Genomic DNA, 55,223 nt, shown 5'->3' on the forward strand with positions numbered 1-55,223 from the left:
GGCGGCGGCCGATCCCGGCCGATCCCGCCCGCCCCGCTCGGCGGGATCGGCCGGGATCGGCCGCCGCCTCCACGGCCCGGCTCGCATCCCCTCGCGCTACTGCTCCCCACCAGCCCCGCGGCCTCCGTCTCCGGCCTCCGCCGTCGCGTTCCGCCGCGGTCCCGACCTCCCCTCCACCCCTCACCTGAAGGACCCCCCATGTCACGAACCCCCCGGCAGGAGCGCACCCGGCGCTCACGCCTCCCCCGAGCGGGCGCCGCGCTGACGCTCGCCATCGCCTGCCTCGGCGGCGTCCTCGGACCGATCGGCGCCGCCGGCGCCGCAGAGACCGTCCCCGCTCCCGCGCTGCAGTACTCGTTCGACGGCATCGGCGCGACGCTCGCCAATGGAGCCGTCGTCGCCGACTCCGCTCCGGGCAACCACCCCGGCACCCTGATCAACTCCGGCGCGACCAGCGTCGCGGGTCCCTCCGGCGCCTCCACCGACCGCGCTCTCTCGCTCCCGGGCGGATCGAGCACGTCGGCCGCGCCGCACGTCCGGATCGCCCCGGGCCTGATCCCCGCCGGCACGCAGGACGTCACGATGTCCGCCTGGCTGCGCTGGAGCGGTGCTCCGGACTGCACCTGGCCCTTCACGCTCGGCTCCAGCGTCGACTCCCACGTCCTCTCCACCACGAAGTGCGGACCGGCCGGCTTCGGCGCGATCAAGAGCGGCTCCGAGGTGCGGGCCGCAGGCAACACTCCGGTCGCCGCGAACCGCTGGGTGCACATGGCGGTCGTCGTCAAGGGCGGCCAGTCGGTCTCGACCTACTTCGACGGAGCTCTCGTCGGCCAGGGCAGCACGACCTTCACCGCCGCGTCCGCGATCGGCACGTCCACGTTCTCCGGCTTCCTCGGCAAATCGTTCTACGGCGCGGACGCCTACTGGGCCGGTGCCATCGACGACATGCAGGTCTGGACCTCCGCGCTCACCGCCGGCCAGGTGCAGCAGAGCGCCGCATCCGTGCACTCGGTTCTCGCGAACCAGGACGCCGCCGTCTCGCTCGGCGACACCTCGAACGTGACCTCGAACCTCGCCCTCCCTACGACCGGCGCCAACGGCTCCACGATCACCTGGACGTCGAGCGCCCCCGGCGTCGTCAGCACCAGCGGCGTCGTCACCCGGCCCGCCGCGGGCAGCCCGGACGCCACCGTCACGCTGACCCCGACCGCCGTCCACGGCGGCATCACCGTCGTCGGCCGTGCCACCACCGTGTTCGTCCCGGCGTACGCCGCCGGTGACAGCGCCGAGGCCGAGCTCGCCCGGGCCGTAGCCGACGGCATCAGCAACGATCCCGCTCTCGCCGGACCGGTGCGCGGCAGCCTGAACCTGCCCTCGACCGGAGCCGACGTCGCCGCCACCGCCGCGCGCGCGAACAGCTCCAGCGCCGTGGTCAGCTGGACCTCGTCGAACGAGGCCGTCATCACCTCCGCCGACAAGGGCACCGCGCCGAACGTCGTCGCGAAGGGCTCGCTCACGCGTCCGTCCGCCGACACCACCGTCACCCTCACCGCGACGGTCACGGTGCCCGGCACCACGCCCCTCGTGCGGACGCTCACGCGCACCGTTCCGGCCGCGGCTCCCGTGGCCGCGAGCGACCTCGACGCGTACCTGTTCGCGTACTTCACCGGCGACAGCATCGAAGGCGAGAAGATCCGCTTCGCGACCTCCGACGGCAACGACTCGCTCACGTGGAAGACCCTGAACGACGCCCAGCCGATCCTCACCTCCACCATGGGCACGAAGGGGCTGCGCGACCCGTTCGTCTTCCGCTCGAAGGAGGGCGACCGCTTCTTCCTGATGGCCACCGACCTCTCCGTCGGCACCACCGGCTTCGGCGGATCGACCAACCGCGGCAGCCGCTACCTCGAGATCTGGGAGTCCACGGACCTCGTCAACTGGGGCCAGCAGCGCCACGTCGAGGTCAACCTGCCCAACGCGGGCATGACCTGGGCACCGGAGGCCACCTACGACCCCACCATCGACGCCTACGTCGTCTACTGGACCTCGGCCCTCTTCACCGACAGCACGCGCAACGTCGAGGACGGCAACGGACCGCAGATCCTCACGTCCACCACGCGCGACTTCCGCGACTTCACCACCCCCGAGGTCTGGTTCAAGGCCGCTGACGTCCCCTCGCTCAACAAGAGCAACGGACTGATCGACGCCACGATGCTCAAGGACGGCGACACCTACTACCGCTTCACGAAGGCGACCCAGACCAGCGGCTGCCCCTCGCCCGACATCATCGGACAGAAGTCGACGAACCTCCGCGCCACCACCGCCTCCGGAGCGTGGAGCCTTATCGACACCTGCATCGGCCGCACCGCCGGAACGCCGGAGGTCGAGGGTCCCGAGATCTTCAAGACCAACGAGGGCGACCGGGCGGGGTACAAGTACTTCCTCTGGACCGACAACTACGGCGGACGCGGCTACATCCCGCTCGGCACGAACTCGCTCGAGGGCGACATCCAGTGGACGATCCCCAGCAGCTTCTCGCTGCCGACGTCGCCCCGCCACGGATCCGTCGTCTCCATCACCGCGAAGGAGCGCGACGGGCTCGCCGCGAAGTGGAACCCGTCGCTCCTGGTGACCTCGATCGACGCCGTGGCGCGGACCGTGCAGGCCGGATCGACCACCGTCGACCTGCCCGCCACGGTGGGCGCGACGTTCAAGGACGGCCACCGTGAGACGGTCGCCGTGACGTGGGCGACCGCAGATCTCAGCTCGCTGAAGAAGGCGGGCGACACCGTGCAGGTGCGCGGACAGCTCGCCAACTCGGCAGCGACGCCGGCCATCGCCACCATCACCGCCACGGCTCCTCCCGGACCGTCGCTGACGGCCTCGGCCGCGAGCCGCTGCGTCGCCGGCAAGGTGACGGTCACCGCGACCGGCACCAACACGAGCGGCTCCACGGTCGAGATGACCGTCGGCTCGCAGTGGGGGAGCAGGACCTTCGCCGGGGTCGCTCCCGGCAAGTCCGTGTCCGCCGCCTTCACCACCCGGGCGACCTCGGTCACCGCGGGCGAGGTGAGCGTCGCCTCGAAGGACGCGAACGGCACCAGGACGGCCACCGCGCCGTACTCGGCGCTCACCTGCCGCTAGGCCGGTGACAGGGGAGGGGCGGCGTCCAGCCGCCCCTCCCCTGTCCTCCTCCGTTCCGGGGCCTCCGGCCACCGGAGCAGGGGAGCATGGACCCTGGGTCCGTGCTCCCCGCATCCACCTCTCCCACGGAAGTAGACGAACAATGCGGTTCCGACGCACGACGGCCCTCCTGGTCGCCGCGAGCCTGACAGCGGGAGGGGCTGCGCTCGGCGCGGCACCCGCACAGGCCGCGGTGCCCAGCCCGGTCCTCTCCTACGACTTCTCCTCGTCCGCCGCTGTCGGCTCCGCCGTGGGCGCGGGCACGACCCTGACCGACTCCGCTGCCGGCCGCTCCGCCACCGTGCGCGGGACCGGAGCGACGACCGTCGCCGGTCCGCGCGGCGGCACCGACCGCGCACTGCGCCTCCCCGGCGGTGCCGCGGGCAGCTCCGCCGCCTACGCCGAGATCGCGCCCGGACTGACCACGGCGGCCACCACCGATGTGACCATGTCGGCCTGGCTGCGCTGGGAGGGGAACCAGAGCTGCAGCTGGGCGTACGCGCTCGGGCAGTCGACCGAGCGGTACCTCTTCACCACGCCCCAGTGCGGAGGCAACCTGATCGGCGCCGTGAAGAACGGCTCGGAGCAGCGTGCGGCCGACTCCGGTCCCGCCGCCACCGGTCGCTGGAGCCACGTCGCCGTGGTCCTGCGCAGCGGCGTCAGCGTCTCGACCTACGTCGACGGCCGGCTCGCCCAGACCACCCCGACCTCCGCGACCGGAGCGGCGACTGTCGGCACCTCCGCCTTCTCCGGCCTCCTCGGCAAGTCGTTCTACGGCCCAGACCCCCTCTTCGCCGGGGCGATGGACGACGTGCACGTCTACTCCTCCGCCCTGACCCAGGACCAGGTGCGCGAGGACGCGGCTCCGGCCGCCGCCGCGATCGCCGCATCGGACGCCGCCGCGGCGACCATCGCCGTCACCGGGCCCGTCACCAGCGACCTCCCCCTGCCGACCCACGGCGCGGGCGGCTCCGTCCTCACGTGGGCGAGCAGCGACCCCGCGGTGATCGGCACCGACGGCTCCGTGCGCCGCCCGGTACCCGGATCGGCGAACGCCACCGTGACCCTGACCCCGACCGCGACCTTCGCCGGATCCGCCGCCACCGGCAGCGCGCGAACCGTCACCGTCGCCGCCGACACCGAGGCCGACGCCACGGCGCGCCTGCGCACCGCCCTCGTCGTCCCGCCGACCGTCGCCTCCGGAACCGCTCTTCCCACGGTCGCCGGCTACACCGTGTCGTGGAGCGCGGACGGTGCCGGCCTGTCCGGCAGCCGCCTCGTGAACGACTCGGCGACCGACCGGGCACTCGCGCTCACCGCCTCCGTGAAGGTCGGCGCCACCACGCTGACGAAGACCTTCCGCACCACCGTCCTCAGCGCCTCCACGGCGAAGACCGTGGTGTCGTACACCCGGACGCCGACCGGCGAGGACAAGGCGAACCAGGACACGATCGCCCGCGGCCTCCACCTGGCACTCGGCTCGTCCGTCGCCGACGCAGCACCGCTCTCGGGCAACTCGGGAGTCCTCTTCGCCGACGGGGTCTTCCTCGGAACCGACAAGGCCGACAACCGCGGCCTCGCGAACCCCTCGCTGTTCACCTTCGCCGACGGCACCGTCGGCGTGATCGCCACGCGCGTCCTGCAGTCGGGCGCGTCCGACGGCACCGGGGCCTCGAGCGCTCTGGTCTTCAAGGCCACGGACGCCACCGCGTCCGACTTCACCGAGCTCGGCCTCATCGACCTCGGCACCACCGGCGGCGTCGTCGCGCCGAAGGCCGTCTTCGACACGGACCAGAACCGCTACCTCGTCTCCTGGACGGACTCCTCCGGGGCTGCGAAGTACACGACCGTCACTGACCTCGCCCGCACCGAGCTCCGCGCGCAGGCGTTCTGGCCGAAGGACGGCGGCCGTCGCAGCGTCGTCGTGACCGACGGGAACCGCGGTGCGGTCCTCGGAGGAAGCCCCGCCACCGTCGCCGCTCCCGACCTCTCCGGAGTCCCGGGCCGCGTCGCCGACGCTCTGCCGGGCGGCGCGCTGACGGTCTCCGGCTCCGTCGCCGACTCGCTCGTGAAGAGGTTCGGCCGCACGGTCAACACCGGATCCTCGGTCGCACCGCAGACGATCGATCAGGGCGACACCTCCGCCCTGTCCGGAGTGAAGGCGCAGCTCTCCTACAACGACGGCTCGACCGGCAGCCTCGGCATCGACTGGAACCAGCAGCAGCTCGCCGACCTCGCTGCGAAGGGCCCGGGAACGTACGACCTCTCCGGGACCGTCCGCCAGCGGCAGTACAACGAGCCGTTCGCCTACAACCGCGCGGATCCGACGATCTACCGCTACGAGCGCAACGGGAAGACGCAGTACCTCTTCACCGCCACGGACGACACGAACAACAACAACGTCGCCTCGCAGCACCTGCCGATCCGGGTCGCCGACAGCATCGACCAGCTCAGCGACGACAACGGCGGACGAGCCCGTGAGGTGGACCTCCTCAACCGCACCACGCGGATGGACCGCACCGCCGAGGGCAAGGTGATCGCGGGCTGCTACTGGGCCCCCGAGATCCACGAGATCGGCGGCAAGCTCTCCATCCTGTTCGCCCCGTGCTTCAACCCGGACAACGACCAGTCGAACCAGAACGGTCAGTGGTTCACGGTGCAGGCGCACATCATGCAGCTGCGCGACGGCGGAGACCCCGCGAACCCCTCCGACTGGAGCGCGCCGCGCGCCGTCGTGAAGAGCGATGGGAGCGCCCTCGGACGCCCCGGCACGGGACGCAACATCAGCCTCGACATGACCTACTTCGAGTCCGGTGGAACTGCGTACTACGCCTGGTCCCAGCGCTACGTCGACAACGGAGTGAGCGACCCGGCGACCTGGATCGCCAAGGTCGATCCCGCGAACCCCACCCGCGTCATCGGCGAGCCGACCCCGATCATCGTGCCCTCGCTGACGTTCGAGGACCACCTGTCCGAGGGAGCGTTCGCGATCCAGCGCGACGGGAAGATCACGCTCGTCTACTCCAGCAGCGGCGTCAGCCCGAAGTACATCGTGGGCGGCGCCTGGGCGAAGGAGGGCAGTGACCTGACCGACATCGCGAGCTGGACCAAGTACGACGCCCCGCTCCTGCAGAGCGTCCCCCTGCCCGACGGCGTCCTCGACTACCGCACCTACGAGCAGGGTCCCGGCCACGGAGCCGTCACCCAGGACGAGGACGGCAACGACGTGTACGTCTACCACACCTGGGGCAACGGAGTCGGGGGTGACGGACGCGACACCCGTCTCGCCCGCATCCACTACGCCGCCGACGGCCGGCCGGTCTTCGACCTGACGCCGACGGAGGAGGTCGCACCCGCGAACCGGACTGTGACCGCCAAGGTCACCGTCACGTCGCCCCTGACCGTGACCGCCACGGCGTCGACCCGCTGCGTCAGCGGGAAGGTCGTCCTGACCACTGTGGTCAAGAACGACAGCCGCTCGATCATGGACATCACGACCGTCACCGCCTTCGGCTCGAAGACCGTGACCGGAGTCGCTCCGGGATCGTCCGCGTCGAGCGCCGTCACCACCCGAGCGGTCTCGATCCCCGCGGGGTCGGTGGCCGCGACAGGAAGGGCCGTCGTCGACGGGAAGACGGTCAGCACGCAGACGAGCGTCGACTACCCGGCGCGCAGCTGCCGCTGAGACGGTGAGGGAGCGGGCGCCACGATCGCCCGCTCCCTCGTCGTCCCGCCCCCGACCGGCACTGCGCCGCCCTGCAGTGCCGCCACCTCAGAAGGACGACCGACGAGATGCACCACAGCAGGAGGGCCGGGACGGTCCCGACGATCGGGCCCGTGCTGACGAAGGTCGCGCAGTCGCACACCCTCACCGAGGAGAAGGACGACGGAGCGGCCGGCAGCGCAGCTGCGGTCGGAGGACACGACCTCCTGCTGATCAACGGCAACGCCCTCCCTCTCTCCTGAGTCCCCCCGGCGGTGACCGGCCCAGCCCCCCTTCCTCCCGTTGCAGCAGGAGACCGCCGTTCCCCAGGAGACACCCGTGATGCGCCTCGATCGATTCCTCGTGTCCCTCGCACGCCCTGCGCGGTGCACGAACCGCTGCGGAGCCTGCGGGCTCGACTGCAGCACCGACGTCTTCATCCTGATCGCGCTCGCGACCGGCGAGAACCGCGACGAGTCCCGCCTCCGAGAGGTTCTCGACCACCGCTCCGGCGACCGGGTCGATGTCGTCGAGGTGCGCAAGCGCCTCCTCCGGCTCTCACGCCACGGTCTGGTGCTCCTCGAGAGAGGCAGGAGGACCCCGCTGCAGCGCATCGAGCGCTTCTCGATCACGCGCGACGGCCGGGCCTTCCTGGCGTCCCATGCCAGAGCACTGGACCTCCTCGCCGAGGAGATCCACGTCGCGCTGCTGACCCGCTGACGAACCGAGCGCCTGCGCGGGCGCGTCGAGTCTGTTCGGCGTCGATCCGGGGGTCCGACGCGCCGGGTCGCAGGCAGGTCCCGGCCTCGCGGTCCCCTCGCTCGTGACCGCGTCACACCCGCTCAGGATCACGAGGCCGACCGCAGCCGGAGGCACTGCCGACGCGAATCCCGACGAGCTGTGCGAGCTCCCCGCCGGCGCGCGCTCAGGCACGGCTCGCCCGTGACGACGCCCCCGCGGAGCACCAGTCGCCGCTCAGGGCTCCGGCGACTCCACGCCGGCCGTTGCCGCCCCTTCACCCTGCGTCGTGCGCGAGGTGGCGCGATCCTGATTCATGCCGCCGACGGCGCCGTCATGATCGGCGCCGTCCTCTCTCTCGCGTTCTCCTTCCAGATCGTTCTCGGAACGGGACCGCTGGGGCCGGGCTCGCGAACCTCGCCCTGACGGTCGCGATCACGGCGTTCTCGCCCGTCACCATCGGATTCCTCCTCGTCCGAGGGAGGAAGGAGGACCTCGACCGCGCCTGGGACGAGGCGGACGTCGCCCTCGTCCAGTGAGACGGTGGGACCGGTTCGTGCAGGAGCGACAGACCGGCTCGCCCCTTCCAGTCCGATTCACGACACCCCGTACCTCGTCGACCGACGACCTCCCCCCGATGAGGAGTGACTCGTGGATCGCAACGGTGCGGTCGTGCGACGCGGCCACTTCATCCGGTGGGTCTCCTCCCGCGATGCCGGCTGCACCGCCGAGATCATCGAGGGTCGCGACCCGGTCGCCCGGCACATCACCGCAGACCGGAACGACGACGCCCGGCCGCCCTCAGGTGAGAGGCGGCCGGGCGTCGTCGGTCGGAGGACCCGGTCAGGTCAGCCGCAGCGGAGCGCCGGGTAGGCGGCGCTCACGGGAGCGGAGGCGCTGCCGACGGTGGCGACCCCCTGGACGGTGCCGGCGGCGACCGAGGCGGCCCGCGTGGTCACGGCCAGCGAGGCGGTCCGGCCCGCATCGATCTGCTGCGTCTTCGCGCCCCACAGGGTGTTCCAGCGGAGGTCGGCGGTCGACGCGGCCTTGTTGACAGTGGTCAGCGTGACCACCACCTTGCCCGCGACGCAGCGAGCCGCTGCAGTGGCGGTGACGGGCACAGCCGGCGCCTTCACGGTGATCGTCGCCGTGACGGTGCGGTTGGCCGAGGCCACCTCCTGCTCCTTCGAGAGCGAGAGGTCGAGCCGGCCGCTCGCGCGGATGTTCACGCCCTTGAACCAGGTGTTGCGGTCCGAATCGAACAGGCCGCCCGCGTTCTGCGGATCGGTCGCCGTGTGCGGGTCCGGGTAGGGGCGGGCGTGGTAGGCGAGGAGCAGGTTGCCCGACTCGTCCTCGACGAACGAGTTGTGCCCGGTGCCGGCCTGCTGGCGCGAGAAGTACTGCGTCTCGTCCGCGCCGAGGCGGCCCAAGTAGGTGTCCTCGGTGTCCAGCACGGGGAACGCGGTCTGCGTCCACGTCGCGGGGTTGAGGAGGTCGGCACTCGCGTCGGCCGTGAGCAGGCCGAGCGAGTAGTACTTGTCGACCGTTCCGCCCGAGTAGGTGAGGTACATGCGTCCTCCCTTGGACACGATGAACGGCGCCTCGACGACGCCCTGGTCGCTGCCCTCGGTGGTGTCGGACGGGGTCGGCGAGCTCTTGCCCGACTCCCACGGCTGGCTCTCGCCGTAGATGCGGCTGACCGCACCGGTCACCAGCGGGACGGTGCCCTTGGGCCCCATCGTCGCCTTGGCGAGGGAGAGCGTGTTGCCGTTGGGCAGGACCCAGTAGCCCTGGGTGGCGCCGTTCTCCTGGCGGTCGATGTAGCTGACGTCGAAGGCCGCGCCCTCGAGGACGACCGGCTCGCCCCACTTCGTCTGGTCGAGGAATCCGCCCTCGGCGATCGAGGCGTCGGTCCCGGTGTAGGGGATCAGGACGGTGTTGTCGCACCAGCCGCCCACAGGCGCGTAGCCCTTGTTCATGCCGGCGACGATCCACCAGGTGCCGTTGATCTTGTGGAACTCCTGCGCCCAGATGTATCCGCCCCAGCCGTAGAAGGTGTTCGGGTACTCGCTCTGGCGACCGGGCGTGCCGGCGTCGGGGTCGATCACGATCTGCTCGGGAGCGGAGTCGAGACCGGCGATGGTCTTCGAGCGCTTGAGGCCGATCTTGCGGTAGCTGGAGCTCTCCTCGATCGGGCCGAGCGAGTCCTGACCGTAGTGCGAGCCCGTGAGGTAGTAGTAGCCGTCGTCCTCGTTGAAGAAGACGTGCGGATCCGCGCGGGCCTCGTTGACCATCGCCTCGGGGTCCTGCTGGACGGAGCCGGTGACCCGGTAGGTCCCGGGACGCGAGGTGTCGACGGCGGTGGTCAGATCGTCCTGCCAGTCGACGTTGAGCGACTTGGTCGAGCCGTCGTTGTACTCCATCACGGCCTGCCCCGGGAGCGCTGCGGCGATCGCAGCGGATCCGGCGCCGGAGTCGACGGAGCCGCTGAGCGACTTCACACCGGTGTTCTTCAGGTCGACGTACTCGCGGTAGAACGTGCTGAACTCGGTCGAGGTCAGCGCCGTCTCGCCGGCCTGGCCCTGGGTGAACCCGGCGGGGAGACCCGAGCCCTGGACACCGGGGACGCGGGCGTCGGCGCGGGTGGTCGCTCCGGGAGCGGTGCCGGAGGCGAGGTCCGTGAACAGCGTCACGCGGCCCTCGGTGGTGAGCAGATCGGTCCAGAACAGCTTGTAGACGCCGAGGGCGGAGTCGAAGACGATCCGCGGGTCGGTCACGACCGAGCCCGGCGCGACCCGGAGGACGCGCTGGTCGCGGAACGTGCGGCCGTCGGCGGAGCTCCAGAGGTAGACGGAGTCCGTGGCGTTGTTCTGCGACGAGACCGCGCCGAGCGAGCCGTCCTTCGAGCGGAACAGCAGCGGCGAGCCCATCTGGGCGTTCGGGCGCTGCGCCTGATCGCCGTCCTTGAGGACGGAGAGGATCGACTGCGAGCGGTTCAGCGGCTCCCAGGTGGTCGCGCCGGCGGGCAGTGCGGCCGTGAAGAGCGAGTCCGCGCGGCGGTCGTCGTTGTACGCCAGCGGGTCGTCCTTCACTCCGTTCGTCGTGGTGACGGTCTTGACGGAGGTGGCGATGCGCCCGCCGGGCACGGCGAGGGTGCTGTCCCACGCGTAGGTCTGCCCGGCGACGGCTGCCTGGAGGCGGACGGCGACGGGAGCGGTGAGGCCCGAGAGGTTCACGGCGCCGGTGGAGGAGACGCGCGCGGCGCCGGCGCCGGAGGCGGTCCACGTCACGGTGTTCCCGAGGACCTGCGCGGGCAGGTCGCCGAGCACGGTCGTGGGGACGTCGAGGGCGGCGCGCAGGTCGGTCGCCACGGGACTGCTCGTCGCGCCCAGCTCGGCCCCGGTCAGGGCGCGGTCGTAGACGCGCAGATTGTCGAGGAGTCCGGTGAAGTACTCCCCGCCGCCCCAGTTGGCCTTGCCGACCTGAAGGACTCCGCCGGTCGATCCGAGGACCGTCGCGAGCGAGGGGCCGGCCGTCGTGACGGCGACGGGCTTCGCGTCGACGTAGAGGCGGGCGGTGCCGGCGCTCAGCACGAGATCGACGTGCTTCCACTCCGTGCTGCTCGGGCCGGTGAGGTTGCCCGACGCGTCGCGGGCGCCGCTGTTGGCGTACCGCTCGACGGTGATGCCGGTCGTCCTGTCGAGGACGCCGACGTACTTCTCCTGGGCGTAGTCCTGGGTCGCGGCCGAGCGAGCGGCGAAGACCGACCAGCCGACGTTGTTCGCGGCGGCGGGCTTGGAGTCGTACGACAGGGTGACGGAGTCGCGCCCCTTCAGCAGCGGCTGCCCGTCGGTCGCGGTGAGGTCGAGCCAGAACGAGGACGACAGCGACACGGCGCTGCCCTGCCCGGTGCGCCCGGCGACGAGGGTCGGCGTCCCCTTCACGGAGGCGCGGGTCGACCGGTCGGTGAAGGCGCCTCCGCTCGGGGCGGTGTCGAAGGTGAAGTCCGCGAGCAGGCTCTGCGCGGGGGTGGTCGCCGCTGTCGCGGCGACGGCGACCGGCACGGCGGAGCCGGCGGCGAGGGCGATCGTCGCGGAGGCGGCGAGGGTGGCGGCGAGCAGGCGCGAGCGCCTGCCTCCGCCCGGGGGTCGTGACGTCATCGTCGACGTGTCCTCTCGGGTTCTGCAGCGAACCGGTGGGCGGACGGGGGATCCCGCCTGCGGTGTGGTCTCCGCACGGTACCGGCGATTGTTCACGGTAACAAGAGAGCACGACCATCAGTTGCGAAACTCTCACACCCGTCGGACAGCTCGGGCGAGCAGAACGCCGCACCGGGCGGGCCGGCAGCCTCTGCGCCGGCCCCGCCCGGTCAGTGCCCGCGCGCGATCCACTCCTCGCGGTGCGGCGCCTCCGCTCCGATCGTCGTCGAGTCGCCGTGGCCGGTCCGGACGACCGTCTCGGCGGGCAGCGTCAGCAGGCGCTCCGTGATCGAGTCGATGATCGTCGGGAAGTCGCTGTACGAGCGGCCGGTGGCCCCCGGCCCGCCCTGGAAGAGGGTGTCGCCGGTGAACACCGTGCCGAGCGCCTCGGCGACGAAGCAGACGGCGCCGGGGGTGTGGCCCGGGGTGTGCCGCACCTCGAGCTCGACGCCGGCGACGGGCACGATCCGCCCGTCGACCAGGGCGCCGCTCGGTGCCGTGCCGGGGTGCACGGCGTCCCACAGCATCCGGTCGGCCTCGTGGAGCAGCGCCGGGGCGCCGGTCGCAGCGCGGACTCCCTCGACCGCGTCGAGGTGGTCGTCGTGCCCGTGGGTCAGCAGCACGGCGAGGAGCCGGCGCTCGCCGACGGCCGCGAGAATCGCGTCTGCGTCGTGGGCCGCGTCGATGACGACGCACTCGGAGTCGTCGCCGACGATCCAGACGTTGTTGTCGACGTCCCAGGTGCCGCCGTCGAGGCTGAAGGTGCCGCTCGTGACGAGCTGCTCGATCCGCGCGCCCATCAGAGCACCACCACCGAGCGGAGCACGTCGCCGCCGGCCATCGTGGTGAAGGCCTCCTCGATGTCCTCGATCCCGATCCGCTCGCTCACGAACTCGTCCAAAGGCAGGCGGCCCTGGAGGTAGAGGCCGGTCAGCATCGGGAAGTCCCTCTCCGGCAGGCAGTCGCCGTACCAGCTCGACTTCAGCGATCCGCCGCGGCCGAAGACGTCGAGCAGGGGGATCTCGAGGGTCATCTCGGGAGTCGGCACCCCGACCAGCACCACGGTCCCGGCGAGGTCGCGGGCGTAGAACGCCTGGCGCCAGGTCTCGGGGCGGCCCACGGCGTCGATGACGATGTCCGCTCCGAAGCCGTTCGTCAGGGCCTGCACCGCCGCGACGACGCCCGCTTCGTCGAGGCCGCTGGAGTCGATGACGTGCGTGGCGCCGAGCTTCTCGGCCGCGACCAGCTTCTTCGGGTCCCGGTCGATCGCGATGACCGTGCCGGCGCCCGCGAGAGCGGCGCCGACCACGGCGGCCGTGCCGACTCCTCCGCAGCCGATGACCGCGACGGAGTCGCCGCGCGTCACGTTCCCGGTGTTCATCGCCGCGCCGAGGCCCGCCATGATCCCGCAGCCGAGCAGGCCCACCGCGGCGGGGTCCGCCTCCGGATCGACCTTCGTGCACTGCTTGGCGTGCACGAGGGTCTTCTCGGCGAAGGCGCCGATCCCGAGGGCGGGGCTGAGCTCGGTGCCGTCCTCCAGGGTCATCCGCTGCGTCGCGTTGAAGGTGTCGAAGCAGTACCAGGGCTCGGCCCGGGTGCAGGCCCGGCACTCGCCGCAGACCGCGCGCCAGTTGAGGACCACGAAGTCGCCGACCGCGACGTGGGTGACTCCCTCTCCGATCGCGCTGACCCGCCCGGCCGCCTCGTGACCGAGGAGGAAGGGGAAGTCGTCGCTGATCCCGCCCTCGCGGTAGTGGAAGTCGGTGTGGCAGACACCGCAGGTCTCGATGTCGACCACGGCCTCGCCCGGGCCCGGGTCGGGGACGACGATGTCGACGAGCTCCACGGGAGCGCCCTTCGACCGGGCGATGACGCCGCGCACAGTGGTGGGCATGGGGGCTCCTTCGACGGGGGCGTGCAGGTCCGCTCCACAGTAACGACCGCGGGATGCGGGTGCGCCGGGTGGACGCGGGCGCTCCCGCCCTCTCCGGTGCCGGGCCGCCCGCCTCGCGGACCGCGACCCTGACAGTCGGTAGGGTGCGGGCCATGCGCACTCTGTACCCCGAGATCGAGCCCCACGACTCCGGCATGCTCGACGTCGGCGACGGCCACTCGCTCTACTGGGAGGTCTCGGGCAACCCCGAGGGCAAGCCCGTCGTGTTCCTGCACGGCGGCCCCGGAGCCGGCACCTCGCCCGCCCACCGCCGGCTGTTCGACCCCGAGAAGTACCGCATCGTGCTGTTCGACCAGCGGATGTGCGGCCGCTCCACCCCGCACGCCGGCGAGCCGGAGGCCGACCTCTCGACCAACACCACCTGGTACCTCGTCGCCGACATCGAGCGCCTCCGCGAGCACCTCGGCGTCGAGCGCTGGCTCGTGCTCGGCGGCTCCTGGGGCTCGACCCTCGCCCTCGCCTACGCCGAGACCCACCCCGAGCGGGTCAGCGAGATCGTCCTCCGCGGCATCTTCACCCTCCGCCGCGCCGAGCTCGAGTGGTTCTACGAGGGCGGCGCCGCCGCGGTCTACCCGGATCTCTGGGAGGGCTACAGCTCGGTCGTCCCGGCCGGCGAGCGGGGCAGCCTCATCGAGGCGTACTACCGCCTCCTCCACGACGCGGACCCCGCCGTGCACGGCCCCGCCGGTGTCGCCTGGACCACCTGGGAGGCGTCGACCATCACCCTCCTCCAGAAGCCGGAGCTGATCGCGGACTGGTCCGATCCCGTCTTCGCGCTCGCCTTCGCCCGCATCGAGAACCACTTCTTCGTGCACAGGGGCTGGCTGGAGGAGGGGCAGCTGATCCGCGACGCCGGCGTCCTCCGCGACATCCCGGCCGTCATCGTGCAGGGCCGCTACGACATGTGCACCCCGGCCTTCACCGCCTGGGACCTGCACCGGGCCTGGCCCGAGGCCGACTTCCGGATGATCGCTGACGCGGGCCACGCCTTCGACGAGCCGGGGATCCTCGACGCGCTGATCGAGGCGACGGACCGCTTCGCGTCCTGACGGGCGGGGCGGTCCGCGCCTCGCGGCCGGGATGCCCGGGTGCCCGTGCCTGAGCGTCCCGCGCCCGGTGCCGTCGTGTCCCGGGAGCGGGTCTACCCTGATCAGATGCGCGCGGACGACGCCTCCGGGATGGAGGACTGGCCCACCGGCCGGCTGCTCTCCACCGCCTCCCGGATGGTCGAGCACGCCTGGCACGGCGCCCTCGCCGAGATCGGCCTCACCCACGCCGGCCTGATCGTGCTGCACCTCCTGCAGGCGGGTCCCGTCGCGCAGAAGGAGCTGGCCGCCGCGGCCCACGTCGAGGTGCAGACCATGTCGCGCACCATCGAGCGCCTCGAGCGCGAGGGCCACGTCTCGCGCACCACGGATCCGTCGGACCGCCGCCGGCAGCTCGTCGCGCTCACCGACGCGGGCGGCGAGGCCTGGCGCCGGGCGCACCGCCTCGAGGTCGACATGTTCCCGGGCTCGCTCGAGCACGGCCCCCTGCGCGAGGCGCTGCTCGAGATCATCCGCTCGGCCAGCGAGTCGCGCTGGGGCTGACCGCAAGCCCGAGCGGAGCCTGTCCGCGGAGCGCTAGCTTCGTCGGCATGACCTTCAACGACGACTCCCAGCTCAGCGGCGGCAAGGTCCGCCGCCGCGGCCGCACCACCGGCATCGCCGTCGGCGGGGGCGCGGTGGGCGTGGTCGTGCTCGCGCTGCTCTCGCAGCTGCTCGGCGTGAACCTCTCGGGCCTCGGCGAGGTGTTCGGCGGAGGCGGGTCCTCGCCGGAGGGCGTCACCTCCACCGCGGTGGCCTGCGACAGCGGCGCCGACGCGAACACGCAGGTCGACTGCCGCCTCGAGGGTGCGGCCGAGTCGCTCGACCGCTACTGGGGCGAGCAGACGCCCACCCTCGGAGTCGCCTACACGACCCCGACCGGCGTCGACCTGTTCGAGGACAGCACCACCACCGGCTGCGGGAGCGCGACCGCCGCGGTCGGCCCGTTCTACTGCCCGCCGGACCGGACGATCTACCTCGACACCGACTTCTTCGACGAGCTGCGCACCCGGTTCGACACCTCGGGCGGATCGCTCGCGCAGATGTACATCCTCGCCCACGAGTGGGGCCACCACATCCAGAACCTGACCGGCGCGATGGAGTCGGCGGACCGCTCCGGCACCGGCCCCGAGTCGGACTCGGTGCGCCTCGAGCTGCAGGCCGACTGCTTCGCCGGCGCCTGGGTGGGCGACGCCTCGACGGTGCCCGACGAGACCGGCACGCCCTACCTCAAGCCGGTGACGGCGCAGGAGTACCAGGACGCGCTCGGCGCCGCGGCCGCCGTCGGCGACGACCGCATCCAGGAGCAGGCCACCGGCACCGTCGATCCGGAGGGGTGGACGCACGGCTCGGCCGAGCAGCGGCAGCGCTGGTTCCAGGCCGGCTTCGAGGGCGACGCCACCAGCTGCGACACCTTCGCGGCCGCGCAGCTCTGACCGGGCGCCGCTGAGGGCTCCTCGCCACTCCCTGGGGACCCGCGCGGGTCAGGACACGGAGTCGGCCGGCTCCTCCATGTGCCACTCGGTGAACGAGCGCGCCCGCCCGTCGGGGGCGAAGCGGATGACCCAGAGGTTCAGGTAGGTGCGGTCGCCCGGGTAGACGGTGCGCCCCTCCACCACCGCGGTCTCCTCCGTCAGCGCGACCAGGCCCCACGCGAACGTCGGGTCGGCGGGCTCCTCCTCCGCCTGCCACCACTCGACGATCGCGTCGCGCGGAGTGATCGCGTCACGGTGCGGCGCCGTGAAGTACTCGGCGTCCTCGGTGAACAGTGCGGCCACGTCTGCCGCGTCGTCCGTGGCCCAGGCCTTCTCGTAGCCGGCGATCCAGCTCTCGATGTCGATCATCCGCCCATCCTCGTCCTGCCCGACGCGCGCGGGAAGGAGGAGGAGGGAACAAAGCGGCGCCCCGCGCTGTTGAGCCCCGAGCCGGTCGAAAGCAGAGCCGAGCGATACGATCCCGCCGACGACGGCCCGCCCGCCGCCGCGGTCCGGGTGCGCGTCCGCCGCCGACACGAAGGACCGCCGTGCCCGACTCCGACAGACGCTCCCTGACCCGCTCGCCGGACCCGCGCCTCATGACCGCCGTCCTCGCCTTCGCGGGGATGAGCGCCTCCTTCATGCAGACGCTGGTCGTCCCGATCCAGTCCGAGCTGCCGACGCTGCTCGGCGCCGACCGCACCGAGACCGCGTGGGTGATCACCGCGACGCTGCTCAGCGCCTGCATCCTCACCCCGGTCTCCGGCCGCCTCGGCGACCTCTACGGCAAGCGGCGGATGGCCGTGGCCGCGCTGGTCGTCCTCGTGATCGGCTCGATCGTGTGCGCCTTCGCGGGCGACGTGTGGACGCTGGTCGTGGGCCGGGCACTCCAGGGAGCCGTGATGGGCGTCATCCCGCTCGGCATCTCGATCCTCCGCGACACCCTCCACCGCGACCGGCTCCCCGGCGCGATCGCCCTGGTCAGCGCGACCCTCGGCATCGGCGGCGCGCTCGGCCTGCCGCTCAGCGCCCTCATCGCGCAGAACACCGACTGGCACGTCCTGTTCTGGATGTCCGCGGGCCTCGGCGTCCTCGACATCGTCCTCGTCCTCCTGGTCGTGCCGGTGTCGACGCTGCGCTCGCCCGGCACCTTCGACGTGGTCGGCACGATAGGCCTCGCCCTCGGACTGAGCGGCGTGCTGATCGCCGTCTCGCGCGGCAACGACTCCGGCTGGACGAGCCCCGCGATCCTCGGCTCCGGCCTCGGCGGCATCGCCGTCCTGCTCCTCTGGGGCTGGTACGAGCTGCGGCAGGAGAGCCCGCTCGTCGACCTCCGGGTGGCAGCCCGCCCCGCCGTGCTCTTCACCAACCTCGCCTCGGTCGCGGTCGGCTTCGCGTTCTTCGGCGCCCAGATCACGCTGCCGCAGCGCCTCGAGCTGCCCGCGGCGTCGGGCGTCGGCTTCGGCCTGAGCCTGATCGTGGCGAGCCTCGTGCTCGCCCCCTCGGGCCTGGCGATGATGGCGACGTCCCCGCTCGCCGCCCGCCTCTCGGCGCAGTCCGGGCCGCGGCTCGTGCTGATCGCCGGCTCCGGGCTGATCGCGGTCTCGTACCTGCTGATCCTCCCGTTCGGCGGCGAGGTGTGGCAGATCCTGGTGATCAACGCCCTCATCGGTGTCGGCCTGGGCCTCGCCTACGCCGCGATGCCGACGCTCATCATGCACGCCGTCCCCGCCTCGGAGACCGCCGCCGCGAACGGGCTGAACTCGCTGATGCGCACCCTCGGCACGACGCTCTCCTCCGCCGTGACCGCGGGCGTGCTCGCGCAGCTGACCGTGTCCGTCGGCGACGTGCAGCTGCCGAGCTCGCAGGGCTTCGAGACCACGTTCGTGATCGGCGCGATCGGAGCGCTGGTCGCCGTCGCCCTCGGCCTGCTCATCCCGCGGGCGCCCCGCCCTGAGGCGCGACCCGCTCTGCCCTGACCGGACCGCGCGTCGTCGGCCGCGAGTGCTCCTCGCTGAGGAGACCTGGTCGCGGCCGGCGACGCGCGTCCGCTACTCGTCCTCGAGAAGCATCCGCTCGATCTGCAGCTCGCGCAGCCGCGTCGAGGCCTGCAGGTTCTCGCGCGCGGCGAGCACCAGGCGGCACAGCAGCACCAGCAGCACGATCGCGAGCACCGCGACGGCCGTCACGACGACTCCGTACAGCGCGGTCAGGACTCCCCAGGTCTGGATCATCCCTCGACGCTACGGAGTCGCACCCGCCCTCGCGTCCCCCGCCCGACGGAGAGCGCGGGGCGGGCAGCCGGTGCAGGGGCAGTGGACGCGCAGAGCCCGGCCCGCGAGGGCTCAGCCCGCGAAGGCCCCGCGGTACGCCCGCGCCGGGTGCGTCGCCGGCAGCTCGTCCGTCCCGAACAGCTTGCGGCGCAGCGTCCCCTCGGCGTACTCGGTCTGCGCGAGGCCCCGCTCCTGGAGCACCGGCATCACCCGGTCGACAAACTTCTCGTAGCTGCCGGGCAGGATCCAGTTGACGACGTTGATCCCGTCGATCCCCGCGTCGCGCCAGCCCGCCAGGTACTCGGCGATCTGCTCGGGAGTGCCGACGACCCGTCCGCGCAGCTTCGCCGAGAGCCGGGCCAGATCGCGGACGGTCGGCTCGCGGTCGGGGGAGGCGTCGCGGATCCACTGCAGGTGGCTCTGGCCGGCGTAGGTCTCGATCGCCGAGAGCGGCAGGTCGGGGTCGAGCTTCTCGCCCGTCGCCGGGTCGAAGCCGAGGTTCGAGTGCACGAGGAACGCGTCCGAGGAGAGGTACTCGTCGATCTCGCGCTCAGCGCGGCGTGCCTCCTCCTCCGTGTCGCCGGTGATGAAGGAGAGCCCCAGGTAGAAGGAGGGCGCACCCGCTCCGCGACCGGCCGCCGCGGCGAGGGCCCGCGTGTCCTCGATCAGCTCGCGGGTCTTCTCCGGCGACCCCGAGAACACGAACTGCGCCTCCGCGTTCCGCGCGGCGAAGCGCCGGCCCGCCGGGGAGGAGCCGGCCTGGAAGAGCACGGGCGTGCGCTGGGGCGACGGAGCCGAGAGGTGCGGCCCCTGCACGCGGTAGCGCTTCCCGACGTGGTCGATGCGGTGGATGCGCGCCGGGTCGGCGAAGGAGCCGCTCTTGTCGCGCAGGAGCGCACCGTCGTCCCACGAGCCCTCCCACAGCTTGTAGACCACGTCGAGGTACTCCTGTGCCCAGGCATAGCGCTCGTCGTGCTCCTCGAGCCGGTCGTAGCCGAAGTTGCGGGCCGCGCCGTCGAGGGCGCTGGTGACGATGTTCCAGGCGATCCGCCCCTTCGAGAGGTGGTCGAGGGTCGAGACCTTCCGGGCGAAGTCGAACGGATGCGACTGCAGCACCGAGCTCGTGAACGCGAAGCCGAGGTGCTCGGTGCTCACCGCCAGGGCCGAGAGCAGCACGGACGGGTCGTTGCTGGGCAGCTGCAGCCCCTCGCGGGCGTTGACGTCCCAGTCGCCGTCCGCCGGACCGTAGAGCCCCGCCACGTCGGCGAAGAACATCGCGTCGAAGCGGCCGCGCTCCAGCGTCCGGGCGAGGGCGATCCAGAGCTGCACGTCGTCGAACTCGTGCTGCCGGGCGTCGGGGTGGCGCCAGAGGCCGTGCTGGATGTGGGAGGCGGTGTTCATGACGAACGCGCAGAAGCGCAGCGGGCGGGGCTCGGTGATCACGCTCCCAGGCTAGGCCGGGTGCCTCCCACCGGTCTCGAACGACTCCGCGCGTAGGGTGTCCGACTGTGGAATCCCGCATCCCCGAACCCGCGCACGCCGTCCCTCCGCTGACGGACGCCGTCGCCGAGGCGCTCGACGCCACCACCGTCGCCGAGATCCGCGCTCTGCGCGACGACTTCGCGCGCTTCATGCTCCAGTACAAGTTCGGGATGGACGAGATCGTCACGAAGGTGTCGATCCTGCAGGAGGAGTTCCGCGAGCTGCAGGAGTACAACCCGATCGAGCACGTCACGAGCCGGCTCAAGTCCGCCGACAGCCTGATCGAGAAGATCGAGCGCAAGGGCTGCGAGACGACCTTCGAGGGCATCGCCGACGCGATCACCGACATCGCCGGCGTGCGGATCACCTGCAGCTTCGTCTCGGACGTCTACCGCGTCTTCGACCTGCTCACCTCGCAGTCCGACGTGACGGTGCTCGAGGTGAAGGACTACATCGCCGAGCCGAAGGAGAACGGCTACAAGAGCCTGCACGCGATCGTCGAGGTGCCCGTGTTCCTCTCCGGCGGATCGGTCGACGTCTGCGTCGAGGTGCAGTTCCGGACCATCGCGATGGACTTCTGGGCGAGCCTGGAGCACAAGATCTACTACAAGTACGACCGCCAGGTCCCGCAGGAGCTCCTCGACGGCCTCGCCGACGCGGCCCGCACCGCCGCCACCCTCGACGCCGACATGGAGCGCCTCCACCGCCAGGTCCGCGGCCCGCTGCCCGGGGCGCGCACCTACGACGTCTGACGCGCCGCCCCGCGCCGCCGATCGGGCCGCCCCGACTCCTGCCGATCGAGCACCCCGCGCAGCGGGCCTCTCGAGATCCCCCTACGGAGTCAGCAGCGGCAGCAGCGCCAGCAGCAGCACCGCGGAGCCGTTCAGCGTCGCGTGCGAGACGATCGCCGCTCCGAGCCGCCCGGTGATCGTCGCGATCCAGCCGTGCGCGAGTCCCGCGGTGACCGTCGTCACGCCGAGCGTCACGATCGTCGCCGGGTTCACCATCTGGTGCCCGTGCAGCAGGGCGAAGACCGCCGTGGACGCCAGGATGCTGAACACCATCGCCCAGACGCGGCGGCCGCGGGTGGGCGGCGCCGACTCCGCGGAGCCCCGGAGCATACGGTTCCGCACCGCGCGCATCACGACGCCGCGGCAGAGGACCTCCTCGACCAGCGGCGCGACGACGACGGGGATGAGGACCGAGCTCAACACGAACCACAGCGGATCGGGGTCGATGTCGAGGTTCCCCTGCGCGTCCTGGAGGAGCGGAGCGAACGCGGCGAGCACGAACAGGATCACGACGCGCACCGCGATGCCGAGCCCGATCCCGAGGGGCACGTCGATCCAGCGGAACCGCAGCCCGAAGTCGGCCGCCATCGTGCCCAGCCCGCGCAGCCGAGACGCCGCGAACGGGACGATCAGCGCGACGAGGTAGCTCGCGAGCGCCCCCGCGAAGGCGAGTCCGGCGGAGTAGGGGAGCACGCCGAACCCGAACAGCAGGATGAGCACGGCCAGCGGCAGGACGATCCCGACGATCGTGAGCACGGCGGTCGGCAGGCCCCAGCGGACCCGAGGATCGGGCAGGTAGAGGAGGGAGGAGTAGGGCGCGTGGACCGAGGGGAGGGGCTCGGCCGGCCATGACGTCGTCGCAGCGGAGTCGGGCGCGAGCGTCGCGGGATCGGGCGGCGGGAAGGCGTCGGGTTGCATGGCCGGGCCAGCCTACGCAGACCGCCTGGACGGGATCCGGGCTGCCGTCACTGCTCGGCGCGGTCCGGATCGGCAGGACGGGCGCACGTAGCGGATCGCGGCGGCGGGGACCTCCGGGTACGAAGAAACCCCCGCCATGTAGAAGCTAGGCGAGGGTTCCAGTGGCTCCGACGGGCGTCGATCCCGTGACCTCACGATTTTCAGTCGTGCGCTCTACCAACTGAGCTACAGAGCCGTTGCGACGTGATGTCGCTGGAGAGGTGATCTCCTGAAAAAGGCCCTTCCTCTCGGAAGGGCCTCTTTGCGACCCTGACGGGACTTGAACCCGCGACCTCCGCCGTGACAGGGCGGCACGCTAACCAACTGCGCTACAGGGCCTCGTTGCGAAGACAAGCATACTGCCTTCGAGGCTGTTCTCTTTTCACGCCCCGACCCTCTCGAGCCGGCGCACTTTCCGGTGGTGCTGGTACTTCTGGTGGTGCTGGTAGTACCGACCCATCCGTGACCCCAACGGGATTCGAACCCGTGCTGCCGCCGTGAAAGGGCGGTGTCCTAGGCCACTAAACGATGGGGCCGGAGACTCGCGGGGCGACCCTGCGGCCGACCCCCCATGACTACCGACACGCAAGCATAGGGGGCCGCGGCGCAGGATGCAAAATCGACGGTTCCGCAGGCGGCGTGCACCCCGTCCGGGGTTGACCCGGGTCTAGGAGATCGGGCAGGGCCGCGGTTAGGGTGGGGCGGAATCGCTCTTCCCCCCACCCGCGCGCCGGAGCCGCACCGCCGCGGAGGGAGGGCCCCCTATCCCCGAGGTCCCATGCCCCACTCCCTGCGCCGTCCGCGTCCCGCCCGCCTCCCCGGCGCGCCGCGACTCGGGCGACTCCGAGGTGCTGCCCTGGCCTCCGCCGTCGTCGCGCTCGTCGCCGGCCTGCTCGTCGCCACTCCCGCCCAGGCGGTCGAGTACCCGTCGTGGGCCGACGTCGAGGCGGCGAAGGGCGACACCGCCGCCGCGGCCGCTCAGGTCGACCGGATCACGTCCCTCATCGGCGACCTCCAGAGCGAGGTCGCCTCCGCCCAGCAGCTCGCGCAGCAGCGCGGCGACGAGCACTTCGCCGCTCAGCAGGCGTTCGACGAGGCCTCGGACCAGTCGAAGAAGCTCGAGGACCGGGCCGCCGCCAGCGCCGAGGAGGCCGACAAGGCCTCGCAGCAGGCGGGCCTGCTCGCCGCGCAGCTCTACCGCAGCACCGGCACCGACCTGTCCGTCAACATCTTCCTCGACCAGAAGGCCGGCCAGGCCGACCAGCTGCTGTCGAAGATCGGGAGCATGACCAAGCTGGTCGAGCGCTCCTCCGCGATCTACGAGCAGGCCAGCACCGCCCGGAACACCGCGTCGTCCCTCGCCGACCAGGCCGAGGTCGCGCAGACGGAGCGCGAGCGCCTCCGCGTCGCCGCCGAGCAGAAGCTGGCCGAGGCGACCGCCGCTCAGGAGGCGTCCGAGGCCGCGCTCGCCGAGCAGCAGGAGCAGAGCGTCGTGCTCGAGCAGCAGCTCGCCGCGCTCCGCGACACCGAGTCGAAGACCGTGGCCGAGTACGAGGCCGGCGTCGCCGCCCGCGAGGCCGAGCGCCTCCGGAAGCTCGCCGAGGAGGAGGCCGCCCGTCAGGCCGCCGCCCAGGCCGAGGCCGCGCGCCGCGAGGCCGCTCGGGCCGCAGCCGCATCCAGCGGCGGCAGCGGTGGCGGTGGCGGTGGCGGGTACGTCGCCCCCTCGGGCGGCGGCGGCTCCAGCGCCGTCAGCGACTCCGGCTGGGTCCGCCCTGCCGGAGGCCGCATCACCGGCACCTTCGGCCCGCGCGACAGCATCTCGACCGGCGGAGGATCCTCCGGCTCGTACCACCGCGGCACCGACCTCGCGGGCGGCTGCGGCATCCCGATCTTCGCGGCGCACAGCGGCACCGTCTCCTACGCGGGCCCCAACGGCACCTACGGCAACTGGGTTCTGATCGACCACGGCAGCGGCATCAGCACCGGCTACGCCCACATCATGTCCGGCGGGATCTACGTCCGCGTCGGCCAGCAGGTCCAGGCGGGCGAGCAGATCGCCGCCGTCGGCTCGACCGGCGCCTCCACCGGCTGCCACCTGCACTTCGAGACCCGCGTCAACGGCTCCGCCGTCGACGCCCAACCGTTCATGGCCCAACGAGGAGTCACCCTTGGCTGACGCACAGACGACCGCACGCACCTTCACCCCGGCACCCCGGGAGCGCGCCTGGAAGGGCCGCCTCCCGCTCGTCATCTCCGCCGCCTTCGCGGTCACGGCGGTCACCGCGTCCCTCGGCATCACCCCGGCCCTCGCCGACGACGCGAAGTACCCCACGTGGGACGACGTGCAGAACGCGAAGAAGGACGAGGCGAGCAAGCAGGCCGAGATCGACTCGATCACCGGCCTCATCGCGAGCCTGCAGACCGCGGTCGACGAGAAGTCGATCACCGCGATGATGAAGGCCGAGGCCTGGCGCCAGGCCAAGGAGGCGCTCGACGCCGCTGCGAAGGCCGTCGCCGACCTCGAGGAGAAGGCGACCACCGCCTCCGCCAGGGCCCAGACCTCGAAGATGCGCGCCGGCCTGCTGGCCGCGCACCTCTCGCGCGCCGCCGGCGGCGACCTCTCCGCCAGCCTCGTGGCCAAGGGCAAGGACGCGGGCGACCTGCTTTACCAGCTCGGCGCGATGTCGCAGCTCTCGGAGCAGTCGCAGAAGGTCTACGCCGACGCCCTCGCCGACAAGCAGAACGCGGAGTCGCTCGGCGACCAGGCGGACCGCGCCGTCACCGAGCACCAGGCGCTCTCGGACGAGGCCGACGCCGCGCGCAAGGACGCCGACGCCGCCGCCGAGTCGGCCCGCGCGTCGCTCTCGGCGCAGGAGGAGAAGTCGCAGGAGCTGGTCGCCCAGCTCGCTCTGCTGAAGGACTCCTCGGTCGAGGCCGAGACCCAGTACCTCGCGGGCGAGCAGAAGCGCCAGGCCGACGAGGCCGCCGCCCAGGCGCAGGCCGAGGCGGAGGCCGCCGCGCAGGCGCAGTCCACAGCCCGCTCAGCCCAGCAGCAGTCCTCGGCTCCGGCCGCCGCCGCCCCGTCGCGTCAGACCGCGTCCCTCCCGCAGCCTGCCGCGCCGCAGCCCGCGCAGCAGCAGCCCGCTCCTGCTCCGGCCCAGCCCGCTGCTCAGCCGATCGCTCAGCCGGCGGCTCAGCCGCTCCCGCAGCCGGTGACCGCTCCGGTCCTGGTGCCGACCAGCGGCGCCGTCGAGAACGCGATCTCGTACGCGATGGCTCAGCTCGGCGAGGAGTACGTCCTCGGCGGCATGGGCCCGGACCAGTGGGACTGCTCGGGCCTCACCAAGGCCTCGTACGCGTCCTCGGGCATCTACATCGGCACCCACTCGGCGACGAACCAGTACAACACCATGGCCGGCGCCGGCAAGCTCGTCCCCTACAGCCAGCGCCAGCGCGGCGACCTGATCTTCTGGGGTGGCGGCGGGGACTACTACCACGTGGCCATCTACCTCGGGAACAACCAGATCATCGAGGCCGCCGACTACGGCAAGCCCGTGCGCATCTGGAACACCTGGGGCACGCCCGCCGGCATGGTCGGCCGCCCGGCCGCCTGAGCCGCGGCCGCACCGCGCAACGAGAGAACCCCCTCCTGTCGAGACGACGGGAGGGGGTTCCTTCGTTGATGCGAGGGGTCAGTGACCCTCTTCGGCCAGCTTCTTGATGCCGTCCTGGACGATCTGCTCCGCCTCGGCGGCGTCGCCCCACGCGTCGACCTTGACCCACTTGCCGGGCTCGAGGTCCTTGTAGCGCTCGAAGAAGTGCTTGATCTCGTTCTTCGTCTGCTCCGGGACGTCGCCGATGTCCTGGATGTGCTGCCAGCGCGGGTCCTTCGCGGGGACCACGATCACCTTCGCGTCGGAGCCGGCCTCGTCGCTCATGTTGAGCACGCCGACCGGGCGGACGGAGACGCCCACGCCCGGGAAGACGGGGTACTCGAGCAGCACCAGAGCGTCGACGGGGTCGCCGTCGAGGCCGAGGGTGTTCTCGAAGTACCCGTAGTCCGTCGGGTAGACGAAGGAGGTGAAGAGCACGCGGTCGAGGTAGACGCGACCGGTCTCGTGGTCGACCTCGTACTTGTTGCGGCTCCCCTTGGGGATCTCGACGACGACGTCGTATGCGGCCATGCTCTCTCCTTGAGTCGGTGGCGCCGTGAGCGGCGCATCGGCGGACGGATCGGCCTCCGGAACGCTCGCGCGGGTGCGCGCGCGGGAGGGGCGGATCGCTGGCATTACGTTACTTGATGTGCCCGATCGCCCCCGCCTGACCCCCGCCGTCGCCGATCTGCGGCGGGCGGTGCGCGAGAGCCTCGACGGGCTCGACCCCGGAGCGCTCGTGCTGGTCGCGCTGAGCGGGGGAGCGGACTCGCTCGCGCTCGCGGCGGCGGTCGCCTTCGAGGCCCCGCGGGGCGGGAGGCGGGCCGGCGCGGTGATCGTCGACCACGGGCTGCAGGAGGCGTCGGCCGATGTCGCGCGGCGGGCGGCGGAGCAGGCGCACGGTCTGGGGCTCGCGCCGGTGCTGCGCGAGGTGGTGACGGTGTCCGCCGAGGGCGGTCCGGAGGCGGCCGCCCGCAGCGCGCGCTACCGCGCCTTCGACGACGCGCTGACCGCGACGGGCGCCGCCGCGATCCTCCTGGGCCACACCCTCGACGACCAGGCCGAGACGGTGCTGCTGGGCCTGGCGCGAGGAGCCGGTGCGGCCTCGCTGCACGGGATGGCGCCGGTCAGCGGGCCGCTGCGTCGGCCGATTCTGGGCCTGCGCCGCGAGACGACCCGCCTCGCCTGTTCCGACCAGGGGCTCGTGCCGTGGGACGACCCGCACAACGACGACCCCCGCTACTCGCGGGTCCGGGTGCGGAACCGCGTGCTGCCCGTGCTGGAGGACGAGCTGGGGCCGGGAGTGGCGCAGGCTCTGGCGCGCACGGCCGAGCAGCTGCGGGAGGACGGTGACGCGCTCGACGCGCTCGCCCTCGACTGGGCGCTCGAGCTGGTGGGCCAGGACGAGGCGGGGCACGTCACGGTCGACGCGCGCGGGCTCGCGGCGGACCCGCCGGCGCTGCGGCAGCGGATCATCCGCCTGGTCGTGGCGAACGAGTTCGGAGTCGCGCTCTCGCGCTCGCAGACGCTGGCGGTCGCCGCGCTGGTCACCGACTGGCACGGCCAGAAGGGCGTCGACCTCCCCGGCGTCCTCGCCACCCGCCGCGGCACCACCCTCGTCTTCGCACCCGCGGCCCCCTGACCACGTTTCCGCGAGGCCGGCCCCCGCGGGGCGCCCGACCCCTCCCCGCGAGATGCCGCTCCGGCACGCGACTCGCCGGCGGAGGTGTACCGGAGCGGAAACTCGCGGAGGGGAGACGGGGGCCGGTCACCCGTAGAGTGGCCGGGTGGAAGCAGCCGACATCGCCGACGACATCACCGAGGTCCTCTACACCGAGGCCGAGATCCACGAGCGGATCCGCGCCCTGGCCCGCGCCATCGAGCGCGACTACGCGGGTGAGAACCTGCTCATCGTCGGGGTACTGCGCGGCGCCGTGATGGTGATGGCCGATCTGGCCCGCGAGCTCAAGCTCGACATCGTCATGGACTGGATGGCCGTCTCGTCCTACGGGAGCGGCACCAAGTCGTCCGGCGTGGTGCGGATCCTGAAGGACCTCGACTCCGACATCACGAACCGCAAGGTGCTGATCGTCGAGGACATCATCGACTCCGGCCTCACGCTCTCGTGGCTGCAGGGCAACCTCCGCAGCCGCGGCGCCGAGTCCGTCGAGATCTGCGCGCTGTTCCGCAAGCCCGCGGCCGCCAAGGTCGAGGTCGACGTGGCCTACGTCGGCTTCGACATCCCGAACGAGTTCGTGATCGGCTACGGGCTCGACTACGCCGAGCGCTACCGCAACCTCCGCGATGTCGCCGTCCTCGCCCCGCACGTCTACGAGTAGCCCCGCGGACACCGCGCAGGAGAGCCTCGAGCGGCTCTTCGCGGTGCCGCTGCTGGGCTATCACATGAGCTACCCGACCTCGCTGCGGGCCGACCTCGAGTTCAACTACTGGTGGCTCGCGCACGCGATCGACGCGGCCGTCGACGCCTTCGAGCGCACGGGCGACGAGGCGCACCTGGAGCGGGCGCGGCGGATCCACCGCGCGATCCGCCTCCGCAACGGCGGGCGCCTGGTCAACGGCTACTTCGACGACATGATGTGGCTCGGCGGCGCGCTCGCCCGCCTCGGGGAGGCCTCGGGCGACCCGCGGTTCCTCGACCGGGCCGACCGCCTCTGGCGGTTCGCCGTCGCGAAGGGCTGGAACCTCCGCCACGGGGCGAGCCTCGCCTGGCGCCGCCGGCAGCTGGACTACAAGAACGCGCCCGCCAATGGCCCGTTCGCGATCCTCGGCGCGCGCCTGGAGCGGCTGCGGCCCGACGGCCGGGAGGAGCTCTCGCGCGCCGCCCTCGACTGGATGCACGTGCGCCTCCGCGACGACGACACCGGCTTCGTCGCCGACGGCATCGGCCGCGAGGGAGGCTCCGCCCGCGACGACTGGGCCTTCAGCTACAACCACGCCGTCTACATCGGGGCGGCGCTCGCCCTGCACCGCCTGCGGCCCGACCCCCGCCTGGTGGCCCACGCCTCCCGCACGGCCGAGGACCTGCTGGACCGGCTCGCCCCCGACGGCGTCTTCGTCGACCAGGGATCGGGGGACGGCGCCCTGTTCGGCGGCATCGCCTACCGGCACCTCGTCGACCTCGCCACGACGAGCGGAGTCGCGCCCGCGGTGGCCGCCCGCCTCCGCGGCTTCGTCGCCGGCAGCGTCGCCGCGCTGCAGAGCTCGAGCGTCCGCCACGGCGTGCTGTTGGCCGGGCCCCGCTGGGACGCGCCTCCGTCGCTGCCCGCCACGCTCTCGGCCGAGATCGGCGCCGTGCTCGCCCTGGAGGCGTCAGCGCGACTGGACCGGTCGCCGGTGCCGTCAGACTGACGGGGTGAAGGCACCCGAGAAGCGCACCGTCGCCGTCGTGATCAACCCGAGCAAGTTCGACGACGTCGGCGCCGCGGAGGACCTGGTCGCGACGATCGCGCGCCGCCACGGCTGGAACGAGCCGCTCTGGTTCGAGACCAGCCCGGGCGACTCCGGTGCCGCCGCGGCCCGCGCCGCGCTCGAGGCGGGCCCGGACCTGGTCTGCTCGATGGGCGGCGACGGCACCGTCCGCGCCGTCGCCACGGTGCTGCGCGGCACCGGCGTCCCCTACGGCCTGCTGCCCAGCGGCACCGGCAACCTCCTCGCGCGGAACCTCGGGATCCCGCTCGGCTCGCTGCCCGAGGCGGTCGAGATCGCCCTGCTCGGGCAGGACCGCGCCATCGACGTGGGCACGGCCGCGTTCGACGACGGCGAGGAGCGGGTGTTCATGGTGATGGGCGGGGTGGGCCTGGACGCCGAGATCATGGACAAGACGGACGAGGAGCTGAAGAAGCGGGTGGGCTGGGGCGCCTACTTCGCGGCGGGGGCGCCGGCGATGTTCAAGGCCGGATTCGAGGTGACCCTCACGATCGACGGCGCGGAGGAGCCTCCGCAGCGCTGCTTCATGGTGCTGGCCTGCAACTGCAGCTCCGTGGTCGCGAACATCGAGCTGGCCGCCGGAGCAGTGCTCGACGACGGCGACCTGGAGCTGGTGCTGCTGCGTCGGCGCTTCGGCCTCGCGCTGGACGTGGCGACCGGCAACCGCAACGGGCTCGCCTCGCTCCGGCAGTGGCCCGGCCGCGAGTTCTCGTTCGAGCTCGACCAGCCGGTGCTCGCCGAGCTGGACGGGGATCCGGTCGGCCGCACCCGCTCCGGGCGCTTCGGCGTGGATCCGGGCGCCCTCCTCGTGCGCCTGCCGGTGCCGACGCCGCGGAGCCCGGGACTGACTCCGCACGACTCGGTGATCGTCGACACGTCCGCCATCGCGACGCTGCTCCCGGAGCCGCCCTCCTCCTGATGCTTGCGCGCTCTTCTTTACGGTTGTAAGTTATCTGACGGACGTAAAGAAGGCGCTCCTCGCGCCGGGAGGAAGGACCCTGTGACCGATCCGCGGCTCACCCGCTCGCGCGAGCTCCTGCTCACCGCGATCACGACGGCCCTCGACCGCCCGGGCGACGACCAGCCCTCCATCACGGAGCTCTGCGGCGCCGCGGGCGTCAGCCGCCCCACGTTCTACCAGCACTTCGGCGATGTGCCGTCCCTGATCGAGGCCGCCGCGGTGGAGCGGATGCACGCGCTGTTCGGCGACGTCGCTCCCGGCACCGCCCCCGCCGACTGGGAGGGCGCGGTCCCGCGCATCGTCCGCGGCCTCCTCGAGGGCCTGCTCGTGCACGCCGACTTCTACCGCCGCGTGCTGAGCGGAGGGACGGCCCGCGCCGTGCAGGAGTCGGTCGTCGCGTTCCTCGCGCAGCGGCTCCTCGCCTTCTCGCCCCTCGCCGAGCGCGGATCGGGCGGCGGCGACCACGCCCGCGTCGAGCGCTTCGCCGTCCTCCTCGCCGCCGGCACCACCTGGCTGGTCGTCGGCTGGCTCCTCGACGGCGACGCCCGCCGTCCCGTGGCCTCGGCCTCCGCCGACATCGCCGAGCTCCTCGTCACCGGAGTCGCCTCGCCGCGGCTCGCCGCCCTGCACTCCACGAAGTAGAAGGACCATGACCACCTCCCCGCTCCGCCGCGCCCTGCGCGCCGTGAACCCGCGCCTCGTCGTCGTCTTCGCCGCGATCGCGCTCATCCCGCTGATCTACGCGGGACTGCTGACCTCGGCCAACCTCGATCCCACGCACCACCTCGACACGGTGCCCGCCGCGATCGTCAACGAGGACACCGGCGCGACCGCCTCGGACGGCTCCGCGCTCGCCCTCGGCGACGACCTGACCGAGCAGCTCACCACCGACACGTCCGGCTCGGACTTCGCCTGGACGGCGACCGGTGCCGACGAGGCGTCCCGCGAGCTCGCCTCCGGCGACGTCCTCGCCGTGCTGACGGTGCCGGCCGGCTTCTCGGCCGACGTCGCCTCTGTCGGCGGCGACGACCCCGCCGCGGCCGTGCAGGCGAAGCTGTCGATCGAGACGAACGACGCGGCCAACCTGATCGTCGGCAACATCGCCTCCACCATCGGCACCACCGTGACGAAGACGCTGGAGGAGAAGGTCGGCGCCACCTACCTCGAGAACGTCTACCTCGGCTTCACCGATGTGCACTCGAGCCTCGAGCAGGCAGCCGACGGCGCCGCTCAGCTGGCGGACGGCGCCGGGACCGCCGCGTCCGGCTCCTCCGAGCTGGTCGTCGGGCTCGCGCAGCTGCAGGACGGCACCGCGCAGCTGGCGACCGGCGCCGACTCCCTCCGCTCGGGCGCGGGGAGCGCGGCCTCCGGAGCGTCCGACCTCTCGTCGGGACTCCAGCGGATCGCGAGCGGGACCGGGCAGCTGCCCGACCAGGCGGCGGCGCTCGACACGGGAGCCCGCACGGTCGCCGACGGCGCCCAGCAGCTCGACGGCGGAGCGGCGTCGCTCGCCTCGGGTGCCACCGACCTCGCCGCGGGGACGTCGACCCTGAAGAACGGCGCGGCCTCGGCGGCATCCGGTGCCGCGGCGCTGGCCACCGGGTCCGCCTCCCTCTCCGACGGAGCGGGGAAGGCCCTCGCAGGAGCCCAGCAGCTCGCGACCGGTGCGGGAGCGCTCGCGACCGCCACTCCGCAACTCGCCACCGGAGCGACCGGAGTCGACTCCGGCCTCGCCTCCCTGCTCTCGCGGTACGACTCGCTGTCCGACGCCCAGCGCGTGGCCGAGCTGACCGCCCTCGAGAAGGGTGCGGCAGCTCTCGCGGGCGGAGCCGCCTCGGCGGAGGCGGGCGCGCAGACGCTCGCCTCCGGTGCGACCGCGCTCGTCGGCGACGACGGCAGCGGACTGACGGTGCTCGCCGCCGGTGCCGCCACGGTCTCGAGCGGAGCCGCCGACCTCGCGACCGGCACCGCCGCTCTGTCCACCGGGGCGACCTCCGCCGCCGACGGCGCCCAGAAGCTGCAGACCGGTGCGCAGGCCCTCGCCCAGGGAGCCGCGACCCTCGACGGCGGAGCCGCGCAGGTCGCCGGCGGAGTGGACACCCTCTCCGGCGCGGTCGGCCCGCTCACCAGCGGAATCGCCTCCGCGGCCGCCGGCGCCTCCGACCTCGCCTCCGGGACGGCCGCCCTCGCGACGGGCGCCTCGGACCTCGCGGACGGCGCCGAGACCGCCGCGACCGGCTCGGCCGACGCGGCCACCGGTTCGCAGGACCTCGCCGACGGGATCGACTCGCTCGCCTCCGGATCGCGCACCCTCGACACGAAGCTCTCGGACGGCGCGGACGACGTGCCCACCTACACCGGCGAGCAGGCGCAGGAGCTCAGCACCGTCGCGGCCGCCCCGGTCGGGATCGACGCCGAGCGGATGAACCGCGTGCCGTCCTACGGCTACGGCCTCGCCCCCTACTTCATGGCCCTCGCGCTCTGGGTCGGCGCGCTCGCCTTCTACCTGATGAGCGCCCCGCTCAGCTCCCGCCTCCTCGCCGCGCGCCGGCCCGCCTGGGTCATCGCGCTGCGCAGCTACCTGCCCGGCGCGCTGATGGCGGTCGCCCAGGGCGTCCTGGCCGCGCTCGTCATCCGCTTCGGAGTGGGCGTCGAGGCGTCGAACCTGCCCGGGCTGATCGGGATCGCCGTGCTCACGAGCCTCACTTTCGTGGCGATCAACCAGGCGCTGATCGCGCTGCTGGACGCCCCGGGCCGGTTCCTGGCGCTGCTGATGATCGTGCTGCAGCTGTCCTCGGCCGGAGGCACCTACCCGGTCGAGACCGCGCCCGCCTTCTTCCAGGCGATCCACGGCGTGCTGCCGCTGACCTGGACGGTGGAGGCGTTCCGCTCGCTGATCGCCGGCGGCAGCATCGGAGTCGCGCACGCGGTCCTGGTGCTCGTGCTCTGGCTGGTCGGGGCGCTCGCCGTGACCGTGCTGGCCGCCGCCCGCCGCCGCCGTGGCCTCGTGCCCGCCCTCCGCGACCCGGAGCCCCTCCTCGAGTCGGCCTGACCCGGCCCGGGCGGGCCCGTCCGTCCGCGCCTGCTGCCCCTCGTCGCGGCACGCCCCGCTCGGACACCTTCGCCCCCTCCGAGACCGCAGTAGTCGTCGCTGTCGAGCTCGAGTGCGACAACTCCTGCGTTCTCGCGGCGCGCCCCGCCCGTGAAGCACCCGCCTCCACCCGCAAGGCAGAGGACGCGGACCGGGAAACGCGTGTCAGCGTTTCCCGGCAGTCCGACGAGACCCGCTCTGCGGAACGCACCATCTCGTGAAGCCGACCGCGCGCGGGGATGCGGACCGCCGCATCCCCGCCGGACGGTGCCGACGCGTGCCAGCGTTTCCCGGCAGTCCGACGCACCCCGCTCTGCGGAACGCACCCCGTCGCGAAGCCGACCGCGCGCGGGGATGCGGCCCGCCGCATCCCCGCCGGACAGCACAGCCCGCGGCTGTTCGGCCCACGGCGAACGCGTGGGTGGCGCTCAGAGTGCGGGAGGTAGCCTGGCAGGCACAATCTCCTCGTCAGAAAGGCGCCGGGTGTCGCACCCGCAACAAGCATGAACGTGAAGCGCATCTTCCGGGGTCCCATCCTCTACGTCGTCCTGGCGATCGTCGCGGTGTGGATCGGCTCCTCGCTGATCACCATGTCCGGCTTCCGGCCGGTCACGACGCAGGAGGGTCTCGACCTCCTGAAGGACGGCAAGGTCGACTCGGCGAAGATCGTGGACGGCGAGCAGCGCGTCGATCTCACGCTCAAGCAGGCCGACGGCGACAACGGCACGCAGGTGCAGTTCTACTACGTGGCCCCTCGCGGCGCGGAGGTCGTCGACGCGGTGTCCGCGGCCGATCTCGGCAGCACCGGCTACAACGACGAGGTCCCGCAGACCAACTGGTTCCTCTCGGCTCTCGGCTTCCTGCTCCCCATCCTGCTGATCGGCGCGTTCTTCTGGCTGATGCTCTCGGGCATGCAGGGCGGCGGCAACCGCGTCATGCGGTTCGGCAAGTCGAAGGCGAAGCTCGTCTCGAAGGAGTCGCCCAAGGTCACGTTCGGCGATGTCGCCGGCGCCGACGAGGCGATCGAGGAGCTGCACGAGATCAAGGAGTTCCTCAAGGAGCCCGCGAAGTTCCAGGCCGTCGGCGCCCGCATCCCGAAGGGCGTCCTGCTCTACGGCCCTCCCGGCACCGGCAAGACCCTGCTGGCGCGCGCGGTCGCGGGCGAGGCGGGCGTCCCCTTCTACTCCATCTCCGGATCGGACTTCGTCGAGATGTTCGTCGGCGTCGGCGCGAGCCGTGTCCGCGATCTCTTCCAGCAGGCGAAGGAGAACTCGCCGGCCATCATCTTCGTCGATGAGATCGACGCCGTCGGCCGCCACCGCGGCGCCGGCATGGGCGGCGGTCACGACGAGCGCGAGCAGACCCTCAACCAGCTGCTGGTCGAGATGGACGGCTTCGACGTCAAGACGAACGTCATCCTGATCGCGGCGACGAACCGCCCCGACATCCTCGACCCCGCACTGCTGCGTCCGGGCCGCTTCGACCGCCAGATCGGCGTCGACGCCCCCGACCTGCTCGGCCGCAAGCGGATCCTCGAGGTCCACGGCCGCGGCAAGCCGCTCGCCGGCGGAGTCGACCTCGAGGTCGTCGCCCGCAAGACCCCGGGCTTCACCGGCGCCGACCTGGCCAACGTCCTCAACGAGGCCGCGCTGCTCACCGCCCGTTCCAACGCGCAGCTGATCGACAACCGTGCGCTCGACGAGGCGATCGACCGCGTCATCGCGGGGCCGCAGCGCCGCACGCGGGTCATGCGCGACAAGGAGAAGCTGATCACCGCCTACCACGAGGGCGGACACGCTCTGGCGGCGGCGGCGATGCGCCACACCGACCCCGTGACCAAGGTCACGATCCTTCCGCGCGGTCGCGCCCTCGGCTACACGATGGTGCTCCCGCTGGAGGACAAGTACTCCACGACCCGCAACGAGCTCCTCGACCAGCTCACGTACGCGATGGGCGGCCGCGTCGCGGAGGAGATCGTCTTCCACGACCCCACCACCGGAGCATCGAACGACATCGAGAAGGCGACCTCCATCGCCCGCAAGATGGTCACCGACTACGGCATGTCCGCGAACGTGGGAGCGGTCAAGCTCGGCCAGTCGTCGGGCGAGATGTTCCTCGGCCGCGACATGGGCCACCAGCGCGACTACTCCGAGCAGATCGCCGAGACGGTCGACGCCGAGACGCGCCAGCTCATCGAGCAGGCGCACGACGAGGCGTGGCAGGTCATCAACGACAACCGCGACATCCTCGACCGCCTCGCGATGGAGCTGCTCGAGAAGGAGACGCTCGACCACGACCAGCTGGCCGAGATCTTCAAGGACGTCCGCCGCATCGACGAGCGCCCGCAGTGGCTCTCGAGCGACAAGCGCCCCCTGTCCGACCTGCCGCCCATCGCGGTCCCGGTCGCCAAGGCGCCGATCGACTCGGGTGCGACCGACGGGGGAGTCTCCTCCGCTGGTGCCGACGAGGTCGCGCCGAAGCGCCCGCCGCTGATCAACCCGCGCCCCGCGACGGCGTAGCGCGCGCGTGCCCGTCGACAAGGCGCGCATCGAGGCGGCCGTCGCCGAGATCCTCGCGGCCATCGGGGACGACCCGGGCCGCGAGGGGCTCCTCGACACGCCGCGGCGGTTCGCCGAGGCGTACGAGGAGTTCTTCGGCGGGTTCGACGACGACGCCGCGGCCCAGCTGACCGAGACGTTCGCGGTGGTGGAGGGCGGCCAGGAGTCGCCGCTCGACCAGACGGTGATCGTGCGCGACCTCGCCTTCCGCTCCGTCTGCGAGCACCACCTCCTGCCGTTCCTCGGCGTCGCGCACATCGCCTACCGGCCGCGCGAACGGGTCGTCGGCCTCGGCCGGCTGCCGCGCGTGGTCGAGACGGTCGCGTCGCGACCGCAGATCCAGGAGCGGATGACCGAGCAGATCGCCGACGCGCTCGAGCAGGGCCTCGTTCCCGAGGGAGTGCTCGTCGTGGTCGACGCCGAGCACGGCTGCGTGCGGATGCGCGGGCCGCGCCAGACCGCGAGCTCGACCGTGACGGTCGCCGCCCGCGGCTCCCTCGCCGACCCGGCCGCCCGCGCCGAGATCATCGCGCTGATCGGCGCCGCGCGGGGGGAGTGACGTGGCCACCACCGTCGCCGACCTCACGCCGACCGGCCGCGCCGCGCTCCTCGGGATCCTCAACGTCACTCCGGACTCGTTCAGCGACGGCGGCCGCTGGCTGTCCGTCGACGACGCCGTCCGCCACGGCCTCGACCTGACCCGGCCCGCCGGGGACGGACCCGCCGCGTTCGGCGCGGACCTGGTCGACGTCGGCGGAGAGAGCACCCGCCCCGGTGCGGCGCGCGTCGACTCCGCCGCCGAGCAGGGCCGCGTGCTGCCCGTCGTCCGCGCCCTCGCCGCGGAGGGGGTGCGCGTCAGCATCGACACGATGAGCGCCGCCACAGCGGAGGCCGCTCTGGACGCGGGCGCCGTCGTCGTCAACGACGTCTCCGGCGGCCTCGCCGATCCGCGGATGCTCCCGCTCGTCGCCGAGCGCGGCGCCGTCTACATCGCGATGCACTGGCGCGGGCACAGCGCGGGCATGACCGCTCTCGCGTCCTACGGCGACGTGGTGGCGGACGTCCGCGGCGAGCTCGAGCGCCGCGTCGACGCCGCCCGTGAGGCCGGGATCCGGGACGACCGCCTCCTGCTCGACCCCGGCCTCGGCTTCGCGAAGGTCGGCGCGCACGACTGGGCGCTGCTGGCCGGGCTCGACGCGATCGTCTCGCTGGGCTTCCCGGTCCTGGTCGGCCACTCGCGCAAGCGGTTCCTCGCTCCGTTCGCCCCCGCCGGCGCCCCGGCCGCCGAGCGCGACGAGGTCTCCGCCATGCTGAGCCTCGTCGCCGCCGGGCACGGCGCCTGGGGCGTCCGGGTCCACGACGTCCGCTCGTCCGCCCGCGCCCTGGCCCTCGCCGCCCGACTCCAGGAGGAGACCCCGTGACCGCGATCGACCCCGCCGCCCTGGCCGTGCGCGACTCCATCACCCTCACCGGGCTGCGCGTGCGCGCGCACCACGGCGTCTTCGACTTCGAGCGCGAGAACGGCCAGGACTTCGTGATCGACGCGACGGTCTGGCTCGACACCGCGCCGGCGGCCGAGGGCGACGCGCTGGCCGAGACGGTGCACTACGGCGAGCTCGCGATCGCCCTGGCCGACGCGGTGACCCGCGACCCGGTCGACCTCATCGAGACCCTGGCCGAGCGCCTCGCCCGGGTGGCCCTGGGCTTCGCCGCCGCCGACGTCGTCCGCATCACCGTCCACAAGCCGGACGCTCCGATCCCGCTGCCGTTCGAGGACGTCGCCGTGCAGATCACGAGGACCCGCTCGTGAGGCCGCGGCAGGAGCGCGTCCGCCCGGTGCGCCACGTCGTGCTCGCGCTCGGCAGCAACCTCGGCGACCGCCTCGCGCACCTCGAGGAGGCGCTGCGGGCCCTCGCCACGACGCCGGGCCTGCGCATCGAGGCGGTGTCCAAGGTCGTGGAGTCGCCCGCGTGGAAGCCCGAGGGCGTCGACGAGGACGCGCCCGGGTACCTCAACGCGGTCGTGACCGGCTCGACCGTCCTCGAGCCCGACGACCTGCTCGCGGCGACGGCGGCGATCGAATCGGCCGGCGGCCGGATCCGCGGCGAGGGCGAGGAGCGCTGGGGCGACCGGACACTAGACATCGACGTGATCGCGGTCGGCGGCGTGCTCCGCGACGACGCGCATCTGACCCTCCCGCACCCGCGGGCGGCCGAGCGGGCGTTCGTGCTCGAGCCGTGGCTCGACGCCGAGCCGGCGGCGGTCCTTCCCGGAGCCGGACCCGTGGCCGAGCTGCGCGCACGGGCGACCGACCGCGTGACCGACCACCCGGCCGGGCTGACCTGGCCGGGGCGCGACTCCGCCCGCGGCAGCACCGCCGAACCCGAGAGCAGGACCCCGTGAGGCGCACCCGCATCAGCACCCTGCTCGGACTCGGCCTCGCCGGGGCCGTCGCAGGGTTCCTCCTCGACCTCGCGATCGCCGCCGCAGGCCGCCCCGTGCTCATCCCGCCGCTGACGGTTCCGCTGACCCTGATCGTGGTCGCCGCCCTCGTGCTCGGCTTCGCCGTGCCGATCCACCGCGCCACGAAGGGCACGCTGCGCCGGCCCATCGATCCGTTCCGGGCGATGCGCGTCGTGGTGCTCGCGAAGGCGTCCAGCCACGTCGGTGCTCTGCTGCTCGGAGCCTCCGGCGGCATCCTGGTGTACCTGCTGAGCCGTGCGATCCCTTCGCTAGGCTCCGTGTGGCAGGACGTCGCGACCATCGTGGGTGCGCTCGTCCTGCTGGTGGCCGGCCTGGTCGCCGAGCACCTGTGCACCATCCCGCCGAGCGACGACGACGACAGCGCCGTCGGCGAGGTGAACCACGCCTGACGCCGACGCCCGGACCGCCGCGGGCAGTGAGGACGACGCCATGCCCGCCGAGCCCGAGGACGCGTCGCCGACGACCCGCCGCGACGCGAGGGGACGCCGGCGGGACCGTCTCGACATCACGGGGGAGTGGCGCCGCGTCTCGCCCCGGTACGTCGCGGTCGAGATCGTGTCGGCCGTCGTGTCGAGCGTGCTGCTGCTCGCCGTGCCCGTGGTGCTGATGCTGATCGGCCTGCCGTGGGGCTGGATCCCGATGGCCGCCGCGGCCGCCCTCGCGGTGACCCTCCTGATCGTGGCCCCGCGCCGTGCGCGCGCCTACGGCTACCTCCTGCGCCAGGACGACCTCCTGTTTCGCCGCGGCATCATGTTCCAGCGCTTCGTGTCGGTGCCGTACGGGCGGATGCAGCTCATCGACGTCAACCGCGGGCCGCTCGCCCGGGCACTCGGCCTCGCCGACCTCCGCTTCGTCACCGCCGCCGCGGCGACCGGCGTCAGCATCCCGGGCCTGGCCGAGCAGGACGCGGAGGAGCTCCGCGACCGCCTGGTCGAGCTCGCCGAGTCGCGCCGGGCCGGCCTGTGACCGAGCTCCGCGCCGTCGAGACGGACCTCGCCGACGGGGAGTGGCACCGCCTCCATCCCGCGACCCCGGTCCTCAAGGGCGGGATCGGCCTGCTGGTCGTCCTCGGCATCGTGATCACGAACCTCCGCGAGCGCCTGGTCGAGCTGTTCCTGCCCGGGCCGGAGGGGTTCGAGAGCGGCGATCCGGTCGACGAGCTGCTGCGCCGCGGTCTCGTCGGCTGGGCGCTGCTGGCGGTCGCGGTGGGCCTGGCGGTCGCCGTCTTCGCGTTCTGGCTGTCCTGGCGGATGCACACCTTCCGCATCACGGACGAGCTCGTCGAGGTGCGCTCCGGCGTGCTCTTCCGGACCAACCGGCGGGCGCGGCTGGACCGCATCCAGGGCATCGCGGTGCAGCGTCCGCTGTTCGCGCGGCTGTTCGGGGCCGCGAAGCTCGAGGTGAGCGTGGCCGGGCAGGACGCGAACGTCCAGCTGTCGTACCTCGGCTCGCGGCTGGTGGACGCCCTGCGCCGCGACATCCTGCGGCTCGCCTCCGGGGTGCGCGAGCGAGAGGCGACGGTCGACGGTGCGGCTCCGGCGGGCGGGTTCCTGGCGCGCCGGCTGGAGGAGTTCGGCGAGCCTCAGGACGAGACGCCGCCCGAGTCGGTCGTCTCGATCCCGCCGGGCCGGCTCCTCGGCTCGCTCGTCTTCAGCGGCTTCACGCTGTTCCTGGCCGCCTCGGTCGTCGCCGTGGTGTTCGTCGCCGTCTACGGCTCGCCCTACGTGCTCTTCGCGATCCTGCCGGGCCTGATCGGCTCGGGCAGCTACTACGTCCGCCAGTTCGTGCGCTCGCTCCGGTACTCGATCGCCGCGACGCCCGACGGCGTGCGGGTCGGCTACGGCGTGCTCTCGACCAGCAGCGACACGATCCCGCCCGGCCGGATCCACGCCGTCGAGATCACGCAGCCGCTGCTCTGGCGCCCCTTCGGCTGGTGGCAGGTGCGGATCGACCGCGCCGGCCACGCGGCCTCCCGCGGGGCGAACGGCGAGCCGAACACCACGATCCTGCCCGTCGGCGACCTCGCCGCGGTCGAGCGCGTCCTCGCCCTCCTGCTGCCCGGACCGGCTGAGGGAGCGGAGTCGACGCCCGTCGGAGACGCACTCCGGCACCGCGACGCGGCCGGCTTCACCCGGGCGCCGCGCTCGGCGGTGTGGCTCCGCCCCTTCTCGTTCCGGAGGACCGGGTACCGGCTGACGGACGAGGTCGCGATCCTGCGCAGCGGAGCGGTCTGGCGGCGGGTCGCCGTGGTGCCCCTGGCGCGGATGCAGAGCGTCGGGGTCCAGCAGGGACCGCTCCAGCGCCTGCTCGGGCTGGCCTCGGCGCGCGTGCACACGGTGGCCGGCCCCGTCACTCCGCTCGTGCCGGTGATGAGCGCGGCCGACGGACTCGCCTTCTTCGAGAGCCTCGCGACGGCCGGAGTGCGGGCCGCCGACCGCGACGCGAGCCACCAGTGGGGGCGGCGCGCGGCCGCACCCGCCCTGCCCGACTGGCCCGCTCCGGAGGGGGAACCGCATGCCTGAGAACCGCCGCGACGGACGCCTGGGCGTCGGCGTGATCGGTGCCGGACGCGTGGGCCCGGTGCTGGGTGCCGCGCTCGCCGGGGCCGGCCACGCCGTGATCGGGATCGCCACCACCAGCGAGAGCGGCCGCGAGCGCGCCGACGCGCTGCTCCCCGGAGTCCCCGTGCTCGCGATCCCCGAGCTCGTCGAGCGCAGCGAGCTGGTGATCGTCGCCGTCCCCGGGAGCGAGATCGCCGCCCTGGTCGCGGGGCTCGCCGCGACCGGAGCGTGGCAGCCCGGCCAGCTGGTGCTGCACACGGCACCCGAGCACGGCTACGGGGTGCTCGCGCCGGCGCTCGCCTCCGGGGTCATCCCCCTGGCAGTCCATCCGGCGATGGCCTTCAGCGGCACCAGCCTCGACCTGGCGCGCCTCTCCGAGACCTACTTCGCCGTGTCGGCGCCGGGCCCGGTGCTGCCGATCGCGCAGGCGCTGGTGGTCGAGATGGGCGGGGAGCCGGTGACCGTGGCGGAGGCGGACCGCGCCGCCTACGCGGAGGCCGTCTCGACCGCCACGACCTTCTCGACCGCGATCGTCGACCAGGCGGCGGGCCTGCTGGCGGGCATCGGCGTCGAGAAGCCGGGCTTCTTCCTCTCCAGCCTCGTCCGCTCCTCCGTCGACGACGCCCTGCGCCGCGCGGCGGGCTGACGCGCGGTGCCGCTCGTGACGCCGCTCCCCGGGTGGGACGCCGCTCGGGAGGCGGTGCCTCGCGGAGGAGCACGGCGTCCCGGTGCCGAGGGCCCCGGCGGCCGCGGGCCCGCCGGTAGCATCGTCGGGTGATCAGCACCGTCCACCGCATCGGCGACCTCCGCGAGCGGCTGCAGGAGGCGCGGCGGGCCGGTCGGCGCATCGCACTCGTGCCGACGATGGGCGCCCTGCACGCCGGGCACCTCGCCCTCGTCGAGCGGGCGCGCGAGCTGGCCGACGTCGTCGTCGTGTCGGTGTTCGTGAATCCGCTGCAGTTCGGTCCGACCGAGGACCTGGACCGCTACCCGCGCGACCTCGAGGGCGACACCGCCCTGCTCGACGCGGCCGGGGCCGACCTCCTCTTCGCTCCGGGAGTCGCCGAGATGTATCCCGACGGGCCGTCTTCGACGCGGGTCGTCGCGGACGAGGTCGGCAGCCTCTACGAGGGGCGCGCGCGGCCGGGCCACTTCGACGGGATGCTCACCGTCGTCGCCAAGCTCCTGAGCATCGCCCAGCCGGACGTCGCGGTCTTCGGGCAGAAGGACGCGCAGCAGCTGTTCCTCGTGCGCCGCATGGTCCGCGACCTCGACCTGCCCGTGGAGATCGAGGGCGTCGGCATCGTGCGGGAGGAGGACGGGCTCGCCCGCTCCAGCCGCAACCGCTACCTCGACGAGGAGCAGCGCCGCGCGGGCCTCGTGCTGCCGCGGCTCCTCGCAGCCGCCGCGGGAGCCGCCGACCGCGGTGCCGCCGCGGCGATCGAGGCCGCCGAGGCCGTCGCGCACGCCGAGCCGCTCGTTAAGCTGGACTACCTCGTCGTCGTGGATCCCGCGACGCTCCTCCCGGTCGACGCCGACCACCGCGGCCCGGCACTCGTGCTCGTCGCCGCGATCGTCGGCACCACCCGCCTCCTCGACAACGCCCCGATCCTGCTCGCCTGATCGCGGCCGTCCGCCCCGAACCGAAAGCACCGCGACCCTCATGGCCGACACCCCCGACGTCCCCGAGTCCACGACCCCCGCCGCCGAGCAGTCCGACTCCGAGCAGGCCGCCGCCGAGCGGGCCGCGCAGCAGGAGGCCTCCGAGCAGAAGGCCGTCCGCCTCGCCAAGCGCGAGCGCCTGCTCGAGCTCGCGGGCGACGACCTCGGCGCCGGCGCCTACCCCGTCGCGGTCGGAGTCACCGACACCATCGCGGCCGTCCGGGCGCGCCACGAGGGCATCGAGCCGGACGTGAAGACCGGCGAGCGCGTCGGCCTCGCGGGCCGCGTGGTGTTCCAGCGCAACACGGGCAAGCTCTGCTTCGCGACGCTGCAGGCCGGCGACGGCGAGCGGATCCAGGCCATGGTCTCGCTCGGCGACGTGGGCGAGGAGTCGCTCGCGGCGTGGAAGGAGCTCGTCGACCTGGGCGACCACCTCTTCGTCGAGGGCGAGGTCGTCTCGAGCAAGCGCGGCGAGCTGAGCGTGTGGGTGTCGGAGTGGACGATCGCCGCGAAGGCGATCCTGCCGCTGCCGAACCTGCACAACGAGCTCGGCGACGAGACCCGGATGCGCCAGCGCTACCTCGACCTGATCGTGCGCCCCCAGGCCCGCGAGACGGTCGTCACCCGCGCCCGCGTGAACGCCTCCCTTCGCGACACCTTCGCCTCCCACGAGTTCCTCGAGGTCGAGACCCCGATGCTCCAGGTGATGCACGGCGGCGCCTCCGCACGCCCCTTCGCCACGCACTCGAACGCCTTCGACACCGAGCTGTACCTGCGCATCGCGCCCGAGCTCTACCTCAAGCGCGCCGTCGTCGGCGGCATCGACCGGGTCTTCGAGATCAACCGCAACTTCCGCAACGAGGGCGCGGACTCCACGCACTCGCCCGAGTTCGCGATGCTCGAGGCCTACCAGGCGTACGGCGACTACAACTCGATCGCCGACCTCACCCAGGAGCTGATCCAGAACGCGGCGCAGGCCGTCGCGGGCTCGCACGTGGTCACCTGGGCCGACGGCACCGAGTTCGACCTCGGCGGCCGGTGGGACCGCATCTCGATGTACGAGAGCCTGTCGCTCGCGGCCGGCATCGCGATCACGCCGGAGACGGAGCTCGCCGAGCTCGAGACCCTCGCCGCGCGCGAGGGCGTCGAGGTGCACGTCCCCACGCACGGCAAGTACGTCGAGGAGCTGTGGGAGCACTTCGTGAAGGGCGGCCTGACGCGCCCGACCTTCGTGATGGACTTCCCCGTCGACACCTCGCCGCTCGTGCGGGCGCACCGCAGCATCCCGGGCGTCGTCGAGAAGTGGGACCTCTACGTCCGCGGCTTCGAGCTGGCCACCGGCTACTCCGAGCTGATCGACCCGGTCGTGCAGCGCGAGCGCTTCGTCGAGCAGGCCCGCCAGGCCGCCGCGGGCGACGACGAGGCGATGCGCCTGGACGAGGACTTCCTCCGCGCCCTCGAGCACGGCATGCCCCCCACCGGCGGCATGGGCATGGGCATCGACCGCCTCCTGATGGCGATCACCGGCCTCGGGATCCGCGAGACGATCCTGTTCCCGCTCGTCAAGTAGGGTCGCAGGAGCCGAGGGGGAGACATGGTCAGGGCATCGAGCATCGTCGCGGCCGTCGCGGCGGGCGTCCTCACGATCGCGCAGTTCGGTGTGGGGACCGCGGTCGCCGCGAGCGTCCTCACCTCCTCCGGCGACGTCGGCACCGCGCTGGCCGACCGGCGAGCGGCCGAGGCCTTCACGCCCGACCCCACGATCGCCGGCTTCGCGGAGCGGACCGCCATGTCCGACCGCGGCCGCGCCCTCTACTACGCGTCGAGCCCGTCGGTCGAGCCGACCGCCGGCTTCAACGACCTCTGCGGCTACGGCGCCTCCGACGACATCGTCCTCGGCTGCTACACCGGCACCAGCATCTACATCTCGGACGTCGCCAATCCCGACCTCGACGGGATCCGCGACGTGACGGCGGCCCACGAGATGCTGCACGCCGCGTGGGTGCGGCTCGACGCGGAGGAGCAGGCCGAGCTGGGCGACGAGCTCGAGGCCGCGTACGAGACCCTCCCGCAGGACGGCACGATCGCCGAGCGCCTCGAGCTGTACCGCACCGGCGGCCTCGGCGAGCGCGTCAACGAGCTGCACTCGATCCTGGGGACCGAGGTGGCCGACCTTCCGCCGGCGCTCGAGGCGCACTACGCCGAGTTCTTCGACGACCGCTCCGTCGTCGTGGGCCTGAACGCCCGCTACGAGGCGGTCTTCACCGATCTCGAGAACCGCATCGAGGATCTGGTCTCCCGGATCGAGACGATGTACGCCGACCTCACGGCGCGGGTCGACGCGAACAACGCCGAGTACGACGCGCTCAATGTCGAGATCGACGACTTCAACTCGCGCGCCGACAGCGGCGACTTCGGATCGACGGCCGAGTTCGAGACGGAGCGCGCCGATCTGCTCGCCCGCAGCCAGGCCGTCGATGCCACCCGCGCCGCCATCGACGCGGACATCGCCGTGTACGACGGCCTGCGCTCGGAGCTGGAGGGCCTCAACTCCGACGCCGCGGCGCTGAACAAGTCGGTCGAGAGCCAGTAGCGCCAGCGTCCGCGAAGGCCGCTGGGCGCACGGGCCTCCGGGCTCACGGCTCCCGCGCCGGTGCCGCGGGTAGGATCGCCGCATGGACTGGGAGCTGTGGAACCAGGGGCTGTGGGCCCTCGTGCCGACGATCACGGTCGGAGCCATCTTCTGGTTCGTGATGCGCGCCCTCATCCGCTCGGACCGCAACGAGCGCCGCGCGTACGACCGCATCGAGGCCCGCGAGCGCGAGCGCCGCGGCCTGCCGCCCCGCGACGCCTCCTGACCACCGCCGCCGCGCGGGTGCCTCCCGCGCCCGCTGAGCGGCTCCGCACGACGAACGAGGAGGCGCGGTGCCCGCACCCGACTGGGCCGTGATCCTCCCGATCGCGGCCGTCGTCGTCGAGCTCGTGGTCCGCGTGATCGCCGTGATCGTCGTGCCGCGGAACCGCCGTCCGACCACCGGTCTCGCCTGGCTGATGGCGATCTTCCTGATCCCGTACGTCGGCATCCTGCTGTTCCTCTTCATCGGGAGCTACCGGCTGCCGCGCAAGCGCCGCCGGAAGCAGCAGGAGATCAACCGGTTCATCCTGGAGTCGACCGACGGCATCGACCGCGTCGCCCGGGAGCACCCGTGGCCGCAGTGGCTGGAGTCGGTGGTCACCCTCAACCGCAACCTCGGCGCGATGCCGCTGGTCGGCGGGAACGACGCGCGCCTCCAGGGCGACTACGAGCAGACCATCCGCGCGATGGCCGCCGAGATCGACCGCGCCCGCCGGTACGTGCACTGCGAGTTCTACATCCTCGCCGCCGACTCGACGACCGCGCCCTTCTTCGACGCGCTCGACCGCGCGGTGGCGCGCGGGGTGCGGGTGCGGATCCTCCTCGACCACATCGCGTCGATCCGCGTGCCCGGCTACTACAGCGGCACCCACCGCCGGCTGCGCGCCCTCGAGCGGGCGGGCGCCTCGTGGTCGTACATGCTCCCCGTGCGGCCGTGGCGCGGCCAGTACCAGCGGCCGGACCTGCGCAACCACCGCAAGCTGCTGATCGTCGACGGCAACGCGGCCTTCATGGGCTCGCAGAACGTCGTCGACTCCAGCTACAACAAGCGCGGCAACATCCGCCGCGGCCTGCACTGGCACGACCTGATGGTGCGCCTCGAGGGGCCGGTGGTGCAGGGCATCAACGCCATCTTCATCACCGACTGGTACAGCGAGACCGACGAGCTGCTCCTGCGGGAGTCGGAGCCGATGGAGGCGCTGCAGCAGCGCGACACGATCGACTGCCAGGTGGTGCCGAGCGGGCCGGGATTCGAGGGCGAGAACAACCTGCGGCTGTTCCTGACGCTGCTCTACTCGGCGCAGAAGTCGATCATCATCACCAGCCCGTACTTCGTGCCCGACGAGGCGATGCTCTACGCGATCACGACGGCGACCCGGCGGGGCGTGCACGTGGAGCTCTTCGTCTCCGAGATCGGCGACCAGGCCGTGGTCTACCACGCCCAGCGCTCGTACTACGAGACGCTGCTGACCGCGGGCGTGCGCATCTGGATGTACCGCAAGCCGACCATCCTGCACGCGAAGCACTTCACGATCGACGACGACGTCGCCGTGATCGGCTCGAGCAACATGGACATGCGCTCCTTCACGCTCAACCTCGAGGTCTCGCTCATGGTGCGCGGCTCGGAGTTCGTCGAGGACCTGCGCCAGGTGCAGCAGGACTACCGCGAGCACTCCCGCGAGCTGACCCTCCGCGAGTGGCGGCAGCAGCCGCTCCGCTCGACCCTGCTCGACAACCTGGCGCGGCTCACCTCGGCGCTGCAGTAGCGCGGCTCCCGTCCGCCCGCAGGCGGAGGATGCGCGGCCCCGGCTCGTCGCGCAAGGCCCTGTGCGGGCCGCCGCGCCCCGCGTAGCGTCGGAGCGTCCTCAGCACCATCCGGTTCCGCCTGCCCGGCGCCGGGTTCGAGAAGGGAACGGACATGACGGCATCCCGTACGACGCGCATCCTCATCCTCGGCGGCGGCTACGTCGGCCTGTACACGGCCTGGGGCCTCGAGAAGAGGCGGGGGGAGGCGCCGATCGACGTCACCGTCGTCGAGCCGAACCCCTACATGACCTACCAGCCGCTGCTGCCCGAGGTCGCCGGCGGGCACGTCCAGCCGCGCCACGTCACGGTGCCGCTGGTCTCCGCGCTCAAGCGCACCCGCGTGATCCGCGGCGCGATCACCGGCGTGAGCCTCGCCGAGCGCAGCGCCACGGTCGCCGCGTTGGACGGCTCCACCCGCACGATCGAGTTCGACCAGGTCGTCTTCGCGCTCGGTGCCGTCACCCGCACCTTCCCCACTCCGGGCCTCGCCGAGCACGGCATCGGCTTCAAGACGGTGGAGGAGGCGGCGCACCTGCGCGACCGCGTCATCGAGAACATCGCGAAGGCGGCGCTCACCACCGATCCCGCCGAGCGCCGGCGCCTGCTCACCTTCGTCTTCGTCGGCGGTGGCTACACCGGCGTCGAGGCGCTGAGCGAGCTGCTCGACCTCAGCCGCAAGACTCTCGCCGCACAGCCCTCCCTCTCGATGGGCGACGTCACCTGGCACCTCGTCGAGGCGCTGGACCGGGTCGCCCCCGAGGTCGGTCCCGAGCTCTCGAAGTGGACGCTCGACCACCTCCGCTCGCGCGGCGTGCACGTGCACCTGAAGACGACGATGCCCTCCTGCGAGGACGGCGTCGTGGAGCTCTCCTCGGGCGAGCGCATCCCGACCGCCACGATCGTGTGGACCGCCGGCGTGAAGCCGAACCCGATCCTGGACGCGACCGACGCGCCGCGCGGGCCGAAGGGCCACGTCATGGCGGATGCGCGCCTGCGGGTCATCCGCGAGGACGGCGAGCCGGTGGGCGGCGCCTGGGCGGCCGGCGACGGCGCGCAGGTGCCGGACCTCACCAGCGAGAAGCAGCCCGCGTACTACCCGCCGAACGCGCAGAACGCGGTCCGGCAGGCCAAGCTCCTGGCGCGCAACATCATCGCCGACCTCACCGGAGGCACCGTGGAGGAGTACCGCCACGCCTCCGTCGGGACCGTCGCCGAGTACGGCATCGGCAAGGGCGCCGGCCTGATCAAGGGCGTGAAGCTGCGCGGCCTCCCCGCCTGGCTCGCGCACCGCGCCTACCACGGAGCGGCGATGCCGACCCTGGACCGCAAGTGGCGGATCATCACGGGCTGGCTCGTCGACGCCGTCACTCCGCGCGACCTCTCGCCGATGAGTGCGCTGCAGGATCCGCGCCGCGCCTTCCGGGAGACGGCCGAGGCCACCGATCGCGAGGCCGCGGCGAAGGCCGCCGCGAAGAAGGAGTCGGACGCGTCCTGACGCGCCGGTGGGAACGCGGGAGTCGCGGTGGTCGAGCGGGATCATCGAGGCTTCCGCGCTCCCGCGTCGGCGGCCCCGCATCGGAGCGCCTCGGCCTGACGGTCTCGGCTCAGGCCCGGCGGCGCGGCTTCAGGCGCACGGTCGGCAGCACGGGCGCGGGGAGCGCGCGTCCGCCGTACCCGTCGACGGTGCCGAACGGTCCCGCGGGATCCGCCCCGGCGATCACGTCGGACTGCCAGCGCTCGCGGGCGGCCGCCACGTCGTCGTGGCTGCGGCCGACGAAGTTCCACCACATCACCAGCTCCTCGGCGAACGGCTCGCCGCCGAGCAGCACCACGCGGGCGCCCACGTCCCCGGCGGTCAGCACCAGGTGCGAGCGGCCGGGTGCCAGGTAGGCGAGGTCCGAGCGCGGGACGTCCACGCCCTCGACCGCCACCGGGCCGGCGTCGACGAGCACGCCGTACTCCCACGACTCCTCGACCGGCAGCTCGACCCGGGCACCCGGCTCGAGGTCGATCTGCGCGGCGACCAGCGGAGTGAAGGTGCTCGCGGGCACCGACGCGCCCAGCATCACTCCGACGAAGACGCGCACCAGCGCGCCGGGCAGCTCCACGGGCACGCCGCGGTGGTGCTCGAAGAACGGATCGACGAGCCGCGCCTCCTCGGGCAGCGCGACCCAGAGCTGCACCCCGTGCAGGACGGGCGCGCCCCCGGTCGAGACCTCCGAGTGCGAGATGCCGCGTCCGGCCGTCATCAGGTTGAGCTCGCCCGGGCGCACCACGGCGAGGCTGCCGACGCTGTCGCGGTGCTCGATCTCGCCCTCGAAGAGCCAGCTCACGGTCTGCAGGCCGGTGTGCGGGTGCGGCGGGACGTCCATCCCGGCCTCCTCGCCGAGCCGCACCGGGCCGTAGTGGTCGGCGAAGCACCATGCGCCGATCGTCGAGCGCGAGCGCTGGGGGAGGGTGCGGCGCACCTCGATCGCGCGCGGACCGCCGAGCGGGACGAGTCGCGCCTCCAGGATCTCGACCGCGCCGGACTCGCGAGGGACCGGCTCCGCGGCGACGGGGAGCTCGTCGGGATGCTCCTCCAGGTTGCTCATGCGGGAAGTGTATGCCTTCGCATGGACCGGTGGACCGGACCGCCGCCCGCACCCCTCCCGGATCGCGTGCACGCCCAGGGCGAACAGGCCTGCTCACCGGGGGGAGCGCTGGTTACAGTCGACGTATCGGAGCCCACCCCTGCGGGTTCTGTAGGGAGTGACAGCATGTTCGAGAGATTCACCGATCGCGCGCGGCGCGTCGTCGTCCTGGCCCAGGAAGAGGCCAAGATGCTCAATCACAACTACATCGGCACGGAGCACATCCTGCTCGGCCTGATCCACGAGGGCGAGGGAGTGGCCGCCAAGGCGCTCGAGTCCCTCGGGATCTCGCTCGACGCTGTGCGCGAGCAGGTGCAGGACATCATCGGCCAGGGGCAGCAGCAGCCGACCGGCCACATCCCCTTCACGCCTCGGGCGAAGAAGGTCCTCGAGCTGTCCCTGCGCGAAGCGCTGCAGCTCGGCCACAACTACATCGGGACCGAGCACATCCTGCTCGGCCTCATCCGCGAGGGCGAGGGCGTCGCCGCTCAGGTGCTGGTCAAGCTCGGTGCCGACCTGAACCGCGTGCGCCAGCAGGTCATCCAGCTGCTCTCCGGCTACCAGGGCAAGGAGCAGGTCGCCGTGGGCGGTGAGCAGCAGCAGCCTCAGGGGGGATCGCAGATCCTCGACCAGTTCGGCCGCAACCTCACCCAGGCAGCGCGCGACAACAAGCTCGACCCGGTCATCGGGCGCGAGAAGGAGATCGAGCGGGTCATGCAGATCCTCTCCCGCCGCTCCAAGAACAACCCCGTCCTGATCGGCGAGCCCGGCGTCGGCAAGACCGCCGTCGTCGAGGGCCTCGCCCAGGCGATCGTGCGCGGCGACGTGCCCGAGACGCTGAAGGACAAGCAGCTCTACACGCTCGACCTCGGCTCGCTCATCGCCGGATCCCGCTACCGCGGAGACTTCGAGGAGCGCCTGAAGAAGGTCACGAAGGAGATCCGCACCCGCGGCGACATCATCACCTTCATCGACGAGATCCACACCCTCGTCGGCGCAGGGGCCGCTGAGGGCGCGATCGACGCCGCCTCGATCCTCAAGCCGCTGCTCGCCCGCGGCGAGCTGCAGACCATCGGCGCGACCACGCTCGACGAGTACCGCAAGCACTTCGAGAAGGACGCCGCTCTCGAGCGCCGCTTCCAGCCGATCCAGGTCGCGGAGCCGTCGCTGCCCCACACGATCAACATCCTCAAGGGGCTGCGCGACCGCTACGAGGCGCACCACAAGGTGTCGATCACCGACGGCGCGATCGTCTCGGCGGCCAATCTGGCCGACCGCTACATCAGCGACCGCTTCCTCCCCGACAAGGCGATCGACCTGATCGACGAGGCCGGCGCACGCCTGCGCCTCTCGATCCTCTCGGCGCCGCCGGAGCTGCGCGACTTCGACGACCGCATCGCCGTGGTCCGCTCCGCCAAGGAGGCCGCGATCGAGGACCAGGACTTCGAGAAGGCCGCGTCGCTCCGCGACGAGGAGAAGCAGCTGCTCGGTGAGCGCCTGCGCCTCGAGAAGCAGTGGAAGTCGGGCGACGTCAAGGCCACCGGCGTGGTCGACGAGGGCCTGATCGCCGAGGTCCTCGCCCAGGCGACGGGCATCCCGGTCTTCAAGCTCACCGAGGAGGAGTCCTCGCGGCTCGTCTTCATGGAGAAGGCCCTGCACCAGCGCGTCATCGGCCAGGAGGAGGCCATCGCGGCCCTCTCGCGGACGATCCGCCGCACCCGCGCGGGCCTCAAGGACCCCAAGCGCCCCTCGGGCTCGTTCATCTTCGCCGGCCCCACGGGCGTCGGGAAGACCGAGCTGGCCAAGGCGCTCGCCGAGTTCCTCTTCGACGACGAGAACGCGATGATCTCGCTTGACATGTCGGAGTACGGCGAGAAGCACACCGTCTCGCGGCTGTTCGGCGCCCCTCCCGGGTTCGTCGGCTTCGAGGAGGGCGGCCAGCTCACCGAGAAGGTGCGCCGCAAGCCGTTCAGCGTGGTCCTCTTCGACGAGATCGAGAAGGCGCACCCGGACATCTTCAACTCGCTCCTCCAGATCCTGGAGGAGGGTCGACTGACCGACGGCCAGGGCCGTGTCGTCGACTTCAAGAACACCGTCATCATCATGACCACCAACCTCGGTGCTCGTGACATCGCCGGTGGTCCCGTCGGGTTCCAGATCGAGGGCGACAACGCCACCGGCTACGACCGCATGCGCGGCAAGGTCAACGAGGAGCTCAAGAAGCACTTCAAGCCCGAGTTCCTCAACCGCGTGGACGACGTCATCGTCTTCCCGCAGCTGTCGAAGCCCGAGCTGCTCCAGATCGTCGACCTCTTCATCAAGCGCCTGGGCGACCGCCTGCTCGACCGCGACATGACGGTGGAGCTGACGCAGCCGGCCAAGGAGCGCCTGATCGAGGTCGGGTTCGACCCGGCCCTCGGTGCGCGCCCCCTGCGCCGCGCGATCCAGCGCGAGATCGAGGACCAGCTGTCCGAGCGGATCCTGCACGGCGAGCTCGGCGCCGGAGACCACATCCACGTGGACTTCGCCGACAACAAGTTCGTCTTCACCACGACCCCGCGCCTGATCTCGATCAGCGCCGGCGCGTCCACCGGAGCGGCCACGGCCGGCCCGGCGACGCCCGACCTGATGTCGTAGCAGGCTGCCGAACGACCCCGTGCCCGTCCCCTCTCGCGAGGGGCCGGGCACGTCGTCGTCCGGGGGTGGGCGCCTGCTCGCAGGATCCCGCGCCCGGTGCGGCCTAGGCTTGTCGAATGGCCGATTGGAAGTACCCGGTGCGCCGCGCGCGCACGAGCGATGTCCCCTTCATCCAGGAGCTCAGCGAGCCGCTCGTGAACGAGCGCATCCTCCTGGGCAAGGACCGCGTGGTGCTCTACGGCGCCGTGCAGGAGTTCCGCATCGCCGAGGACGGCCACGGGACGGCGATCGGCTGCGGTGCGCTGCATGTGATGTGGGACGACATCGCGGAGGTGCGCACCCTCGCGGTCGCGCAGGACTGGCTCGGGAGGGGTGTGGGCCACCACATCCTGGAGCGCCTCGAGAACGACGCGCGCGAGCTCGGCCTGAAGCGCCTGTTCTGCCTCACCTTCGAGGTCGACTTCTTCGCCCGCCACGGCTTCGAGCCGATCGGCGAGAAGGTCGTCGACCCCGAGGTCTACGCCGAGCTGCTCCGCTCTCCCGACGAGGGAGTCGCCGAGTTCCTCGACCTCGCCCGGGTGAAGCCGAACACGCTCGGCAACACCCGCATGCTGAAGACGCTCTGACCGCCGCCACGTCGTAGCCTGTCCCGGTGACTCCGCCGCCCCGCCGCCTGCCCTCCCGGGTCTACCGGCGACGCCGCGCCGGAGTGCTGCTCGCGCTGGTCGTCATCGTCGCGGGCCTGGCGGTGGTGCTGTCGCTGCTCCCGCGGATGACCGGCTCCGACGCCGCGTCGAGCCCCACGCCGACCGTCGTGCTGCCGACGCTCTACCCGACCACCTCGCCCGGTGCGACGCCCGGCGCCGCACCCGCCTGCTCGGCCGACTCCGTCGCCGTCACCGCGGTCACGGACGCCACGAGCTACGCGCCCGGCGAGGATCCGCAGCTCTCGCTCTCGCTGGCCAACATCTCGAGCACCGACTGCGTGATCGACGCGGGCACGAGCAAGCAGGTCTTCACGATCACGAGCGGCTCCGAGCAGATCTGGACCTCGACCGACTGCCAGACCGGCGCGGCCGATCTGCCGGTGCTCCTCCAGGCGGGCCGCTCGGTGATGGGCAGCGCGCTCACGTGGGACCGCACCCGCTCCTCCGCCGACACCTGCTCCGGCGGACGCGAGGCGGTCGAGGCGGGCGGCGCCGCCTACAATCTGTCGGTGTCGGTCGCCGGCATCCCCTCGGGCTCGCCCACGCAGTTCCTGCTCCAGTAGTCCGCCCGGGGGACGTGCCGGGCGTGCGTCGGCGCGTAGCATCGCAGGCATGTGGGGGCTGCTCGGCACGATCCTGTCCGCCTCGACCGGCCGGGCGGGGGTGGTCGCGCGGCGAGCGGCGGCTGCGGCCCTCGCGGTCCCGCTGCTGGTCGGCGGAGCGGCGGCGCAGGCCGTGGCGGCTCCGCAGCCCGTCGCGGGTGTCGTGCGCGCGGACGTGGACGGCTTCCGGTTCTCGGAGTACTCGGCCGACTTCCGTCTCGACCGCGACGAGGAGGGCCGCTCGACGTTGACCACCGTCGAGACCTTCGTCGCCGAGTTCCCGCCGTCGCAGAACCGCGGCATGCAGCGCGCGATCCCGCTCGACTACGAGGGGCACCCGACCGACGTCGACCTGGTGTCCGTCACCGACGGCGACGGGGAGGCGCGGCCGGTCGACGCCGAGCGCGAGGACGGCTTCCTCCTGGTCACCAGCGCGGCGGACGAGTTCGTCAGCGGCAGTCAGACCTACGTCTTCACCTACACGCAGCACAACACGACCCTGCCTGGATCCGGCACGCGCAGCGGCGAGGACGAGTTCTACTGGGACGTCAACGGCACGGGCTGGCGCCAGTCCTTCGACCGCTACGACGTGCGCGTCGAGCTCGCCGGGTCGCTGGCCTCCGCCGCGACGGGGACCGTCAGCTGCTACCGGGGACCGGAGGGCTCGACGACGCCCTGTCCGATCGGCCGCGACGGCGCGGTCGTCACGGCATCGGGGGAGTCGCTGGCTCCGGGGGAGAACGTGACCGTGGCGATCGGCTTCGCTCCCGGGACCTTCACGCCGCGCGACGACCGCTACCTCGCCTCCGGCTGGTCCTGGGTGCAGTTGGGCGGCCTCGCCGCGGTCCTGATCGGCCTCGCGCTCGCCGTGCACCGCCGCCGGACCGTGCTCCGCGACGCTCCCGGCCGCCCGACCGTCGTCGCCGAATACGACCCGCCCGCGGAAGGGCTGTTCCTCTCCGCCGCGCTGCTGCGGAAGACGTCGAAGGCCCCTGCGGCCGGACTCCTGGACGCCGCCGTCCGCGGTCTCGTGCGCATCGAGGAGACGGGGGAGGGGCGGAAGCAGGAGTACGCCGTGCGGGTGCTCGACCCCGCCACGACGCCGACGCGACGCGCGGGACGCCCGCGGCCCCTCGCCTCCGACGACCGCGAGTTCCTCGACATCGCCCTCGGCCGGGTGCCGGGGACGGTGCGTGAGCTCTCCGGCAAGGACAAGGAGTTCGGCAAGGCCGTCGGACAGTTCCGGACCGCGCTGGGCAACCGGGTGACCGAGGCGGGACTGAAGAAGGCCGGGACGATCGGCGGCAGCGTGCTCGTGATCGTCCCGCTGCTGCTGGGTGTCATGGCCGCCTTCCTGGGCGCGATCCTCCTGATGACCGGCTCCTTCGGCGGAGCGCTCCCGCTCGTGCTGATGCTGGTCGCGATCGTCGCGGCCGTCGTCGGGACGATCCTGGTCTCGAGGGTGCCGCTGACGGCCGCGGGCGCGGAGCTGCGCGACCATCTGCGCGGGCTCGAGCTGTACATCCGCCTGGCCGAGGCCGACCGGATCGCGATGCTGCAGTCGCCCCGCGGGGCGGACCGGCGCACGGTCGGACCGGTCGAGGTGGTCGAGGTGACGGAGCGCCTGCTGCCGTGGGCCGTGCTCTTCGGTCTCGAGAAGGAGTGGTCGGCGGAGCTCGCGTCGGCCTACGAGCGCACCGGCGAGGAGCCGGTCTGGTACTCCGGACCGAACGGCTTCCACGGGGCGGCCTTCGCCGGCAGCGTGTCCTCGTTCTCGTCGTCGACGTCGAGCTACGTCGGATCCTCGTCGAGCTCCTCGAGCGGCGGCGCGGGCGGTGGCGGCAGCTCGGGCGGCTCGGCGGACTCGACGGCGAAGCCCCAGTCCTGCACCCCGTAGCCGATGAGGTCGGCGGCCATGCCGAGGGCGCCCTGGGCGACGGCGCGCT

General features: G+C 72.5%; 45 protein-coding genes and 3 tRNA genes. 36 read left to right on the forward strand and 12 right to left on the reverse strand.

The window, feature by feature from the left end:
- Positions 1 to 198: 198 nt before the first annotated feature.
- The 4 genes from C5C59_RS14715 (at position 199) to C5C59_RS14725 (ending at position 7,606) form a co-directional block, all read left to right on the forward strand.
- The gene (locus C5C59_RS14715) at positions 199 to 3,144 is read left to right on the forward strand and encodes an immunoglobulin-like domain-containing protein (protein ID WP_104224390.1); all 2,946 of its coding nucleotides are present in this window, start codon (positions 199 to 201) and stop codon (positions 3,142 to 3,144) included.
- A 142-nt stretch (positions 3,145 to 3,286) separates the two neighbouring features.
- Complete coding sequence (locus C5C59_RS14720) at positions 3,287 to 6,868, forward strand: family 43 glycosylhydrolase (protein WP_104238389.1); 3,582 nt, start codon at positions 3,287 to 3,289, stop codon at positions 6,866 to 6,868.
- A 107-nt stretch (positions 6,869 to 6,975) separates the two neighbouring features.
- Positions 6,976 to 7,149 carry a hypothetical protein gene (locus C5C59_RS17390; RefSeq protein ID WP_181068307.1) on the forward strand — a complete coding sequence of 58 codons (174 nt, stop codon included), beginning with the start codon at positions 6,976 to 6,978 and terminating at the stop codon, positions 7,147 to 7,149.
- A 76-nt stretch (positions 7,150 to 7,225) separates the two neighbouring features.
- Positions 7,226 to 7,606 (forward strand): hypothetical protein, encoded by a 381-nt coding sequence (locus tag C5C59_RS14725; protein WP_146079630.1) that lies wholly within the window; start codon positions 7,226 to 7,228, stop codon positions 7,604 to 7,606.
- Positions 7,607 to 8,472: 866 nt separating this feature from the next.
- On the opposite strand, the gene C5C59_RS14735 is transcribed toward C5C59_RS14725, so the two are convergent.
- The 3 genes from C5C59_RS14735 to C5C59_RS14745 all read right to left on the reverse strand — a co-directional run bounded on the left by C5C59_RS14735 (position 8,473) and on the right by C5C59_RS14745 (position 13,717).
- Positions 8,473 to 11,784 (reverse strand): family 43 glycosylhydrolase, encoded by a 3,312-nt coding sequence (locus C5C59_RS14735; protein WP_104238392.1) that lies wholly within the window; start codon positions 11,782 to 11,784, stop codon positions 8,473 to 8,475.
- Between the two features lie 209 nt (positions 11,785 to 11,993).
- On the reverse strand, positions 11,994 to 12,623 hold the full coding sequence (locus C5C59_RS14740) for an MBL fold metallo-hydrolase (RefSeq protein ID WP_104238393.1): 630 nt from the start codon (positions 12,621 to 12,623) through the stop codon (positions 11,994 to 11,996).
- The gene (locus C5C59_RS14745) at positions 12,623 to 13,717 is read right to left on the reverse strand and encodes an S-(hydroxymethyl)mycothiol dehydrogenase (protein WP_104238394.1); all 1,095 of its coding nucleotides are present in this window, start codon (positions 13,715 to 13,717) and stop codon (positions 12,623 to 12,625) included. The genes C5C59_RS14740 and C5C59_RS14745 overlap by 1 nt, the downstream gene beginning before the upstream one ends.
- A gap of 152 nt (positions 13,718 to 13,869) precedes the next feature.
- Between C5C59_RS14745 and pip the strand changes: the two genes are divergently transcribed.
- From pip to C5C59_RS14760, 3 genes are all read left to right on the forward strand, one after another.
- A complete protein-coding gene (gene pip, locus C5C59_RS14750; RefSeq protein ID WP_104238395.1) occupies positions 13,870 to 14,826 on the forward strand; it encodes a prolyl aminopeptidase in 957 nt (318 codons plus the stop codon).
- Between the two features lie 105 nt (positions 14,827 to 14,931).
- Positions 14,932 to 15,366, forward strand: a complete 435-nt coding sequence (locus C5C59_RS14755; RefSeq protein WP_104224399.1) for a MarR family winged helix-turn-helix transcriptional regulator — start codon at positions 14,932 to 14,934, stop codon at positions 15,364 to 15,366.
- 47 nt (positions 15,367 to 15,413) lie between these two features.
- Positions 15,414 to 16,298, forward strand: a complete 885-nt coding sequence (locus C5C59_RS14760; protein ID WP_104224400.1) for a neutral zinc metallopeptidase — start codon at positions 15,414 to 15,416, stop codon at positions 16,296 to 16,298.
- Between the two features lie 48 nt (positions 16,299 to 16,346).
- Here the strand turns inward: C5C59_RS14760 and C5C59_RS14765 are convergent, their stop codons facing one another.
- A complete protein-coding gene (locus tag C5C59_RS14765; RefSeq protein ID WP_104238396.1) occupies positions 16,347 to 16,706 on the reverse strand; it encodes a nuclear transport factor 2 family protein in 360 nt (119 codons plus the stop codon).
- 230 nt (positions 16,707 to 16,936) lie between these two features.
- On the opposite strand from C5C59_RS14765, the gene C5C59_RS14770 reads away from it, so the two are divergent.
- Positions 16,937 to 18,316 (forward strand): MFS transporter, encoded by a 1,380-nt coding sequence (locus C5C59_RS14770; protein WP_104238415.1) that lies wholly within the window; start codon positions 16,937 to 16,939, stop codon positions 18,314 to 18,316.
- Positions 18,317 to 18,388: 72 nt separating this feature from the next.
- On the opposite strand, the gene C5C59_RS14775 is transcribed toward C5C59_RS14770, so the two are convergent.
- Both C5C59_RS14775 and C5C59_RS14780 read right to left on the reverse strand, forming a co-directional pair.
- Positions 18,389 to 18,571 carry a hypothetical protein gene (locus tag C5C59_RS14775; RefSeq protein WP_104224402.1) on the reverse strand — a complete coding sequence of 61 codons (183 nt, stop codon included), beginning with the start codon at positions 18,569 to 18,571 and terminating at the stop codon, positions 18,389 to 18,391.
- A gap of 111 nt (positions 18,572 to 18,682) precedes the next feature.
- The gene (locus tag C5C59_RS14780) at positions 18,683 to 20,011 is read right to left on the reverse strand and encodes an NtaA/DmoA family FMN-dependent monooxygenase (protein WP_374953905.1); all 1,329 of its coding nucleotides are present in this window, start codon (positions 20,009 to 20,011) and stop codon (positions 18,683 to 18,685) included.
- Between the two features lie 230 nt (positions 20,012 to 20,241).
- Between C5C59_RS14780 and C5C59_RS14785 the strand changes: the two genes are divergently transcribed.
- Positions 20,242 to 20,844: a GTP pyrophosphokinase family protein gene (locus C5C59_RS14785; protein ID WP_104234325.1), complete on the forward strand. Its 603-nt coding sequence runs from the start codon at positions 20,242 to 20,244 to the stop codon at positions 20,842 to 20,844.
- 81 nt (positions 20,845 to 20,925) lie between these two features.
- On the opposite strand, the gene C5C59_RS14790 is transcribed toward C5C59_RS14785, so the two are convergent.
- The 4 genes from C5C59_RS14790 to C5C59_RS14805 form a co-directional block, all read right to left on the reverse strand.
- Positions 20,926 to 21,801 carry a CPBP family intramembrane glutamic endopeptidase gene (locus C5C59_RS14790; protein WP_104238397.1) on the reverse strand — a complete coding sequence of 292 codons (876 nt, stop codon included), beginning with the start codon at positions 21,799 to 21,801 and terminating at the stop codon, positions 20,926 to 20,928.
- Positions 21,802 to 21,963: 162 nt separating this feature from the next.
- Positions 21,964 to 22,036: transfer RNA gene (locus tag C5C59_RS14795), tRNA-Phe, on the reverse strand.
- Positions 22,037 to 22,105: 69 nt separating this feature from the next.
- Positions 22,106 to 22,179 (reverse strand) — tRNA-Asp (locus C5C59_RS14800).
- Positions 22,180 to 22,303: 124 nt separating this feature from the next.
- Positions 22,304 to 22,376, reverse strand: a tRNA-Glu gene (locus C5C59_RS14805).
- 242 nt (positions 22,377 to 22,618) lie between these two features.
- Between C5C59_RS14805 and C5C59_RS14810 the strand changes: the two genes are divergently transcribed.
- On the forward strand, positions 22,619 to 24,016 hold the full coding sequence (locus C5C59_RS14810) for a peptidoglycan DD-metalloendopeptidase family protein (RefSeq protein WP_104238398.1): 1,398 nt from the start codon (positions 22,619 to 22,621) through the stop codon (positions 24,014 to 24,016).
- On the forward strand, positions 24,009 to 25,454 hold the full coding sequence (locus C5C59_RS14815; protein WP_258062792.1) for an NlpC/P60 family protein: 1,446 nt from the start codon (positions 24,009 to 24,011) through the stop codon (positions 25,452 to 25,454). Before C5C59_RS14810 ends, C5C59_RS14815 begins: the two co-directional genes overlap by 8 nt.
- 78 nt (positions 25,455 to 25,532) lie before the next feature.
- Here C5C59_RS14815 and ppa read toward each other — a convergent pair whose 3' ends face one another.
- A complete protein-coding gene (gene ppa / locus C5C59_RS14820; RefSeq protein ID WP_068255683.1) occupies positions 25,533 to 26,024 on the reverse strand; it encodes an inorganic diphosphatase in 492 nt (163 codons plus the stop codon).
- Between the two features lie 118 nt (positions 26,025 to 26,142).
- Here ppa and tilS point away from each other — a divergent pair, with 118 nt between their 5' ends.
- From tilS to C5C59_RS14925, 21 genes are all read left to right on the forward strand, one after another.
- Positions 26,143 to 27,135, forward strand: coding sequence for a tRNA lysidine(34) synthetase TilS (tilS, locus tag C5C59_RS14825; protein WP_104238399.1), 993 nt, complete (start codon positions 26,143 to 26,145; stop codon positions 27,133 to 27,135).
- A 145-nt stretch (positions 27,136 to 27,280) separates the two neighbouring features.
- A complete protein-coding gene (gene hpt / locus C5C59_RS14830; protein ID WP_104238400.1) occupies positions 27,281 to 27,832 on the forward strand; it encodes a hypoxanthine phosphoribosyltransferase in 552 nt (183 codons plus the stop codon).
- Positions 27,833 to 27,896: 64 nt separating this feature from the next.
- Complete coding sequence (locus C5C59_RS14835) at positions 27,897 to 28,862, forward strand: glycoside hydrolase family 76 protein (protein WP_181134915.1); 966 nt, start codon at positions 27,897 to 27,899, stop codon at positions 28,860 to 28,862.
- 4 nt (positions 28,863 to 28,866) lie between these two features.
- Positions 28,867 to 29,859, forward strand: coding sequence for a diacylglycerol kinase family protein (locus tag C5C59_RS14840; RefSeq protein ID WP_104234307.1), 993 nt, complete (start codon positions 28,867 to 28,869; stop codon positions 29,857 to 29,859).
- Between the two features lie 81 nt (positions 29,860 to 29,940).
- Positions 29,941 to 30,543 carry a TetR/AcrR family transcriptional regulator gene (locus C5C59_RS14845; protein ID WP_104226013.1) on the forward strand — a complete coding sequence of 201 codons (603 nt, stop codon included), beginning with the start codon at positions 29,941 to 29,943 and terminating at the stop codon, positions 30,541 to 30,543.
- A 7-nt stretch (positions 30,544 to 30,550) separates the two neighbouring features.
- On the forward strand, positions 30,551 to 32,953 hold the full coding sequence (locus tag C5C59_RS14850) for a YhgE/Pip domain-containing protein (RefSeq protein ID WP_104238402.1): 2,403 nt from the start codon (positions 30,551 to 30,553) through the stop codon (positions 32,951 to 32,953).
- 542 nt (positions 32,954 to 33,495) lie between these two features.
- Positions 33,496 to 35,511 carry an ATP-dependent zinc metalloprotease FtsH gene (gene ftsH / locus C5C59_RS14855; RefSeq protein WP_104238403.1) on the forward strand — a complete coding sequence of 672 codons (2,016 nt, stop codon included), beginning with the start codon at positions 33,496 to 33,498 and terminating at the stop codon, positions 35,509 to 35,511.
- Positions 35,512 to 35,518: 7 nt separating this feature from the next.
- Complete coding sequence (folE, locus tag C5C59_RS14860; protein WP_104238404.1) at positions 35,519 to 36,109, forward strand: GTP cyclohydrolase I FolE; 591 nt, start codon at positions 35,519 to 35,521, stop codon at positions 36,107 to 36,109.
- A 1-nt stretch (position 36,110) separates the two neighbouring features.
- Positions 36,111 to 36,971 (forward strand): dihydropteroate synthase, encoded by an 861-nt coding sequence (gene folP / locus C5C59_RS14865; protein ID WP_104238405.1) that lies wholly within the window; start codon positions 36,111 to 36,113, stop codon positions 36,969 to 36,971.
- A complete protein-coding gene (folB, locus tag C5C59_RS14870) occupies positions 36,968 to 37,360 on the forward strand; it encodes a dihydroneopterin aldolase (protein ID WP_104347803.1) in 393 nt (130 codons plus the stop codon). The genes folP and folB overlap by 4 nt, the downstream gene beginning before the upstream one ends.
- Positions 37,357 to 37,953: a 2-amino-4-hydroxy-6-hydroxymethyldihydropteridine diphosphokinase gene (folK, locus tag C5C59_RS14875; RefSeq protein ID WP_104238406.1), complete on the forward strand. Its 597-nt coding sequence runs from the start codon at positions 37,357 to 37,359 to the stop codon at positions 37,951 to 37,953. Before folB ends, folK begins: the two co-directional genes overlap by 4 nt.
- Entirely contained in the window at positions 37,950 to 38,423 is a 474-nt protein-coding gene (locus tag C5C59_RS14880; RefSeq protein WP_104238407.1) for a DUF3180 domain-containing protein, read from the forward strand. Before folK ends, C5C59_RS14880 begins: the two co-directional genes overlap by 4 nt.
- A gap of 40 nt (positions 38,424 to 38,463) precedes the next feature.
- Positions 38,464 to 39,000, forward strand: a complete 537-nt coding sequence (locus C5C59_RS14885) for a PH domain-containing protein (protein ID WP_104238408.1) — start codon at positions 38,464 to 38,466, stop codon at positions 38,998 to 39,000.
- A complete protein-coding gene (locus C5C59_RS14890) occupies positions 38,997 to 40,556 on the forward strand; it encodes a PH domain-containing protein (RefSeq protein WP_104238409.1) in 1,560 nt (519 codons plus the stop codon). Before C5C59_RS14885 ends, C5C59_RS14890 begins: the two co-directional genes overlap by 4 nt.
- On the forward strand, positions 40,549 to 41,241 hold the full coding sequence (locus tag C5C59_RS14895) for a Rossmann-like and DUF2520 domain-containing protein (RefSeq protein WP_104238410.1): 693 nt from the start codon (positions 40,549 to 40,551) through the stop codon (positions 41,239 to 41,241). Before C5C59_RS14890 ends, C5C59_RS14895 begins: the two co-directional genes overlap by 8 nt.
- Positions 41,242 to 41,369: 128 nt before the next feature.
- Positions 41,370 to 42,218 (forward strand): pantoate--beta-alanine ligase, encoded by an 849-nt coding sequence (gene panC / locus C5C59_RS14900; RefSeq protein ID WP_104238411.1) that lies wholly within the window; start codon positions 41,370 to 41,372, stop codon positions 42,216 to 42,218.
- A gap of 40 nt (positions 42,219 to 42,258) precedes the next feature.
- The gene (lysS, locus tag C5C59_RS14905; protein ID WP_104224095.1) at positions 42,259 to 43,827 is read left to right on the forward strand and encodes a lysine--tRNA ligase; all 1,569 of its coding nucleotides are present in this window, start codon (positions 42,259 to 42,261) and stop codon (positions 43,825 to 43,827) included.
- Between the two features lie 24 nt (positions 43,828 to 43,851).
- A complete protein-coding gene (locus C5C59_RS17395) occupies positions 43,852 to 44,850 on the forward strand; it encodes a hypothetical protein (protein WP_104255539.1) in 999 nt (332 codons plus the stop codon).
- Positions 44,851 to 44,932: 82 nt separating this feature from the next.
- Positions 44,933 to 45,115: a hypothetical protein gene (locus C5C59_RS14915; protein WP_104224094.1), complete on the forward strand. Its 183-nt coding sequence runs from the start codon at positions 44,933 to 44,935 to the stop codon at positions 45,113 to 45,115.
- 67 nt (positions 45,116 to 45,182) lie between these two features.
- Complete coding sequence (gene cls, locus C5C59_RS14920; RefSeq protein ID WP_104224093.1) at positions 45,183 to 46,658, forward strand: cardiolipin synthase; 1,476 nt, start codon at positions 45,183 to 45,185, stop codon at positions 46,656 to 46,658.
- A gap of 152 nt (positions 46,659 to 46,810) precedes the next feature.
- Complete coding sequence (locus C5C59_RS14925; RefSeq protein WP_104238412.1) at positions 46,811 to 48,193, forward strand: NAD(P)/FAD-dependent oxidoreductase; 1,383 nt, start codon at positions 46,811 to 46,813, stop codon at positions 48,191 to 48,193.
- Positions 48,194 to 48,302: 109 nt separating this feature from the next.
- On the opposite strand, the gene C5C59_RS14930 is transcribed toward C5C59_RS14925, so the two are convergent.
- Positions 48,303 to 49,292, reverse strand: coding sequence for a pirin family protein (locus C5C59_RS14930; protein WP_104238413.1), 990 nt, complete (start codon positions 49,290 to 49,292; stop codon positions 48,303 to 48,305).
- A gap of 165 nt (positions 49,293 to 49,457) precedes the next feature.
- On the opposite strand from C5C59_RS14930, the gene C5C59_RS14935 reads away from it, so the two are divergent.
- From C5C59_RS14935 to C5C59_RS14950, 4 genes are all read left to right on the forward strand, one after another.
- A complete protein-coding gene (locus tag C5C59_RS14935; RefSeq protein ID WP_104224090.1) occupies positions 49,458 to 51,968 on the forward strand; it encodes an ATP-dependent Clp protease ATP-binding subunit in 2,511 nt (836 codons plus the stop codon).
- A 116-nt stretch (positions 51,969 to 52,084) separates the two neighbouring features.
- On the forward strand, positions 52,085 to 52,594 hold the full coding sequence (locus C5C59_RS14940) for an amino-acid N-acetyltransferase (protein ID WP_104224089.1): 510 nt from the start codon (positions 52,085 to 52,087) through the stop codon (positions 52,592 to 52,594).
- 26 nt (positions 52,595 to 52,620) lie between these two features.
- On the forward strand, positions 52,621 to 53,238 hold the full coding sequence (locus tag C5C59_RS14945) for a hypothetical protein (RefSeq protein WP_104224088.1): 618 nt from the start codon (positions 52,621 to 52,623) through the stop codon (positions 53,236 to 53,238).
- A 49-nt stretch (positions 53,239 to 53,287) separates the two neighbouring features.
- Positions 53,288 to 55,174 (forward strand): DUF2207 domain-containing protein, encoded by a 1,887-nt coding sequence (locus tag C5C59_RS14950; protein WP_104251304.1) that lies wholly within the window; start codon positions 53,288 to 53,290, stop codon positions 55,172 to 55,174.
- Positions 55,175 to 55,223: the final 49 nt, after the last annotated feature.

The sequence above is a fragment of the Rathayibacter sp. AY1F4 genome (genome assembly GCF_002931775.1).
GTDB lineage: Bacteria > Actinomycetota > Actinomycetes > Actinomycetales > Microbacteriaceae > Rathayibacter.

What these genes read in the sequence shown, in the direction of transcription:
- pip (WP_104238395.1), top strand. Translation starts at nt 13,870, where the DNA reads ATGCGCACTCTGTACCCCGAGATCGAGCCCCACGACTCCGGCATGCTC.
- ftsH (WP_104238403.1), top strand. Translation starts at nt 33,496, where the DNA reads ATGAACGTGAAGCGCATCTTCCGGGGTCCCATCCTCTACGTCGTCCTG.
- C5C59_RS14915 (WP_104224094.1), top strand. Translation starts at nt 44,933, where the DNA reads ATGGACTGGGAGCTGTGGAACCAGGGGCTGTGGGCCCTCGTGCCGACG.
- C5C59_RS14790 (WP_104238397.1), bottom strand. Translation starts at nt 21,801, where the DNA reads ATGCAACCCGACGCCTTCCCGCCGCCCGATCCCGCGACGCTCGCGCCC.
- C5C59_RS14940 (WP_104224089.1), top strand. Translation starts at nt 52,085, where the DNA reads ATGGCCGATTGGAAGTACCCGGTGCGCCGCGCGCGCACGAGCGATGTC.
- C5C59_RS14930 (WP_104238413.1), bottom strand. Translation starts at nt 49,292, where the DNA reads ATGAGCAACCTGGAGGAGCATCCCGACGAGCTCCCCGTCGCCGCGGAG.
- C5C59_RS14770 (WP_104238415.1), top strand. Translation starts at nt 16,937, where the DNA reads ATGACCGCCGTCCTCGCCTTCGCGGGGATGAGCGCCTCCTTCATGCAG.
- C5C59_RS14785 (WP_104234325.1), top strand. Translation starts at nt 20,242, where the DNA reads ATGCTCCAGTACAAGTTCGGGATGGACGAGATCGTCACGAAGGTGTCG.
- C5C59_RS14810 (WP_104238398.1), top strand. Translation starts at nt 22,619, where the DNA reads ATGCCCCACTCCCTGCGCCGTCCGCGTCCCGCCCGCCTCCCCGGCGCG.
- C5C59_RS14935 (WP_104224090.1), top strand. Translation starts at nt 49,458, where the DNA reads ATGTTCGAGAGATTCACCGATCGCGCGCGGCGCGTCGTCGTCCTGGCC.
- C5C59_RS14740 (WP_104238393.1), bottom strand. Translation starts at nt 12,623, where the DNA reads ATGGGCGCGCGGATCGAGCAGCTCGTCACGAGCGGCACCTTCAGCCTC.
- C5C59_RS14835 (WP_181134915.1), top strand. Translation starts at nt 27,897, where the DNA reads ATGAGCTACCCGACCTCGCTGCGGGCCGACCTCGAGTTCAACTACTGG.
- C5C59_RS14715 (WP_104224390.1), top strand. Translation starts at nt 199, where the DNA reads ATGTCACGAACCCCCCGGCAGGAGCGCACCCGGCGCTCACGCCTCCCC.
- C5C59_RS14850 (WP_104238402.1), top strand. Translation starts at nt 30,551, where the DNA reads ATGACCACCTCCCCGCTCCGCCGCGCCCTGCGCGCCGTGAACCCGCGC.
- C5C59_RS14760 (WP_104224400.1), top strand. Translation starts at nt 15,414, where the DNA reads ATGACCTTCAACGACGACTCCCAGCTCAGCGGCGGCAAGGTCCGCCGC.
- C5C59_RS14780 (WP_374953905.1), bottom strand. Translation starts at nt 20,011, where the DNA reads ATGAACACCGCCTCCCACATCCAGCACGGCCTCTGGCGCCACCCCGAC.
- C5C59_RS17395 (WP_104255539.1), top strand. Translation starts at nt 43,852, where the DNA reads ATGGTCAGGGCATCGAGCATCGTCGCGGCCGTCGCGGCGGGCGTCCTC.
- C5C59_RS14755 (WP_104224399.1), top strand. Translation starts at nt 14,932, where the DNA reads ATGCGCGCGGACGACGCCTCCGGGATGGAGGACTGGCCCACCGGCCGG.
- C5C59_RS14895 (WP_104238410.1), top strand. Translation starts at nt 40,549, where the DNA reads ATGCCTGAGAACCGCCGCGACGGACGCCTGGGCGTCGGCGTGATCGGT.
- C5C59_RS14735 (WP_104238392.1), bottom strand. Translation starts at nt 11,784, where the DNA reads ATGACGTCACGACCCCCGGGCGGAGGCAGGCGCTCGCGCCTGCTCGCC.
- ppa (WP_068255683.1), bottom strand. Translation starts at nt 26,024, where the DNA reads ATGGCCGCATACGACGTCGTCGTCGAGATCCCCAAGGGGAGCCGCAAC.
- C5C59_RS14745 (WP_104238394.1), bottom strand. Translation starts at nt 13,717, where the DNA reads ATGCCCACCACTGTGCGCGGCGTCATCGCCCGGTCGAAGGGCGCTCCC.
- C5C59_RS14775 (WP_104224402.1), bottom strand. Translation starts at nt 18,571, where the DNA reads ATGATCCAGACCTGGGGAGTCCTGACCGCGCTGTACGGAGTCGTCGTG.
- C5C59_RS17390 (WP_181068307.1), top strand. Translation starts at nt 6,976, where the DNA reads ATGCACCACAGCAGGAGGGCCGGGACGGTCCCGACGATCGGGCCCGTG.
- C5C59_RS14765 (WP_104238396.1), bottom strand. Translation starts at nt 16,706, where the DNA reads ATGATCGACATCGAGAGCTGGATCGCCGGCTACGAGAAGGCCTGGGCC.
- C5C59_RS14720 (WP_104238389.1), top strand. Translation starts at nt 3,287, where the DNA reads ATGCGGTTCCGACGCACGACGGCCCTCCTGGTCGCCGCGAGCCTGACA.
- C5C59_RS14885 (WP_104238408.1), top strand. Translation starts at nt 38,464, where the DNA reads ATGCCCGCCGAGCCCGAGGACGCGTCGCCGACGACCCGCCGCGACGCG.
- C5C59_RS14950 (WP_104251304.1), top strand. Translation starts at nt 53,288, where the DNA reads ATGTGGGGGCTGCTCGGCACGATCCTGTCCGCCTCGACCGGCCGGGCG.
- C5C59_RS14925 (WP_104238412.1), top strand. Translation starts at nt 46,811, where the DNA reads ATGACGGCATCCCGTACGACGCGCATCCTCATCCTCGGCGGCGGCTAC.
- lysS (WP_104224095.1), top strand. Translation starts at nt 42,259, where the DNA reads ATGGCCGACACCCCCGACGTCCCCGAGTCCACGACCCCCGCCGCCGAG.